The sequence below is a fragment of the Bradyrhizobium sp. 154 genome (genome assembly GCF_023073875.1).
In the GTDB taxonomy this organism is placed as follows: Bacteria; Pseudomonadota; Alphaproteobacteria; order Rhizobiales; family Xanthobacteraceae; genus Bradyrhizobium.
This window is the reverse complement of record NZ_JADPKG010000062.1, coordinates 1-57671: the sequence shown is the minus strand read 5'-3', so window position 1 is coordinate 57671 and position 57671 is coordinate 1. Positions and strand designations below refer to the sequence as shown.

General features: G+C 64.7%; 49 protein-coding genes and 1 pseudogene (1 of these 50 running past the window's edge). 18 read left to right on the top strand and 32 right to left on the bottom strand.

Annotation, left to right across the window (positions count from 1 at the left end; translation table 11 throughout):
• The 4 genes from IVA92_RS16885 to IVA92_RS16870 all read right to left on the bottom strand — a co-directional run.
• Positions 1-84, bottom strand: the 5' end (the start) of a protein-coding gene (locus IVA92_RS16885; protein WP_247275872.1) for a GFA family protein. The gene continues 321 nt to the left of window position 1, outside the view; only the first 84 of its 405 coding nucleotides appear in the window; the start codon lies at positions 82-84; the stop codon falls past the left edge of the window.
• 369 nt (positions 85-453) lie between these two features.
• A complete protein-coding gene (locus tag IVA92_RS16880; RefSeq protein ID WP_247275871.1) occupies positions 454-1038 on the bottom strand; it encodes a DUF1254 domain-containing protein in 585 nt (194 codons plus the stop codon).
• Complete coding sequence (locus tag IVA92_RS16875; protein ID WP_247275870.1) at positions 1035-1613, bottom strand: DUF1214 domain-containing protein; 579 nt, start codon at positions 1611-1613, stop codon at positions 1035-1037. Before IVA92_RS16875 ends, IVA92_RS16880 begins: the two co-directional genes overlap by 4 nt.
• A 9-nt stretch (positions 1614-1622) precedes the next feature.
• Entirely contained in the window at positions 1623-3899 is a 2277-nt protein-coding gene (locus tag IVA92_RS16870) for a PBP1A family penicillin-binding protein (protein WP_247275869.1), read from the bottom strand.
• Positions 3900-4193: 294 nt separating this feature from the next.
• Between IVA92_RS16870 and IVA92_RS16865 the strand changes: the two genes are divergently transcribed.
• A complete protein-coding gene (locus IVA92_RS16865; RefSeq protein WP_247275868.1) occupies positions 4194-4709 on the top strand; it encodes a YcgN family cysteine cluster protein in 516 nt (171 codons plus the stop codon).
• 155 nt (positions 4710-4864) lie between these two features.
• On the top strand, positions 4865-6448 hold the full coding sequence (locus IVA92_RS16860) for an MDR family MFS transporter (protein ID WP_247275867.1): 1584 nt from the start codon (positions 4865-4867) through the stop codon (positions 6446-6448).
• Between the two features lie 14 nt (positions 6449-6462).
• Here IVA92_RS16860 and IVA92_RS16855 read toward each other — a convergent pair whose 3' ends face one another.
• The 6 genes and pseudogenes from IVA92_RS16855 to IVA92_RS16830 all read right to left on the bottom strand — a co-directional run bounded on the left by IVA92_RS16855 (position 6463) and on the right by IVA92_RS16830 (position 13484).
• Complete coding sequence (locus IVA92_RS16855) at positions 6463-8961, bottom strand: GAF domain-containing protein (protein ID WP_247275866.1); 2499 nt, start codon at positions 8959-8961, stop codon at positions 6463-6465.
• Between the two features lie 100 nt (positions 8962-9061).
• Positions 9062-10705: pseudogene (locus tag IVA92_RS16850) on the bottom strand (thiamine pyrophosphate-requiring protein); the annotation flags it as partial.
• Between the two features lie 234 nt (positions 10706-10939).
• Entirely contained in the window at positions 10940-11173 is a 234-nt protein-coding gene (locus IVA92_RS36040) for a hypothetical protein (RefSeq protein ID WP_346015464.1), read from the bottom strand.
• A gap of 410 nt (positions 11174-11583) precedes the next feature.
• Positions 11584-11748 (bottom strand): Flp family type IVb pilin, encoded by a 165-nt coding sequence (locus IVA92_RS16840; protein ID WP_247275863.1) that lies wholly within the window; start codon positions 11746-11748, stop codon positions 11584-11586.
• 458 nt (positions 11749-12206) lie between these two features.
• Positions 12207-12443: a hypothetical protein gene (locus IVA92_RS16835; protein WP_247275862.1), complete on the bottom strand. Its 237-nt coding sequence runs from the start codon at positions 12441-12443 to the stop codon at positions 12207-12209.
• A gap of 57 nt (positions 12444-12500) precedes the next feature.
• On the bottom strand, positions 12501-13484 hold the full coding sequence (locus IVA92_RS16830) for a Ku protein (protein WP_247275861.1): 984 nt from the start codon (positions 13482-13484) through the stop codon (positions 12501-12503).
• A 232-nt stretch (positions 13485-13716) separates the two neighbouring features.
• On the opposite strand from IVA92_RS16830, the gene IVA92_RS16825 reads away from it, so the two are divergent.
• The 13 genes from IVA92_RS16825 to IVA92_RS16765 all read left to right on the top strand — a co-directional run bounded on the left by IVA92_RS16825 (position 13717) and on the right by IVA92_RS16765 (position 29702).
• The gene (locus tag IVA92_RS16825) at positions 13717-13872 is read left to right on the top strand and encodes a hypothetical protein (protein WP_247275860.1); all 156 of its coding nucleotides are present in this window, start codon (positions 13717-13719) and stop codon (positions 13870-13872) included.
• A gap of 243 nt (positions 13873-14115) precedes the next feature.
• Positions 14116-14787, top strand: coding sequence for a response regulator transcription factor (locus tag IVA92_RS16820; RefSeq protein ID WP_247275859.1), 672 nt, complete (start codon positions 14116-14118; stop codon positions 14785-14787).
• An 84-nt stretch (positions 14788-14871) separates the two neighbouring features.
• Positions 14872-16248, top strand: a complete 1377-nt coding sequence (locus tag IVA92_RS16815) for a sensor histidine kinase (RefSeq protein ID WP_247275858.1) — start codon at positions 14872-14874, stop codon at positions 16246-16248.
• Positions 16249-16409: 161 nt separating this feature from the next.
• Positions 16410-17810, top strand: a complete 1401-nt coding sequence (locus IVA92_RS16810; RefSeq protein WP_247275857.1) for a hypothetical protein — start codon at positions 16410-16412, stop codon at positions 17808-17810.
• A gap of 100 nt (positions 17811-17910) precedes the next feature.
• On the top strand, positions 17911-18180 hold the full coding sequence (locus tag IVA92_RS16805) for a hypothetical protein (RefSeq protein ID WP_247275889.1): 270 nt from the start codon (positions 17911-17913) through the stop codon (positions 18178-18180).
• 130 nt (positions 18181-18310) lie between these two features.
• Positions 18311-19417, top strand: a complete 1107-nt coding sequence (gene ccmI, locus IVA92_RS16800; protein ID WP_247275856.1) for a c-type cytochrome biogenesis protein CcmI — start codon at positions 18311-18313, stop codon at positions 19415-19417.
• 37 nt (positions 19418-19454) lie between these two features.
• A complete protein-coding gene (gene ccmE, locus IVA92_RS16795; RefSeq protein WP_247275855.1) occupies positions 19455-19994 on the top strand; it encodes a cytochrome c maturation protein CcmE in 540 nt (179 codons plus the stop codon).
• Positions 19991-21973, top strand: a complete 1983-nt coding sequence (locus IVA92_RS16790) for a heme lyase CcmF/NrfE family subunit (protein WP_247275854.1) — start codon at positions 19991-19993, stop codon at positions 21971-21973. Before ccmE ends, IVA92_RS16790 begins: the two co-directional genes overlap by 4 nt.
• Positions 21974-21977: 4 nt before the next feature.
• Positions 21978-22460 carry a cytochrome c-type biogenesis protein gene (locus IVA92_RS16785; protein ID WP_247275853.1) on the top strand — a complete coding sequence of 161 codons (483 nt, stop codon included), beginning with the start codon at positions 21978-21980 and terminating at the stop codon, positions 22458-22460.
• A 281-nt stretch (positions 22461-22741) separates the two neighbouring features.
• Positions 22742-24319, top strand: a complete 1578-nt coding sequence (locus IVA92_RS16780; RefSeq protein WP_247275852.1) for a Do family serine endopeptidase — start codon at positions 22742-22744, stop codon at positions 24317-24319.
• Between the two features lie 274 nt (positions 24320-24593).
• Positions 24594-25274 (top strand): response regulator transcription factor, encoded by a 681-nt coding sequence (locus IVA92_RS16775; RefSeq protein WP_247275851.1) that lies wholly within the window; start codon positions 24594-24596, stop codon positions 25272-25274.
• Positions 25258-26718, top strand: coding sequence for an ATP-binding protein (locus IVA92_RS16770; protein ID WP_247275850.1), 1461 nt, complete (start codon positions 25258-25260; stop codon positions 26716-26718). The genes IVA92_RS16775 and IVA92_RS16770 overlap by 17 nt, the downstream gene beginning before the upstream one ends.
• On the top strand, positions 26715-29702 hold the full coding sequence (locus IVA92_RS16765) for a bifunctional [glutamine synthetase] adenylyltransferase/[glutamine synthetase]-adenylyl-L-tyrosine phosphorylase (protein WP_247275849.1): 2988 nt from the start codon (positions 26715-26717) through the stop codon (positions 29700-29702). The genes IVA92_RS16770 and IVA92_RS16765 overlap by 4 nt, the downstream gene beginning before the upstream one ends.
• Here the strand turns inward: IVA92_RS16765 and IVA92_RS16760 are convergent.
• Genes IVA92_RS16760 through IVA92_RS16740 form a run of 5 tightly spaced genes read right to left on the bottom strand, consistent with a single transcriptional unit; the run spans position 29659 to position 35639 of the window.
• Positions 29659-29892, bottom strand: coding sequence for a formate dehydrogenase subunit delta (locus tag IVA92_RS16760; protein ID WP_247275848.1), 234 nt, complete (start codon positions 29890-29892; stop codon positions 29659-29661). The genes IVA92_RS16765 and IVA92_RS16760 overlap by 44 nt on opposite strands.
• Positions 29882-30709 carry a formate dehydrogenase accessory sulfurtransferase FdhD gene (gene fdhD / locus IVA92_RS16755; RefSeq protein ID WP_247275847.1) on the bottom strand — a complete coding sequence of 276 codons (828 nt, stop codon included), beginning with the start codon at positions 30707-30709 and terminating at the stop codon, positions 29882-29884. The genes IVA92_RS16760 and fdhD overlap by 11 nt, the downstream gene beginning before the upstream one ends.
• Before the next feature lie 4 nt (positions 30710-30713).
• The gene (gene fdhF, locus IVA92_RS16750) at positions 30714-33587 is read right to left on the bottom strand and encodes a formate dehydrogenase subunit alpha (protein WP_247275846.1); all 2874 of its coding nucleotides are present in this window, start codon (positions 33585-33587) and stop codon (positions 30714-30716) included.
• Positions 33588-33597: 10 nt separating this feature from the next.
• Positions 33598-35154, bottom strand: coding sequence for an NADH-quinone oxidoreductase subunit NuoF (locus tag IVA92_RS16745; protein WP_247275845.1), 1557 nt, complete (start codon positions 35152-35154; stop codon positions 33598-33600).
• Positions 35151-35639 (bottom strand): formate dehydrogenase subunit gamma, encoded by a 489-nt coding sequence (locus IVA92_RS16740; protein WP_247275844.1) that lies wholly within the window; start codon positions 35637-35639, stop codon positions 35151-35153. Before IVA92_RS16740 ends, IVA92_RS16745 begins: the two co-directional genes overlap by 4 nt.
• Positions 35640-35862: 223 nt before the next feature.
• Between IVA92_RS16740 and IVA92_RS16735 the strand changes: the two genes are divergently transcribed.
• Positions 35863-36756, top strand: a complete 894-nt coding sequence (locus IVA92_RS16735) for a LysR family transcriptional regulator (RefSeq protein ID WP_247275843.1) — start codon at positions 35863-35865, stop codon at positions 36754-36756.
• 201 nt (positions 36757-36957) lie between these two features.
• Here the strand turns inward: IVA92_RS16735 and IVA92_RS16730 are convergent, their stop codons facing one another.
• The 15 genes from IVA92_RS16730 to IVA92_RS16660 form a co-directional block, all read right to left on the bottom strand.
• Positions 36958-39288 carry a PAS domain-containing sensor histidine kinase gene (locus tag IVA92_RS16730; RefSeq protein ID WP_247275842.1) on the bottom strand — a complete coding sequence of 777 codons (2331 nt, stop codon included), beginning with the start codon at positions 39286-39288 and terminating at the stop codon, positions 36958-36960.
• A gap of 222 nt (positions 39289-39510) precedes the next feature.
• Positions 39511-40884: a cation-efflux pump gene (locus IVA92_RS16725; protein WP_247275841.1), complete on the bottom strand. Its 1374-nt coding sequence runs from the start codon at positions 40882-40884 to the stop codon at positions 39511-39513.
• A 158-nt stretch (positions 40885-41042) separates the two neighbouring features.
• A complete protein-coding gene (locus IVA92_RS16720) occupies positions 41043-42014 on the bottom strand; it encodes a zinc-binding dehydrogenase (RefSeq protein ID WP_247275840.1) in 972 nt (323 codons plus the stop codon).
• 25 nt (positions 42015-42039) lie between these two features.
• On the bottom strand, positions 42040-43035 hold the full coding sequence (locus tag IVA92_RS16715; RefSeq protein ID WP_247275839.1) for a nitronate monooxygenase family protein: 996 nt from the start codon (positions 43033-43035) through the stop codon (positions 42040-42042).
• A 175-nt stretch (positions 43036-43210) separates the two neighbouring features.
• The gene (locus tag IVA92_RS16710; protein WP_247275838.1) at positions 43211-43861 is read right to left on the bottom strand and encodes a hypothetical protein; all 651 of its coding nucleotides are present in this window, start codon (positions 43859-43861) and stop codon (positions 43211-43213) included.
• A 47-nt stretch (positions 43862-43908) separates the two neighbouring features.
• Complete coding sequence (locus IVA92_RS16705) at positions 43909-44112, bottom strand: hypothetical protein (protein ID WP_124161485.1); 204 nt, start codon at positions 44110-44112, stop codon at positions 43909-43911.
• Positions 44113-44330: 218 nt separating this feature from the next.
• Positions 44331-45104, bottom strand: coding sequence for a fumarylacetoacetate hydrolase family protein (locus IVA92_RS16700; protein WP_247275837.1), 774 nt, complete (start codon positions 45102-45104; stop codon positions 44331-44333).
• An 11-nt stretch (positions 45105-45115) separates the two neighbouring features.
• Positions 45116-46135: a 2-dehydropantoate 2-reductase gene (locus IVA92_RS16695; RefSeq protein WP_247275836.1), complete on the bottom strand. Its 1020-nt coding sequence runs from the start codon at positions 46133-46135 to the stop codon at positions 45116-45118.
• 106 nt (positions 46136-46241) lie between these two features.
• The gene (locus IVA92_RS16690) at positions 46242-46667 is read right to left on the bottom strand and encodes a CBS domain-containing protein (RefSeq protein ID WP_247275835.1); all 426 of its coding nucleotides are present in this window, start codon (positions 46665-46667) and stop codon (positions 46242-46244) included.
• A gap of 176 nt (positions 46668-46843) precedes the next feature.
• Positions 46844-48166, bottom strand: a complete 1323-nt coding sequence (oxlT, locus tag IVA92_RS16685; RefSeq protein WP_247275834.1) for an oxalate/formate MFS antiporter — start codon at positions 48164-48166, stop codon at positions 46844-46846.
• A gap of 265 nt (positions 48167-48431) precedes the next feature.
• On the bottom strand, positions 48432-49721 hold the full coding sequence (gene oxlT, locus IVA92_RS16680) for an oxalate/formate MFS antiporter (RefSeq protein WP_247275833.1): 1290 nt from the start codon (positions 49719-49721) through the stop codon (positions 48432-48434).
• A gap of 395 nt (positions 49722-50116) precedes the next feature.
• Positions 50117-51616 (bottom strand): tripartite tricarboxylate transporter permease, encoded by a 1500-nt coding sequence (locus IVA92_RS16675; RefSeq protein ID WP_247275832.1) that lies wholly within the window; start codon positions 51614-51616, stop codon positions 50117-50119.
• Positions 51617-51658: 42 nt separating this feature from the next.
• Positions 51659-52156: a tripartite tricarboxylate transporter TctB family protein gene (locus IVA92_RS16670; protein ID WP_247275831.1), complete on the bottom strand. Its 498-nt coding sequence runs from the start codon at positions 52154-52156 to the stop codon at positions 51659-51661.
• A gap of 81 nt (positions 52157-52237) precedes the next feature.
• Positions 52238-53203: a tripartite tricarboxylate transporter substrate-binding protein gene (locus IVA92_RS16665; protein WP_247275888.1), complete on the bottom strand. Its 966-nt coding sequence runs from the start codon at positions 53201-53203 to the stop codon at positions 52238-52240.
• 499 nt (positions 53204-53702) lie between these two features.
• Positions 53703-53840, bottom strand: coding sequence for a hypothetical protein (locus IVA92_RS16660; RefSeq protein ID WP_247275830.1), 138 nt, complete (start codon positions 53838-53840; stop codon positions 53703-53705).
• Positions 53841-54195: 355 nt separating this feature from the next.
• Between IVA92_RS16660 and IVA92_RS16655 the strand changes: the two genes are divergently transcribed.
• Complete coding sequence (locus IVA92_RS16655; protein WP_247275829.1) at positions 54196-55527, top strand: Hsp70 family protein; 1332 nt, start codon at positions 54196-54198, stop codon at positions 55525-55527.
• Positions 55528-55808: 281 nt separating this feature from the next.
• Here the strand turns inward: IVA92_RS16655 and IVA92_RS16650 are convergent, their stop codons facing one another.
• Positions 55809-56252, bottom strand: a complete 444-nt coding sequence (locus tag IVA92_RS16650) for an SRPBCC family protein (RefSeq protein ID WP_247275828.1) — start codon at positions 56250-56252, stop codon at positions 55809-55811.
• A gap of 153 nt (positions 56253-56405) precedes the next feature.
• Positions 56406-56819 (bottom strand): hypothetical protein, encoded by a 414-nt coding sequence (locus tag IVA92_RS16645; protein WP_247275827.1) that lies wholly within the window; start codon positions 56817-56819, stop codon positions 56406-56408.
• Between the two features lie 260 nt (positions 56820-57079).
• Here IVA92_RS16645 and IVA92_RS16640 point away from each other — a divergent pair, with 260 nt between their 5' ends.
• Positions 57080-57322 carry a hypothetical protein gene (locus IVA92_RS16640; protein ID WP_247275826.1) on the top strand — a complete coding sequence of 81 codons (243 nt, stop codon included), beginning with the start codon at positions 57080-57082 and terminating at the stop codon, positions 57320-57322.
• Positions 57323-57671: the final 349 nt, after the last annotated feature.

The window sequence follows — 57671 nt, the reverse complement described above, 5'->3', positions numbered from 1 at the left end:
GTGGCACAGCGCGTGCACGATTGCTTCGCCCTCGATTTGATAACGGATTGCGCCGCAGTGACAGCCGCCGGTGATGGTGCTCATGCGTTTCTCCCGCTTAACGCAAGTTTTTCAGATCGATAGCGCTGGAAACGTGCTGCTTCAACGGGCGCAATCGATTTTCGATTGCGTCCTACTGTCGCCTGACATCTCCCGCCATCGCGGCTGCGGTCAGATTACTGGGGAGCAATTGTCGGCCGCGCGGTTCCGCACGCGCAACGGCCGATCCCTCGATGATGGCATTGTGCCGGTGTTTTGCCCGACGTGTCAAAAGGACGTTTGGCCCGAGCCCAGCGCCTCGCGGCCGCTATGGAGGAAATGCCGACATGAAAACGGTCTTGACTTCAGTAGCTTGGCTACTGTGCATGGGGTTGTTTTCGCAGTTTTGTTGCTGCGCTGCCGAAGCGGCGCGCTTCAGCGCCGGCTGCGCGGCGCTTCGGCTTTGGCCGGCGGCTCGGTCTGGGGGGCGCAGGTCGCGGCCGCGAGCGAGCCTTGCGCCTGCGGCATCAGGCCGGGCTCGGGGGCGAGCGCCTTCATCACGATCAGCCCGGTGGTAGCAGGGGAATCGATGATCAGGCGGTCGGCCGCGGTGACCTCCTCGTCCTCGGGCAGCTCGTTGTGCTGCGCCTCCGTCATCAGGTCGAGCTCGATCACCTTGCGGCCCGCGGAGCGGTCGTTGATGGCGTAATAGGCGATCTCGTTACGGGTGTAGAACGACACCGAGGTGTAGGCCGGGCTCACCGGCACGGTCAGCTTGATCGGCCCGCCCGACAGATCGTAGCGGCAGATCGCGAGCGCAAAGGCCGGATCCATGAACGGCATCGGTGAGGTCTGCGGATCGGCGAGGGGAAGCTGGGTGACGGCGTTCACCTTCGTCATCGGCGTCAGCCGCGAATAGGCGTCCTGCGTCGCGATCCGCGGCAGCGCCAGCACGCTGACGAGATGGACCACGAGACCTAGAATGATGCCGGCAACGATGGTGAACAACAGGCGGATCATAAGCAGCCCACCGTCGTGATCTGCGGCATCGGCGCATCGCGCTGGGTGCGAGTGGCGACGCCGACGGGGGTATCGTAGAGGCGCAGCATCAAGGCGTAGCGCTCGATGCCGCCGGTCGGCAGCCAATTGCCGGCGCGCGAGCGCGAGGCGATGCGGATCTCGAACGAGCCGTCGGACTGGCGCACGATCTCCTGGCTGGTGAAGCCGTAGCGCTGCAGCGAATTGGCGACGAGGTGGCCCTTGCGGTCGTACAGCGTCAGCGTCCAGAACCGCGCCGGCGGTGTCACGCCGGAGACGATCACGTCGCAGCGGCCGTCGAGCGCCTTCTTCTTGTCGTCGGTGGTCGCGGTGAAGGCGACGCCGTCGCCGGTGCCGATCGGCAATTCGCCGTTGCGCACAATAGTGGCGCGCGAATAGGGATCGACGTCGGCGGTGCCGGTGCGCGGGCGCGCGGTCCAGGCGCCGATGGTCAGCGCGCCGATCTCGGTGCCGCGCGTCGTCGTCATCCAGGTGGCGCCGACGCCGACCACCGTCGCGAGCAGAAGGGCCGTCAATGTGATCAGGATCAGCCGCACGGGTTTCGATCAGTTCTTGCGCGGGGCGGAGGCGTTGGCGTTCTCTTCCGCATAGTTCTGCGGGAAGGCGAGCGCACTCGTCGACGAGGCCGGCTTGGTGTCGGCGGCCGATTTGTTCGCCGTCTTGGCCGCATCATCCAGCAGCTTCTCGACGCGCACCAGAACGTCGGCGCCGCGCTTGGTCAGCACGGGCGGCGGACCGGGCTTGGTCTCCAGCACCTTCGGCGCCGCATTGGCCTGCGCGTTGCTGACATGCTGCGGCGGCAGCTTCTGACCCATGCCGATGCCGGCGATCTCCCGCACCTCGACGCCCTGATGCGCCGCGACCATGATGTCGTGCCAGGTCTGCGCCGGCAGCGAGCCGCCGGTCATGCGGTTGGTGGGCGAGTAGTCGTCGTTGCCGTACCACACCGCGCAGGTGAAATTGCCGGTGTAGCCGACAAACCAGGCGTCGCGATACGCGTTGGTGGTGCCGGTCTTGCCCGCGGTCGGAATGCCGTCCAGCGCAGCGCGGCGCGCGGTGCCTTCGCTGACGACGTGGCTCATCATGCCCGCCATGTCGGCCGCAACGGAGGCGGGGATCGCCTGGCGCGGCTTCGGACCGTCACGGTCCCAGCGCCAGACGAGGTCGCCGGCGCCGGTACGCACCTCCAGTACCGAATGCGGCGTCACCGCCTTGCCCCGGTTCGGGAACGTCGCATAGGCGACGGCATGCTCGAGCACCGTGACTTCGTCCGAGCCGATCGGCAGCGACGGCGTATCGGGCAGCGGCGCCTTGATGCCGAAACGGCGGGCGACCTCGACGATCTTGGCGCGGCCGACCTTGGCCGGGTTCGGCGCCTTCGGCTGATCCCGCCGGCCGATCTCGATCGACAGCTTCACCGGCACGACGTTGATCGAGCGCGTGATCGCCTGGGTCAGCGTCACCGAGCCGGAATAGGAATGGCCATAATTCTGCGGGCACCAGTTGCCGATGCAGACGGGGCCGTCGACCACGACCGAGTTCGGCGTGTAGCCATTCAGCAGGGCGGTGGTGTAGACGTAGGGCTTGAACGAGGAGCCGGGCTGGCGATAGGCGTCGGTGGCGCGGTTGAACTGGCTGGCGCCGTAGTCGCGGCCGCCGACCATAGCGCGGATGCCGCCGTCGAGATCGGCGACGACGGTCGCCGCTTGTGTCGCGTGATAATCGCGGCCGAACTGGCGCAGCTGGTTCTCGATCGCGTCCTCGGCGGCCTTCTGCACATTGGTGTCGATCGCAAGGCGTACCACGAAGACACGCTCGGTGTAGGACTTCGGGAAGGTGTCGACGAGCTTGCGCATCTCGTCGAAGGCGTAGTCGAGATAATAGTTCGGCGACGCTTCGTCGCGGCGGTCGACCGCGAAGGCCGGATTGCGGCGGGCGCCGAACACCTGGCCCTCAGTCATGAAACCGGCATCGACGAGGTTGTCGAGCACGACGTTGGCGCGGGCGCGGGCGGCGGGCAGGTTGATGTGCGGGGCGTATTTGGTCGGCGCCTTGAACAGGCCGGCGAGCATCGCCGCTTCCGCCAGCGTCACGTCGCGCGCCGACTTGTTGAAGTAGAAATGCGCGGCGCCATCGACGCCAAAGGTGCCGCCGCCCATATAGGCGCGGTCGAGATAAAGCTTGAGGATCTCGTTCTTGCTCAGGCGCCATTCCAGCCAGATCGCGAGGAAGGCCTCATTGACCTTGCGCTCGATGGTGCGCTCGTTGCTCAGGAACAGGTTCTTGGCGAGCTGCTGGGTGATCGAGGAACCGCCCTGGCGAACGCCGCCGGCCTGGGCATTGGTGACGAGAGCGCGCGCGGTGCCGGCGACGTCGATGCCGAAATGGTCGTAGAAGCGGCGGTCCTCGGTCGCCAGCGTCGCCTTGATCAGCACGTCCGGAAAGTCTTCCAGCGGGATCGAGTCGTTGTGCTTGATGCCGCGGCTGCCGATCGGGTTGCCGTAGCGGTCGAGGAAACTCACCGCGAGGTCGGACTTCTTCAGCCAGTCCTCGTCCGCGGTCTCGCGGAAGGCGGGGATGGCGAGCGTGAGCATCACGACCAGGCCGCCGAGGCCGACGGTGGCGGCTTCCGACAGCGGCTCGATGAACACCCAGCGCTTCCACCGCCCGACATAGAACCGGTCCATGAAGGTCGAGTAGCGCTCGTAGAGCTCGCGGATGCCCTTGGCCGAGGAGAATAGCGAGGAGTCGATGCGCGCATCGAGATCCAGGAGGAAATTCCGGATCTTCTGCTTCCAATGCGGTGGTATGATCTGGCGCACCTAGAACCCTTGCGGCTTGCTTCGAAAGCGTTCAAGCACCCGGCCGGGGCGGCATCGAGACGTCTTGCGGGAATGTTGCGGCAAACCCAAGGCGCCCGGTTCGCGTCCTTTGGGGACTTGCTGTTCGTTCTAGCCGAGCAGGGCCCATAAACCAATGGCCACGCTCGCGATTTTGAACAACAGGCCTAATTGACCCCGGGTCATTACGGGCCTCAAAGGGCCTCTGCTTGCACCTGCACAGCCGCACGCCGTAGATGACATCGCCGTAGCTCTTTCGAACTCTTGTTGAGGCGCATGACCGCAGCTCCCAAACGACCTTCCGGCCAGGAAGGATTCTTCTGGAAAACCAAGACGTTGGAAGAGATGTCTCAGGATGAATGGGAAAGCCTCTGCGACGGCTGCGGGCGCTGCTGCCTGAACAAGCTCGAGGACGAGGACACCGGCGAGATCTATTTCACCCATATCGGCTGCAAGCTGCTCGATGGGGCGAGCTGCGCCTGCAAGGACTACCCGAATCGCTCCGACAAGGTTCCGGACTGCGTCCGCCTCACCCCGGCCAATGTCCGCATCCTGAACTGGCTGCCGCCGAGCTGCGCCTACAAGCTAGTTGCCGAGGGGCGCGACCTCTATTGGTGGCATCCGCTGGTGTCAGGCGATCCCAATACCGTGCATGAGGCCGGCGTCTCCGTACGTGGCCGGGTCGAGGGCAGCGAGGAGGAGATCCCGGACGAGGATCTCGAGGACCACATCGTGCAATGGCCGGCCGCGCTGCCGAAACGAGCCCGCCTGAAGCGACGGCCGAAGAACTGACTGCCGCAGACTCCGGATCACGGGTTCGGGATGACCCGGCGGCGGGATGCACCCATGCGCCCCGGTGCCTGCCCGGGAAGGATTTTGCTGTCTACATTGGGCTGCATAGAACGAATCCTTCGCGGCGTTGCGCCGCCACACGACGTCCGAGCGAGATGAACAAGTTCGACCGGCAGAGCAGTTCTGCCGACATCCAGGCGTTGCCTGACGACATTGCCGAAGAGCTGTCCCGCCTTCCGAGCGAAGTCATCAGCGTCGATGACGCGCCATCCGTCGCCCCGCCAGTGCCGCTGTCACAGGACGAGGTCCGCACCATCGTCATCAGCCTAATGGTGACGATGTTCCTGGCCGCGCTCGACCAGACCATCGTGGCGACCGCGCTGCCGACCATCGGACGCCAGTTCCAGGACGTCTCCAGCCTGTCCTGGGTGATTACGGCCTATCTGCTCGCCTCGACCGCGGTCGCGCCGGTGTTCGGCACGCTCAGCGACATCTACGGCCGCAAGGCCATGATCATCACTTCGCTCAGCCTGTTCGTCGCGGGCTCGGTGCTGTGCGCGATCGCGCCGAACATGCCGATGCTGATTCTGGCGCGCGGTCTTCAGGGCCTCGGCGGCGGCGGCATCATGCCGGTGGTGCAGACAGTGATCTCTGACGTCGTCTCACCGCGCGAGCGCGGCCAATACCAAGCCTATTTCTCCAGCGTCTGGATGGTCGGCGGCATCCTCGGCCCGGTCATCGGCGGCGTGTTCGCCGAGCATCTGCACTGGTCGATGATCTTCTGGATCAACCTGCCGCTGGCAGCCGCCGCGATCGCGCTGCTGCTGCCGAGGATGAAAAAGATCCCGGTGTTCCACCGCAAGCGAAAGGTGGATTGGCTCGGCGGCGTGTTGCTGATGGCGTCCGCCGTCGTGTTCATGCTGGTGCTGACCTGGGGCGGCACGCGCTATGCCTGGCTGTCGCCGGCCGTGCTTGCGATGCTGGGTGGCGCCGTCGCGCTCGTCGTGACCTTTGTCTGGCACGCGCGGCGTGCGGACGAGCCGTTCCTGCCGCTGCCGCTGCTCGGTGGGACTGTCGCGCCGTTCGCCCTGACGGCCGGCGGTTGCGGTCTCGGCGCGATCACGGGCCTCACCGTGCAACTGCCGCTTTATTACGAGCAGGTCTATCATCTCACCGCCAGCGAGGCCGGGCTTGCGCTGATTCCGCTCGCGGCGGTTTCGACCTGCGGCGCGGCGATTGCCGGCCGCACCATGGCGCGCGCCAAGCACTACAAGCGCGTCGCCATCATCGGCACGTCCTGGGCTGCGCTGTGCGGCCTTGGCCTCACACTCACGACCTTGCCGCTATGGGGCCTCCTCACGCTGATGGCCGCGTTCGCGCTCGGTCTCGGCACGACCTTCCCGGTGTGCGTGGTCTCGCTGCAGAACTCGGTCGCGCGTCCGCAAGTCGGCACCATCACCGGCGCAATGAATTTCTTCCGCTCGCTGATGTCCTCGTTCACGGTCGCGGCGTTCGCGGCGATCCTGCTGATCGCGCTCGGCACCGACGTTCCGCTCGCGGGCGAGCATCACGCCGCAGGCAGCGTCGCAATCCCCGCCGACGAGATGCGGCACGCCTTCCGTTACGTGTTCGGCGCCGCCACCGCGCTGATGACCATCGCCGCGCTCTGCCTGATTGCGATGGAGGAGCGGCCGCTCGCCGGGCCCGCCACCGCGCAGCCGGTCGAGATGGCGGAGTAGGGAATCGCAGCCAGTTAGGCGCGGCTTCGCTCCGGAAAGCTGCTCTTCCGCGGCAGCAGGATCGTGAACTCCGTGAATGCGCCGGGCTCCGTCGTGACGTCGATGGTGCCGCCGTGCTGCTTCACCACGATGTCGTGGCTCATCGACAGCCCGAGGCCGGTGCCTTCGCCGGCTGGCTTGGTGGTGAAGAACGGATTGAACATCTTCTCCCTGACCTCGTCCGCAATGCCGGTGCCATTGTCGCGGATGCGGATCTCGATGCTGTCGCCGCGGTCGCGCGTCGCAGCGATCACCACCGGATCGTAATCGGCTGCGCCCTCGGCCTTGCGCTTGGTGACCGCGTGGAAGCCGTTCGAGATCAGGTTCAGCAGCACCCGGGTGATCTCCTGCGGAAACACTTCGGCTTGCCCGGCCGCGGGATCCAGTTCGCGCTTCAGCGTCACGTCGAATCCCGGCTTCTCGGCGCGTGCGCCGTGATAGGCGAGGTTGAGGCTCTCCTCGACCAGCGCGTTGATGTCGCTCAGCCCATGGTCGCCGCCGCCTTCTCGCGAATGCAGCAGCATGTTCTTGACGATGGAATCGGCACGTCGTCCGTGCTGCACAACCTTTTGCAGATTGCCCTTCAGAAGCCCCGTCAGCTCGTCGACCTCCGCGCGGATGTCGTCTGCGAGCATGACAGGCGCAAGCACCTCGTTCAGCTCGTCCGTCAGCTCGGCGGAGAGAGAAGCAAAATTGTTGACGAAGTTGAGCGGGTTCTTGATCTCATGGGCGATGCCGGCGGTGAGCTGGCCCAGCGATGCAAGCTTCTCGGTCTGGATCAGCCGGTCTTGCGCGGCGCGTAAGTCGTCGAGCGATTTTGCTAGCTCGCGGGTACGGTCCTGCACCTCGTTGAACAGGCGCGTGTTCTCGACCGCGATGACGGCCTGATCGGCAAAGGTCTTGAGCAGATTGATCGCCTTCTCCGGAAAATGACCGGGCTCCCGCCGCGTCACCGCGATGGTGCCGATCGCGATGCCGTCGCGCAGCATCGGCACCACGAGGATGCTGCGATAGCCCCGCGTCCGCGCCAACTCCTTCATGGCCTCGGTGAGATCGGGTTCGCTCTGCATGTCGCTGCGGAAGGCATATTGTCCGCTTCTTGCCACCCGGCTGTGAATGCCTGACGCCGACAGCGGCGTCGGGAAGGAGCTGAGCAAGTCTGCGTTGCCGGCCTCAACGTCCGTGGTGAAGGCTGCCAGATGCAGCATGCCGTCGACGACGCGTGTGACGGTGGAGGAGTGCCCGCCGATCAGCGCCTTGGCGCTGTCGGAGATGGCCTGAAACACCGGCGTCACGTCGGCAGGCGAGGCCGCGATCACCTTGAGGATGTCGGCAGTCGCGGTCTGACGTTCCAGCGCTTCCCTGGTGGCGTTGAACAGGCTCACATTCTTGATCGCGATCACCGCCTGGTCGGCGAAGGTCTGTAGCAGCCGCACGTGATGCTCGGCGAAGCGGCCGGTCGCCCGGCGCGTGGCGATGATGATGCCGATGGCTTCGCCCTCGCTCATCAACGGCGTGAACAGCATGCTGCGATAGCCGCGGGCGCGCGCGATGTCGCGCGCGGCCGGCTCGAGCTCGGTGTCGGGCAGTTGCGCCGCGGCGCCATTGGCCACGAGCGGGTATGGCGGGAACTGCGCAAAGGGCACCGGAAAGGAATTCTGGAGCACACGATCCCCGGCCGGATCGGTCGGGGTGAATGCCGCAAGGTGCGCGGCGCCGTCGATGTAGCGCAGTACCGCCGTGGAGAAGCCGCCGATCAGGCGATTGGCATTGGCGGCGATGGCCTCGAACACCGGCTGCACGTCGGATGGCGAGGCGGCCATCACCTTGAGGATGTCGGCGGTTGCGGTCTGGCGCTCCAGCGCCTCGCGCGTCTCGTTGAACAGCCGTGCATTCTCGATCGCGATCACGGCCTGGTCGGCAAAGGTCTGGAGCAGCTGCACGAGATCGGGCGCGAACGCGCCAGGCTCGGCGCGCGTGACGCTGATCATGCCGACCGGGGCGCCCCGGTTCATCAGCGGCATGAACAGCACGCTGCGGAAGCCGCGCAGCCGCGCCAGCCTTCGGTTCAGCTCCGGGACGTCGGCAGCCTCGCTGTCGGGAAACTGGATCGTCTCGCCATCGCGCACGAGGGCAAACGTTGGGAAGTCCGCGATCTTGCGCGGGAACGACGCCTTGAGCCCTTCGTCCGCCGCCGGACTGGTCGGCGTGAACGCCACGAGGTGCAGCTCGTCGCCGATGAACTGAAGTACGGTGGCGGAGAAGCCGTCGAGCAGGCGTTTCGAACTGGACGCGATCGCCGCGAAGACCGGCCGGGCGTCGGAGGGCGAGGCTGCGATGGTACGAAAGATCTCGGCGCTGGCGTTCTGGCGATCCCGCGCGACCGCAAGCTCGCCGCGCAGCCGTGCATTCTCGGTTGCGGCCGACTGCAATCGCTGTTCGAGTTCTTCGATTTCGTTGGAAGGGACGGTCATTCCTAATCCGGCTTGATGCCGCGACAAGCGCGGCACCGGGCCGGATTATCACATCTTCTGCGGCCGGAGCCAACGCCCCGCCGCTGAAGCCCGGCCGGGCTCACGTGCCCGGCCGCGACACCTCCGTTTCCTTGCTGGTGATGAACTCCAGCAGCACTGGTATCCCTTCCCGCGTTTTCTGGATCCCGCGCTTGATCGCGGGCACGATGTCCTCCGGCCTCAACACACGCTCGCCATAGCCGCCGAAGGCGCGCGCCATCGCGGCGTAGTCACCGGAAATGTCGGTCGAGCGATATTTCTCGGTCGAGACCGGCATCACCTTCAATTCGATCGCCATCGAGAAATTGTTGAGCAGGATCGACATGATCGGGATGCGCTCGCGCACCGCGGTCTCGAAATCCATGCCCGTAAAGCCAATGGCCGCATCGCCCCAGACATTGATACAGAGCTTGTCCGGCTTCGCGAGCTTGGCGCCCATCGCGAGCCCAAGCCCATAGCCGAGCTGCGTCGTCTTGCCCCAGCCGAGATAGCTGAGAGGCTCGACCGATTTCCAGAATGGCGAGAGCTGGTCGCGCGGGCTGCCGGCATCATGCGTGATGATGGTGTTGTGGATGTCGACGGTGTGCTGCAGGTCCCAGAGTACCCGATACGGGCTGAGTGGCGCATCGTTGCTGGTGAGTTTCGGCATCCATTTCGCCAGCCACTGCTCGTGTGAGGCCGCAATCTCCGCCGCGACCACGGAGGCATCACGATCGGACGTAACCGACCTGCCGATCTCCTCCAGCAGTGCATCGAGCACGAGGCCGGCGTCGCCGACGAGGCCGATCCTGGCTTCCACATCCTTGTTGAGATGGTTCGGGTCGAGCGTGGAGTGGATGACGGTCTTGCCCTTCGGCATCGCGATGCCGAAATTGGTCTCGGTGAAGGAGCAGCCGACGCCGAAGATGACGTCGGCTTCAGCCAGAAACTTCGGGACCGCGCGCGGCACCGCGAGCCCGCCCGAACCGAGCGAGAGCGGATGTGTTTCCGGAAAGGACGACTTGCCGCCAAGACTGGTGGTGACGGGGATAGCCAGCCGTTCGGCCAGCCGTCTCAGTTGCGGCCACGCCTGCGCGTAATGCACGCCCTGGCCGGCATAGATCACCGGCCGTTTTGCGTTCACGAGCAGGCTGGCTGCTTCCTTCACGTGAACAGGATCGGCGCCGTAGCGCGTGCGCAGCACCGGCGTGTAGTCGAGCGGCTCCGGCACCTCCTCGTTCCACATGTCGGCCGGTATCTCGACGATCACAGGCCCGCCGCGGCCGTTCTTCAGCTTGGTGAAGGCGCGGCGGAAGATGTTGGCGACCTCGGCCGCGAGGTTGATCGGCTCGGAGGATTTCGCAAATGGCTTCATCGCCTCGCTGGAATTGAAGTTCGGCTCGATATGCGTAAGCCTGCGCGGATAGCCCATCGGCAGCACCAGCACGGGAACGGACTCGCCGAAACACTGCGCAACGCCGCCCATCGCGTTCTCCGCGCCCGGCCCATGCTGCATGCAGAACGCGCCGATGCTGCGCCCCGATGACACCCGCGAGATCGCGTCCGCCATGTGGATGCCGACGCGCTCCTGCCGCACCATCACGGGCCGGATCTCGGCTTTCGCCGCATGCTCGATCAGATGGTTGACCGGATAGCCGCAGAGGATCTCGATGCCCTCACGCCGCATGATTTCCGCGATTGCGGTGCCGAGTTTCATGGCGTCTCTCTCCTGAGGCTTGGCCGGTTGGCCCGGCTGATTGGAGGAGAGAGGATCAGGAAATTGGGTGAGGGTAAAGCGCGAGCAGACGGTAGTCGCGGTAGGTCAGCCATGCGGTGTGCTGCGGTAGCCCGGCTGGCGTGCAGTCCGGAAAACTGCATCCGCGGAGCCACTCCCGGTGTTCAAGCGGGCTGCAATCTTGCCAGCCACTCAGCCGTTTTTGCCAACGGCCGAGAAACTTCCCTATTTGCAATTCTTGCAAATCGTCAGCTTTCGCTTCAACGCCTCATCGTCCTGATCAATCGATGATTGCCCCGCGAGGCCATTTGTCTCCAGATTGGAACTGGAGCCCTTTGCTGCACGTGACCTCACGGGCGGCGTCACCTGACTTTGGGTGTCATGGTCGTCGGCGGCGCCTATGCTGAAGCCATCGTAATCGGCGGCCGGATTCGGCACCTGCGGCGCACCGCCGATCACGGGGGGCGAAGCTTCTCTGCCGGATGGCGCCGGCGGAATTCTGGAGTTTGTTGCGCTCCCGCGTGGCGGCGATGTATTGGGGGGAGCAAGCGAAACCGGTGGCGCGGCCGAACTCTGTCCTCTGGCGCTGTCGCCCGAGCAGACGCCGACCAACATAAGACTGAGAGCCAAGAGCGCCACGCTTCTCATCCGCATCCTTCAAGCAGCTCTGGTTCATCCATTGACGGCATGGCTCGTCGAGCCATGTCGTGCCGAAGGATATCAGGACTTGCATGGCCGTCAAAGCGCGGCGCTGCGAAGCGTCGCTGCGCTCGGAATGACGAGATGGGGAAGGCATGCTCCGGCAAGGCGCCGCGAGCCATGCTGAAGTCAGTGCCCGGGAAGTCCGCCGCCTCGGGCGACGGCGGCCGTTACTTCATCGACGAACTGATCGAGTTGAACTTGTTGTTGAGGAGCTGGCTGCCCGTGTTGTTCACGACGGTCACGATGGCCAATGCAATGCCGGCGGCGATCAAGCCGTATTCGATGGCCGTGGCGCCAGTCTCATCGGCAAGGAAAGACCTAAGCAAACTCATTGCCAACTCCTCTTCATCCGATCCAATGTATGGCCGCGTCGTTTTCGAACTCGTCAATCGATCGAATAGATTTTCTTCGCGCCAAAACAATTAAACCCAGGCGAGCGCGCCACTGCTTCATACGTTGACATTCATTAAATTAAAGTTCCCTCATCCCATCCAAATGCGCGCAATTCGGCGCACTCTCAGTGGCAGCCGCAGCGTCCGCTAGGACGGCCTCGTTGTGCCGGCAGGCGGCGTTTCAGCACGGCGGCGAGGGGGCCGACAAAGTCCCATCGTGCCCGGCTGCGACTGCGCCGTGTGCGCGGCCCAGTGCTCAACTTCGTCTCCCGCAGGAATATCCTGGTTCACGCGCAGAGCGCCGCAAATCGGAAAACGAGGGTCTCGCTTAGCGGATTATTGAGCCTGTTCGTCAAGAGGTCGGCAAGCATGCCAACCGAAGGTGGCGACCATCGCTCTCATGCGCGCCGGCCGTCCGCATTCAGCGCCCGCAACATGGCGATGCGGGCAAACATCACCCAGCCGCCGCCGGTCTCGGCCGCATTGATCAAGGTTTCGATGGCAGTCTGCCAGTGCGCCTCGTGCTGCGCGTCGTCCGGCAGCTGCATGATGTAGTCCGCCGCCTCCTGAAGCGTGAGCAAGTTGCGCTTGTTGCTCACACGAACTGGATCGTCGAACGCCGTCGACCAGGGCATGTCAGTCCGGCCGACCGGCGAGGGGGGACATCACGCGAGATCGTAAGTGTGAGGTCGCTAACCGGCCTTCTTCGTTCGCGCTGGCGCGCGTACCGGCTTGTCGGCCCTTTTCGAAGCCTCTTTGGGCGCGGTTTTCGCCGCAGCGTCCTTGCCGCTCTTGCCGGCGATTGGCAGCAGCATCTCGCGCTGGCCCTCGACGCGCTTCTTCGGCTTCTTGCCTTTGACGGTCTCCTTGGCGACCCCCGCCGCGGGAGCTGTCTCCCGCTCGCTCGCGAGACTCTTCTTCAGCGCGTCCATGAGGTTGATGACGTTGCCGCCAGTCTTCGGTGCCGCCTTGGCCGTGATCGGCATGCCGCTGCGCTTCTTGTTGATGAGATCGATCAGCGCGGTCTCGTAGTGATCCTCGAACAGCTCGGGCTCGAAAGCGCCGGACTTCTTCTCGACGATGTGCTTGGCAAGGTCGAGCATGTCCTTGGTCAGCTTCACGTCCTGGATGTCGTCGAAATATTCTTTTTCGCTCCGCACTTCGTAGGGATAGCGCAGCAACGTGCCCATCAGCCCGCTATCGAGCGGCTCCAGCGCGATGATGTGCTCGCGGTTGGTCAGCACCACGCGGCCGATCGCGACCTTGTCCATGCTGCGGATGGTTTCGCGGATCACCGCATAGGCGTCATGGCCCACCTTGCCGTCGGGCACGAGGTAATAGGGACGGATCAGGTAGCGGTTGTCGATGTCCGCCTTCGGCACGAACTCGTCGATCTCGATCGTGTGCGTGGAGTCCAGCGCGATCTCGTCGAGCTCGTCCTTGGTGACCTCGATATAGGTGTCGGTATCGACCTTGTAGCCCTTGACGATGTCCTCGGACGTCACCTCGTCACCGGTCTCCGCATCGACCTTGAGGTACTTGATGCGGTGGCCGGTCTTGCGGTTGATCTGGTTGAAGGAGACCTTCTCGGTATCCGAAGTGGCGGGATAGAGCGCGACCGGACAGGTCACGAGCGATAGACGCAGAAAACCCTTCCAATTGGCGCGGGGGGCCATGGGCTACTCCAAACGCAACGGGGACAGGCGACTAGGATACCATCAGGGAACAACGAATCATAGCAAGGCGGGTTACTGAATCTTGCAACTGCGTTAACCGGCCGCTGGGCCTGCGCTCCTGCCGGATCGAAGCGTAAAGGCCGGAACATCATATTCAATCACGCGTTGGCTCGAGACATCGGCTGCGAGGAGGTCGCGGCTATCGAAGCGACGTCCAGAGATTGAGGGCATTATGGCAACCACGCGAGAGCGGCATCAGATCGTGGAAACTCCGACCGAGGCGCGCCAGGGCGAGCCCGGGCCTTCGGTGGCGGCGCTGCTTGCCATCTCGACGGGCCTTGCCGTCCTGATCCTCGCCGTCGTCTGGTTCGTGTTCTTCCGGACTTGACCCGGCTGGATCCGAACGCCACGGATCTTCATATTCGCCGCGTGACGCAGCACTTTGCGCCCGCCATGCCCCCGGCTCGCCCGGTTGCGTGGCGGGCGCAGTCGCGTCGGCGCGTCAGAGGTCGTATATGACCAAAAAGTAACCTGGCCGGTTCCCCGCGTTCATATTCGGTTCACGCCGGAATTGCTCATCTCTGGCCGTGGTCATGCAGCCTGTTCTGGCAGCCAATCTTTGGAGAGAAGCGTGCGCCTGCTCGTTGTTGAGGACGACCCCGATCTCAATCGCCAGCTTACCAAGGCGCTGACCGACGCCGGTTACGTCGTCGACCGCGCTTTCGACGGGGAGGAGGGGCATTATCTCGGCGACAACGAGCCTTACGACGCCATCGTGCTCGACATCGGCCTTCCGAAGAAGGACGGCATCTCGGTGCTGGAGGCCTGGCGCCGCAACGGCCGTACCATGCCGGTCCTGATCCTCACCGCGCGCGACCGCTGGAGCGATAAGGTGCAGGGGTTCGATGCCGGCGCCGACGACTATGTCGCCAAGCCGTTCCATTTGGAGGAGGTGCTGGCACGCATCCGCGCGCTGCTGCGCCGCTCGACCGGCCACGCCCAGAGCGAGCTCAGCTGCGGTCCCGTTACGCTCGACACCAGGACGGGCCGGGTCAGCGTGTCAGGCAATCCCGTGAAGATGACCTCGCACGAATATCGGCTTCTGGCCTATCTGATGCACCATTCCGGGCGCGTCGTCTCCCGCACCGAGCTGGTCGAGCATCTCTATGACCAGGATTTTGACCGCGACTCCAACACAATCGAGGTCTTCGTCGGCCGCATCCGCAAGAAGCTCGACGTCGACATCATCCAGACCGTTCGCGGGCTCGGCTATCTCCTGACCCCGCCCAGTCCCGGCGCTTGAAGCGGCTTGACGGGCGGCCCGCCAAGGGCCTTGGTCCGGTCATGACCGATGCCCTGCCATCCTGCGCCTCCCGGGATCGTTCCGATGCCCGCTAGCTCACTTGCGAACCGCCTGTTCCTCTCGGCGACCGCGTGGCTCGTGGTGATCCTGGCCGTTACCGGCGTCGTGCTGTCCTCGGTCTACAAGAACGCCACCGAGCGCTCCTTCGACCGCCGTCTCAATCTCTATCTCCGCACGCTGATCGCCGAGGTCGCCACCCCCGACGAGCCGCCCGACCGCCAGTTCCAGTCGCTGGGCGAGCCCTTGTTCGACCTGCCGCTGTCCGGCTGGTACTGGCAGATCACGCGGACCGACACCGAGAAGCCGGAAGTGCGCTCCTCGCGCTCGCTCTGGGACAAGAAACTGCCGAAACTGGAAGAGCAGGGTGCCGAGCTCACCGCCGCCGGCATTCGGCTCGCTTATGTCGACGGGCCGGAAGGGCAGAACCTGCGCATGGTGGAGCGGCCGGTCGATCTCGGCGCCGACGGCAAATTTCTCGTCAGCGTCGCCGGCGACGACACCGAGATTTTCGACGAGACGCGGAGCTTCGACTATTACCTCGGCGGCACGTTTACGGCGCTTGGCATCGTGCTGCTGCTGACGACCGTGTTCCAGGTCCGCTTTGGTCTCGCGCCGCTCAAGCGCATCTCGGAATCCATCGCCGACATCCGCTCGGGTCGGGCGGAGCGGCTCGAGGGTGAATTTCCTGTCGAGATCGCGCCTTTGGCGCGCGAGACCAATGCGCTGATCGATGCCAATCGCGAAATCGTCGAACGGGCGCGCACCCATGTCGGCAATCTCGCCCATGCGATCAAGACGCCGCTCTCCGTCATCGTCAACGAGGCCGGCGCCCACGGGGCCGATCCGTTCGCGGCCAAGGTGATGGAGCAGGCGGACGTGATGCGCGACCAGGTTGCCCATCATCTGGAGCGCGCGCGCATTGCGGCACGGGTCTCGGTGGTCGCGACGGTGACGGAGGTGGCGCCCGCGATCGAGGCGCTGCGGCGGACGATGGAGAAGATCCACCGCGACCGCGGCATCGTGGTCGAGGCCAAGGCCGATCCGTCTGCGAGGTTCCGGGGCGAGCGCCAGGATCTGGATGAGATGGTCGGCAATCTGGTCGACAATGCCTGCAAATGGGCAGCCTCACGCGTCTTCATCGAGGTTGCGGTCGAGACGCCGCAACTGGCCGGCGCCGGCCCGCGTCTGCGGATCATCGTCGACGATGACGGCCGCGGCCTGTCGGAGGCCGAGCGTGCCCAGGTCTCCCGACGCGGCCAGCGGCTCGACGAGTCCAAGCCGGGCTCGGGGCTGGGACTGTCGATCGTGACCGACCTCGCCGCGCTTTATGGCGGCAGCCTCTCCCTCGGCGGCGCGCCGATCGGGGGCCTGCGAGCCGAACTGGTCCTCCCGGGATTATAATCTCTTGTTCTCATTTGATTTTTCGCCGTGGCGGATGCTTCTGCGGCAAAACCGGGGGGCATTCGAGGCGACTTCCTAAACGGCTTCTTAAGTGGGAAGCTCCTAAGATCGCGCCCGGACGCATCCCATGTCCGCCATTTTACCGTGCATGACCCGGGCGCATGAGCCAGACATCGATCGAGCGGCTGAGGGAATATCTCGCGCAGCTCCCGCCGCAGTCGCAGGCACTGCTGATGCGAGAGTTCGAGCGCGCGCTGGAGCGCGGCCAGGACACGGCTGTCGCGACCCTCGTGCTTGAGCAGTTGCGCAAGATCGTCCGCAAGAGCGAAGCCGACGAAGCCCCGCCACCGCGCACGGACGATCTGTCGCGGCTTCTCTTCCAAGTGCTGGAACCGTTCCTGGTCGAGGCGGGCACCCCGGTCCGGGTCGGACAAATCCGCCGCTCCTCGCTGCATCCAATCTGGCAATGGCTCGGGCGTGACGGCGCCCCGGACAAAGTCAATGAATTCGAGGCGGCGCTGGCCCGCATACCGCTAGACAGTGCAGGCCAGGTCGAGGCGCTGGCCTCCAGGCTCCAGGCGGTGGCGGCGGACGCCATCTTCGAGCTGACGGGGCCAGGCGGCGGCGACAAGTCGCGCGCGCTGGCCCGTGTCGGCCCGCCCAACGTGATCGAGGACCTCTATTCAATCGGTGCGGTGCTCCAGGTTCGGGAAGCCATCGCCGCCCTGAACGAGAAGTTGCCGCGCTTCCTGCGCGCCTTCGGCGATTCCCAGATCGCCTCGGTGACGTCGGCGCTCAACATTCCAGTCCTCCAGACCCCGCAGATGCTGCCCTTCGCGCTGTCCATGGTGGTGCAGCGGATGACCGCGCCGTGGCAGATCATCCGCCTCGCTATCAAGATTGCCGCCTCGGACGACGAGATCCGCGTCGCGGCAACGCCCTACGGTGTCGCCGTCACGATCGCCCTGCACGATCTGTCCTGTGTGGCCGCGGTCCTGCGCATGGACATCAAGCGCGGCAATTTCGACAACGTCGCCGGCAATCTCAAGGCGCTGCATGACGGCGTGCGCGGCCTGCGCACCGAGCTCGACCTGCGCAACGATTCCGCTTGGGGCAAGCAGCTGGTCTCGATCCGCGCCGACATCTCCAATGCGCTGCAATCCGAGATCGACAGCGTTCCCGGCCGCGTTCGTCGCATCCTGCGCCAACGCGCCGAGAAGGACATTCCGCCGGGGGCGCGAATCGACAGCACCGAGGTCGAGGAAACCGTGGCGCTGATCGATTTCGTCGCGGCCTGCCGCAACTATGCGAGTGAGCTTGCGATCAACGAGGTGACGCTGCGCACCTATTCCGACCTCCAGCAATATGTCGAGCGCTCGACCGAGCAGCTGGTGCAGTCGCTGCGCTCCGCCGATCACAAGGTCCGCACCTATCGGCAGCAGCAGGTGCAGGCCGCGATCCGCTTCTGTCAGGTGCTGTTCGGCGACGATTACGCCTCGCTGATGAGTCGCGCGGCAGAGAATGCGGCGACGGGCGAGCGCAAATCGTCGCGCGCAAGCTGATCCGAGCGCATAATTTCGTTATCACAATTTCTGGTTGACGGTGCCGATATCGCGCCCTACGGTCGCGATGCAAGTCCGGGGAATTTCTATTTGTGGGCGCATGAAACCCGTTATCAGCTCCATCGAAATCGAGAACCGCGTCGTTGTTGCCAAATATCAGAGACTGATGGTCGGCGCGAAGGTGGTGCTGGTCGAGAAGGCAAGCGGCCGACAATTGTCTGAAACGCTCACCAGGGTCGCGTCTCCGGTTCCAGTCGGGGCGCTGCGCATCCGATTGCCGGATGCGGTCAGGCCGGGAACATATTTCCTGAAGGCCTTCAACGGGCACGGCGAGGATGCCGCGCAAAGTGCGGACTTCGACATCGGCTAAGCTGTTGGAGTTTCATCGTTTCGGACCGGGCGCGGTCGCGCCGAATTGACAATTGTCAATTGCCGCCTCCTCCGGCCGTGGTGTAAAGCCACCTATAGGCGCGGATCGCGCGCCGCCGGAAGCTTGCCAGATGACGCTATGGTTCGTGTTCGCGCTGATGACAGTCGCGGCGATTTTCGCCGTGCTTCTGCCGCTCGGCCGCAGCGGAGCCGCGCAAAGTCAAGGCAGCGAGATTGCGGTCTACAAGGACCAACTGGCCGAAATCGAGCGTGATCTCGGCACCGGACTGATCGCCGCTCCTGAAGCCGAGGCGGCCCGCGTCGAGATCAGCCGCAGGCTGCTCGCCGCTGCCAGCGAACCTGCCATGGCGCCGAAATCGAGCCTCAAATGGCGCCGCGCGGCCGCGGTGCTGGCGTTGACTGGCCTGCCGATGGTTGCGATCGGGGTTTACATGCCGCTGGGCTCGCCCAGGCTTCAGGACTTTCCCTTGGCGCAGCGCGAGCGCGGATCCGGATCCGGGGTGGCGCAATCGCTCGAGAATCTCGTCGTGCAGGTCGAGCAACATCTGGAAAAAAATCCGACTGACGGTCGCGGCTGGAACGTGCTCGCGCCGGTGCTGGAGCGGCTCGGCCGCTTCGACGATGCGGTGCGTGCCTATCGCAACTCGCTCACCTACAACGGCGAGAGCGCCGAGCGCCGGTCCGATCTCGGCGAGGCGCTCTCGGCGGCCGCCGGCGGGGTCGTGACCGCCGAGGCCAAAGCGGAATTCGAGCGTGCGCACGCGCTCGATGCCGATGATCCCAAGGCGAACTACTTCCTGGGGCTCGCCGCCGAGCAGGACGGCCGCAAGGATGATGCGGCCAATATCTGGCGCGCGCTGCTGGCGAAGGCGCCGGCGGATGCGCCGTGGCGGTCCCTGGTGCAGTCCTCGCTGGCGCGGGTCGGCGGCGGCACGGTGCCGGCGCTGTCGGACGAGACGATCGCAGCCTCCAGGGATATGGCCGAGGGCGATCGCAACGCGATGGTGCGCGGCATGGTCGAACGCCTCGCCACCCGCCTCAAGCAGAACGGCGACGACGTCGAGGGGTGGCTTCGCCTGGTGCGCGCCTATCTCGTGATGGGCGACCGCGGCAAGGCGGTGGGGGCATCGGCCGATGCCCGCCAGGCGGTTGCCGGCGATGCCGAGCGGCTGCGCCAGCTCAACGAAGGGCTCAAGACTCTCGGGCTCGACGGATGACGATTTCGGGACCAGACGAGCGGAGAACGGATACGCCATGACGCGCAAGCAGCGACGTATGACCATCATCGGCGGCTCGCTCGCCGTGCTTGCGCTCGCCGCCGCGCTCGTGCTCAACGCATTGCGCGACTCCATCGTGTTCTTCTCGACACCAACCATGGTCGCCGAGAAGCACGTCGAACCCGGCAAGCGGTTTCGTCTCGGCGGGCTGGTGCAGCCCGGCTCGCTCCAGCGCGGCGACAATCTCGCGGTGACCTTCGAGGTCGCCGACGGCAACGCCAAGCTGCCGGTCGCCTACAAGGGCATCCTGCCGGACCTGTTCCGTGAAGGGCAGGGCGTCGTTGCCGAAGGCGCACTCGACAGCAACGGCGTGTTCAAGGCCGACACCGTGCTCGCCAAGCACGACGAAACCTACATGCCCAAGGACGTTGCCGATGCCCTGAAGAAGCAGGGCCACTGGAAGGACGATTACGACGCCAAGGCCTCTGAAGCCAAGGCCTCTGACGCCAAGGCTTCGGGCGGCAGCAAGCCCGCGGCCACGGCGGCGCAGGGCAATCCGCAGGGAGCCGTGCGGTGATCGCAGAATCCGGACATTACGCGCTGGTGCTGGCGCTCGGGCTTGCACTGATCCAGTCCGTCGTGCCGTTGATCGGTGCACGCCTGCACGACACCGCCCTGATGAACGTGGCGCGGTCCACCGCGCTGGCGCAGCTGCTGTTCGTCGGGGCATCGTTCATGGCACTTGTGATGCTGCACGTGAGCTCGGATTTCTCCGTCGCCAATGTCTACGAGAATTCCCACTCGATGAAGCCGCTGCTCTACAAGATCACCGGCGTGTGGGGAAATCACGAAGGCTCGATGCTGCTGTGGGTATCGATCCTCGCTTTGTTCGGCGGCCTGGTTGCCGCTTTCGGCAACAATCTGCCGCTGTCGCTGCGCGCGCACGTGCTGAGCGTCCAGGGCTGGATCGCCAGCGCCTTCTATCTCTTCATCCTGATGACCTCGAACCCGTTCCTGCGCATCACGAGCCCGCCGCTCGAGGGACGCGATCTCAATCCTGTGCTCCAGGACATCGGTCTCGCCGTGCATCCGCCGATGCTCTATCTCGGCTATGTCGGCTTCTCGATCTCGTTCTCCTTCGCCATCGCGGCGCTGATGGAGGGGCGGATCGACGCGGCTTGGGCGCGCTGGGTGCGGCCGTGGACGCTGGTGGCCTGGATCTTCCTCACGCTCGGCATCGCCATGGGCTCGTACTGGGCCTATTACGAGCTCGGCTGGGGCGGCTGGTGGTTCTGGGATCCGGTCGAGAACGCCTCGCTGATGCCGTGGCTCGCCGGCACCGCGCTGCTGCATTCGGCGCTGGTCATGGAGAAGCGCAACGCGCTGAAGGTCTGGACCATCCTGTTGTCGATCCTGACCTTCTCGCTGTCGCTGCTCGGCACCTTCCTGGTCCGCTCCGGCGTCATCACCTCGGTGCATGCTTTCGCGACTGACCCGACCCGCGGCGTGTTCATCCTGCTGATCCTCTGCCTGTTCATCGGCGGCAGCCTGGCGCTGTTCGCGGGCCGTGCCACCTCGTTGAAGCAGGGCGGCCTGTTCGCGCCGATCTCCCGCGAGGGTGCGCTGGTGCTGAACAACCTGCTGCTTACCGTCGCCTGCGCGGTCGTGCTATTCGGCACGCTCTATCCGCTGGCGATGGAGATGCTGGCCGACTTCAAGATGTCGGTCGGCGCGCCCTTCTACAACCTCACTTTCGCGCCGCTGTTTGCCCTGTTGCTGTTCGCTGTACCGTTCGGGCCGATGCTGGCGTGGAAGCGCGGCGATCTGCTCGGCGTGACGCAGCGCCTGCTCGCGGCGGGCGTTGCCAGCCTCGTCGCAATCGCCATCGCCTGGGCCTGGGCGCGCGGCGGCAGCGCGCTGGCGCCGCTGGCGATCGGGCTTGGTGTTTTCGTCATCGCCGGCGCTGTCACCGACATCGTCGAGCGGACGGGCCTGGTTCGCCTGCCGTTCGCCACAGTGCTGAACCGGGCGCGTGGCCTGCCGCGCTCGGCCTGGGGCACCACGCTGGCGCATGCCGGCCTCGGCGTCGCGCTGATCGGAATCGTCTGCGAGACCACCTGGAACAGCGAATATATCGCGACGATGAAGCAGAGCGACGTCGCCCATGTCGCCGGCTACGACGTGAAGCTCGATCGGTTGTTTCAGCGTCAGGGCCCGAACTACCGGGAGATGATCGCCGAGTTCAATGTCAGCCGCGACGGCGAGACGCTGAGCATGATGACGCCGTCCAAGCGCAGCTTCACAACGCGTGGCTCGTCCACCACCGAAGCGGCCCTGCTGACGCGCGGCGCGAGCCAGCTCTACGTCTCGCTCGGCGATGCCACCGCCGAGGGTGCCATTGCCGTGCGCATCTATTACAAGCCGATGGTGCTGCTGATCTGGTGGGGACCGGTGCTGATGGCGTTTGGCGGCGTGCTGTCGCTGTCCGATCGCCGCTTGCGGGTCGGTGCGCCGAAGCCGGCGCGGGCCAAGCAGCGGCTCCAGCCCGCGGAGTGATCCGATGCGCCGGATGTGGTTCGTGATCGTCGCGCTAATGCTGCTGGCCTCGCCTGCGGCGCATGCCGTGCAGCCCGACGAGATCATGTCGGATCCCGTCAAGGAGGCGCGTGCGCGCGAACTGTCGCGCGAGCTGCGCTGCATGGTCTGCCAGAACCAGTCGATCGACGATTCCGACGCGCCGCTGGCGCGCGATTTGCGGCTGCTGGTGCGCGAGCGGATTGCCGCCGGCGACAGCAATTCGCAGGTGCTCGACTTCCTGGTCGCGCGCTATGGCGAGTTCGTGCTGCTGAAGCCGCGTTTCGAACGCCAGACCCTGCTGCTATGGCTGCTCGCGCCGCTTCTGTTGGCTGGCGGCGGCCTGGCGCTATGGCTGCAAATCCGGCGCCGCGCGCGGAGCGGTGCAGATCTGCCAGCACCGCCGCTCACGCCCGAGGAAGAGGCGCGGCTCGCGGGATTGATGTCGGACGATGCGAAGTCGCAATAGCGTGGCGCGGCTTAGAATCCCAAGTCCAACGGCCTTAAGGGGTGCCGCTGCGGAGCAATCTAGGTCGCCAAAAGCTGTTCTGATGCGTTTCACCGGAACCCGACTAAGTTCCTGTAGGACCAGAACTTTTAGCCTGCGTTAAACTGCCGCATCGCCGCTGCCTTCATTACGAAAGTTTAACCCTGCCGCCAGCGCGCGGTAAGGCGGGAGCCCCCATGTTCAGGTCCGTAAGGTGCTGGCATCCGGCACCAAAAGAAATTCAAGGCCCTGGAGATCTCTGCATGACCGACCGTTCCGACCTCTCGCACCTCCCGTCCTACCGGCAGCCGCGCCGGTCGGTATTCTCCGCGCGCAAGATCGCGCTGATGGCCTCGGTCATCGCCGGCCTCGGCGCGGGCGTCTATGGCTTGAGCCCGTCGACCTCGCCGGCCGACCTGTTCTCCAGCCCGGCGCATGCGCAGGTCAATCAAGAGGTTCGGAAGGTCGAGCGTCCGATCGGCTTTGCCGACATCGTCGAGCGCGTGAAGCCGTCGGTGATCTCGGTGAAGGTCAACATCAAGGAGAAGACCGCGAGCAACGATGACGGCGACGATTCCTCCTCGCCGTTCCAGCCGGGCTCGCCCATGGAGCGCTTCTTCCGCCGCTTCGGTGGTCCGGATGGTTTCCCGGGCCTGAAGGGCGGCCGTGGCCGCGTCGTTCAGGGCCAGGGCTCCGGCTTCTTCATCTCGCCCGATGGCTATGCCGTGACCAACAATCACGTGGTCGACGGCGCCGACAAGGTCGAGGTCACCACCGACGACGGCAAGACCTATACCGCCAAGGTCATCGGCACCGACCAGCGCACCGACCTCGCCTTGATCAAGGTCGAGGGCAGCTCGAATTTCCCGTTCGCCAAGCTCGCCGACGGCAAGCCGCGGATCGGCGACTGGGTGCTCGCGGTCGGCAATCCCTTCGGCCTCGGCGGCACCGTGACTGCCGGCATCGTCTCGGCCAGCGGCCGCGACATCGGCAATGGCCCCTATGACGATTTTATCCAGATCGACGCGCCCGTGAACAAGGGCAATTCCGGCGGTCCGGCCTTTAACACCGAGGGGGAGGTGATGGGCGTCAACACCGCGATCTACTCGCCCTCCGGCGGTAGCGTCGGCATCGCCTTCTCGATTCCCGCCAACACCGTGAAGAGCGTGGTGGCCCAGCTCAAGGACAAGGGTTCGGTCAGCCGCGGCTGGATCGGCGTGCAGATCCAGCCGGTGACGTCTGACATCGCCGACAGCCTCGGCATGAAGAAGGCCGAAGGCGCGCTGGTCGCGGAGCCGCAGGCGAACGGTCCGGCGGCGAAGGCCGGCATCGAGTCCGGCGACGTGATCACCGCGGTCAATGGCGAGCCCGTCAAGGACGCTCGTGAGCTTGCTCGCACCATCGGCGGCATGGCGCCCGGCGCCTCGGTGAAGCTCAACGTGCTGCACAAGGGCCAGGACAAGGTCGTCAATCTCACCCTCGGCCAGCTGCCGAACACGGTCGAGGCCAAAGCCGACACCGACAATGACAGTGGCAAGGGTGCGAGCCGCGGCACCGACGTGCCCAAGCTCGGCATGACCGTTGCTCCAGCCAATTCCGTGGCCGGCGCCGGCAAGGAAGGCGTCGTGGTCACCGAAGTCGATCCGAAGAGCGCCGCGGCCGAACGCGGCTTCAAGGAAGGCGACGTGATTCTTGAAGTCGGGGGCAAGAGCGTCAGCACCGCCGCCGAAGTCCGCGATGCCATCAACACGGCGCGGACCGATAACAAGAACAGCGTCCTGATGCGCGTGAAGAGCGGCGGGCAGTCGCGCTTCGTCGCCGTGCCCATCGCCAAGGGCTGAGGCCTCAGGAGGCTTACGAGATGAAGGGTGTCGCCGGCATCAGTCGCCCCCGCCGACGGCGCCCTTCGGGGGAGCAGCGCAACGTTTGCTTCCCCTGTCTACCTTCCGGTGGAATTACGCCCCCCTCCGTCGGAAGGCCTAGGGCGGTGAAGTCCCCCCAGCTTCACCGCCCGCCTTTTCCCCGATCCGAGATCGTTCCGCTCGGCTTGCATGCGATTGCCGCTCGCGCCATGTTTAGAGAAGGTTCACTCCCTTGACTGCCGCCGAACGCACGATGCGCCTCCTCATCATCGAAGACGACCGCGAATCCGCCGACTATCTCGTGAAGGCGTTTCGCGAAGTCGGACACATTGCCGATCATGCCGCCGACGGCGAGGAAGGTCTCGCCATGGCCGAGAACGGCGATTACGACGTGCTGGTGGTCGACCGCATGCTGCCCAAGCGCGACGGCCTGTCGCTGATCGGCGCGCTGCGCGACAAGGGCAACACCACGCCGGTGCTGATTCTCTCCGCGCTCGGACAGGTCGACGACCGCATCAAGGGCCTGCGCGCCGGCGGCGACGATTATCTGCCAAAGCCTTATTCGTTCGCCGAACTGCTCGCCCGCGTTGAGGTGCTGTCGCGCCGCCGCGGCGGGCCCGCCGAGGACACGCTCTACCGCGTCGGCGATCTCGAGCTCGACCGGCTGTCCCACCGCGTCGCCCGCGGCAAGGACGAGCTGACGCTCCAGCCGCGCGAATTCCGCCTGCTCGAATACCTCATGAAGCACGCCGGCCAGGTGGTGACGCGCACCATGCTGCTCGAGAACGTCTGGGACTATCATTTTGATCCGCAGACCAACGTGATCGACGTGCACATTTCGCGGCTGCGCTCCAAGATTGACAAGGGCTTCGAGCGCCCGCTGCTGCATACGATCCGCGGCGCCGGATACATGATCCGTGACGGCATTCGGTAAACTCGTCCGCACCACGGCATTCCGGCTGACGCTGGTCTATCTGCTGCTGTTCGCGATGTTCGCGGCTTCGCTGCTCGCCTATTTCGCCTGGAATACGCGGCGGCTGATCACCGAGGAGATCACGCAGACGGTGAATTCCGAGACCTCGGAGATCAACGAGATCTACGGCCGCCGCGGCCTGCGGGGCCTCGTGCTCGCGATCGAGTACCGGGCGCTGCGGCCGGGCGCAAACCTCTATCTGGTGACTACGCCGACTGGGCAGGCGATCGCCGGCAATGTCGGCTCGCTCGCGCCCGGCGTGATGGCGACGCGCGGCTGGTCCGAGACAGCCTATCGGCGGATCGAGGATGCTGACGAACGCGATCATCGCGCGCTGGTGCGCGTCACGGAGCTGGAGAACGGCTTCCGGCTTCTGATCGGCCGCGATCTCGACGAGCGGCGGCGCCTGTTCGGCATCGTCGCGAAGGCGGCGCAATGGTCGATCCTGATCGTCGTGGTGCTCGGCCTCGGCGGCGGCGTCTTCGTCGCGCGCCGCGTGCTGAGGCGCATCGATGCCATGACCGGCACTGCGCAGCGGATCATGACTGGTGATCTCAGCGAGCGCCTGCCTGTGGGGCGCAGCGGCGACGAGCTCGACCGTCTCGCCGAAAACCTCAACGCCATGCTGGAGCGGATCGAGGCGCTGATGGCTGGGCTGAAGGAAGTCTCCGACAACATCGCCCACGACCTCAAGACGCCGCTGACGCGCTTGCGCAACCGCGCCGAAGAGGCGCTGGCGAAATCGGGCTGCGAGGCGGACTACCGTGCAGCGCTGGAGCGCACCATCGAGGAATCCGACGGGCTGATCCGCACCTTCAACGCGCTTCTGATGATCGCGCGTGCCGAATCCGGGCAGGCGCGCGGCAACATGGACGATTTCGACGCTGCCGAGGTCGCGAACGGCATCCACGAGCTCTACGAGCCGCTGGCTGAGGATGACGGCATGACCCTGAAGGTCAAATGCGAGCCGGCGCCGGTTCACGCCAATCGCGAACTGATCAGCCAGGCGCTCGCCAATCTCGTCGAGAACGCGATCAAATACGGCAAGCCGGCGGCGCAGACCGCGGGAACCGTGGTCAGCATGGACGTGAGGCAAATCACGATCGAGGCGAGGCGCGATGGCGACCAGGTGCTGCTCAGCGTCACCGACCGTGGTCCGGGGATCCCCGAAGCGGATCGCAAGCACGTCGTCGAGCGATTCGTGCGGCTGGAGGCCAGCCGCACGCTGCCGGGCTCCGGCCTCGGCCTCAGCCTCGCCTCGGCCGTTGCGACATTGCATGGCGGTGAGTTGCGCCTAGGCGATGCCCATCCCGGTCTCGTTGCCACGCTGGTGCTGCCGGCGCGCGCGGGCGCCGGCGACAGGGTTGCTCCGCCAATACCGGATGTGCCACAGAAGGTGGCATGAACCACTCCGCGCCGGGAAACGCGGACAAACATGGTGAGAGCCTCGCGGCACGCTTCGCCGAGGCTCCCTATGTTGCCGCTTCCACAACCGACCAAAGACGCTTCGAAAATTGGCTGGCCGAGCTCGAGCCGGTGCAATCGACCCGTCTCGAATCCCTGCTGGTCCGTCCCTTTGCGCGGGATATTCTGACCGGCATCGCGCAATTCTCGTCCTATCTGTTCGATCTGATTCGCGCCGATCCCCTGCGCCTGATCCGGTTGCTCGAATGCGATCCGGAGGTGCATCTTGGGGCGCTGATGGCGGAGGCGAGGGGCGCCGTGCTCGCGGCGCCGGATGAAGCCGAGGTGATGCGCCTGCTTCGCCGGATGAAGGCGGAGGCGGCGCTGCTGATCGCGCTGTGCGACATCGGCGGCGTCTGGCCGGTGATGCGGGTGACGGCGGCGCTGACGGATATCGCGGTGTTCTCGGTGCAGGCGGCGCTGCAGTACTTGCTGCGGCAGGAAGCTGCACGCGGCAAGCTCTCACCGCCCGATCCCGAGGCGCCCGAAGAAGGCTGCGGGCTGATTGTGCTCGCGATGGGCAAGATGGGCGCGGGGGAGCTGAACTATTCAAGCGACATCGATCTCATCGTGTTCTTCGATCCCGATGCGACGACGCTCGCGCCCGATATGGAACCGCAGCCGTTCTTCGTGCGCGTGACGCAAGGCATGGCGCGCATTCTCCAGCAGCGCACCTATGACGGTTACGTGTTCCGCGTCGATCTGCGGCTGCGGCCCGATCCGTCCTCGACCCAGGTGGCGATCTCCCGCGATGCCGCGCTGAACTATTACGAGCGGGAAGGGCGCACCTGGGAGCGCGCCGCGATGATCAAGGCGCGCGCCTGCGCCGGCGATCCCCGCGCGGGTGAAGCGCTTTTGGCAGAGATCGCGCCCTTCGTCTGGCGCAAGCATCTCGACTTCGCCGCGCTTGCCGACGTGCACGAAATGAAGCGACAGATGCAGACCTATCGCGGTCAGAGCGAGGTCGCGGTCGAGGGCCATAATGTCAAGGTCGGGCGCGGCGGCATCCGCGAGATCGAGTTCTTCGCGCAGACGCAGCAGTTGATTGCGGGCGGCCGCCATCCGGAATTGCGGGTGCGGCCGACGCTCAATGCGCTCGACGTGCTCGCCTCCAGCAACTGGATCACGTTCGCGGCGCGCGACGAGCTGACCACGGCCTACGAATTTCTGCGCCGGGTCGAGCATCGCCTCCAGATGATCGCCGACGAGCAGACCCATACACTGCCCGAGGACAAGGAGGCGGTCGAGCGCTTCGCCTGGTTCTTCGGCTACCCGGATCGGGAGGCCTTTGCGCGCGACCTGTTGCACCAGCTCCAGATCGTCCAGGGGCACTATGAAAAACTGTTCGAGGGCGATGATCCGACCGGGACGGCCAAACTGCCGGCGCTCGACTACAGTGCCGGTCCCGACGATCCGCGCCTGCTCCAGCACATTGCGGCGCTCGGCTTCAAGAAGCCGGCCGCCGTCGCGCAGACCGTGCGCGACTGGATCACCGGCGACTATCGCGTGTTCCGCAATGAGGCGACGCGCAACGCGTTCGTCGAATTCGTGCCGGCCCTGATCGACGGTCTTGCCCATGCCGAGGAGCCGGACCGCGCGGTCGTGGCGTTCGATCATTTCCTCGGCGCGCTTCAGCGCGGCGGCCGGCTGATCACGCTGCTCGGCCAGAACCGCGATCTGGTCGCACTGGTGGCGCTGGTGCTAGGCGCGGCGCCCCGGCTCGGCGAGATGCTGGCGCGGCAGCCGCAGCTCATGGACGGCCTGATCGATCCGCGCTTCTTCGGCGCCATGCCGGACAGGCAGGAATTGTCGGGACGGTTAGCTGCGACCGTGCAGGACGCGGGCTCCTATGAAGAGTTCCTCGATCGCCTGCGCCTGTTCGGACAGGAGAGCCTGTTCCTGATCGGTACGCGTATCCTGTCCGGCACGGTCTCGGCGCAGCAGGCGAGTACCGCTTTTGCGGACGTCGCCGAGGGCATCGTCCACACCGTGCATGGCCTCGTTGCCGAGCGCTTTGCCGCCCAGCATGGCCGCATTAGGGATCAGCAGACCGCGATCATCGCGATGGGCCGGCTCGGCAGCCGCGAGATGACGGCGTCGTCCGATCTCGACCTGATCCTGCTCTACGATTTCGACAGCGACAATCCGGACTCCGATGGTGCGAGATCGCTGCAAGGTGCCCACTATTTCGCCCGCTTTACCCAGCGTCTGATCAGCGCCTTCACGACGCGCACCAATTACGGCGTGCTCTATGAGATCGACATGCGGCTGCGTCCGTCGGGACGCGCCGGTCCCGTGGCCTCGAGCCTGGTTTCGTTCGCGGACTACCAGGCGAACGAGGCCTGGACCTGGGAGCACATGGCGCTGACACGCGCGCGCGTGGTGTCGGCCTCGCCCGAATTCCGGGAACGAATCGAGCGCGTCATCCGCGACGTCTTGACCCGACGCCGCGATCCCGCCATCACCGCCAACGACGTTGCCGACATGCGGCGCGCCATCGCCCAGGAGAAGGGCGAGGCCGATTGCTGGGATCTCAAACATGCCGCCGGCGGTATGGTCGACATCGATTTCATCGCGCAATATCTCCAGCTCGTGCACGCCCACGACAAGCCGGAGATCCTCGACGTCAGCACCATGCAGGTGTTGGAAAATGCATGCAGGCTCGGCGTGCTCGCGCAGTCTGAAACCGAGATATTGCGTGCCGCGGCCCGGCTCTATCACGACCTGACGCAGATCTTGCGGCTCTGCGTCAGCGATCGCTTCAAGCCGGAGACGGCGGGCACCGACCTCTTCCGTGTGATGGCACGCGCCGGCGATGCGCCGGATTTCTCGTCGCTGCAGGCGCGAGTGAAGGAGACGCAGAGCGAGGTGCGGCGCGTGTTCAGGGCGCTGCTGGAAGGGTCGTCGTCTGCTTCAGCGAGGTGAGGGCCTCGCGGACATCAGGCGCAAGGTCGGCGCCGCCCGCATCGAGATGGGCGAAGATCGCGCGTTTCATACGGGGATCCCAGAACTTCTTGATGTGCTCGGCGATGCCCGGCAGGGCCCTGTCGTGGCCTTGACTCTGGAAGAATGTGCCGATCTGGTTGGCCATGTAGATCAGACGGTCAGGCGACATCGGCAACCTCCCTGGCATGGCGGGCGACGACCCGGTCACCATGCGAAAACACTTCGAAGCCGTCTTGGCGGGCAATGGCAATCAGCGTGATGCCGGCGGCTTCCGCCGTGCGCACCGCGAGCGCGGTCGGCGCCGACACGGCAACCATCATGGGGGCGCCGATCGCGGCTGTCTTCTGCACCATCTCCACCGAGACGCGGCTCGTGAGCAGCACTATGCCGCCGCGCGCATTGGTGCGGCTGCGTGCCAGGGCACCGGCAAGCTTGTCGAGCGCATTGTGGCGGCCGACGTCCTCGCGCAGCGCGACGATGTTGCCGGTAGGGGACCAGAACGCGGCGGCGTGTACGGCCCGGGTCTGTAAATTGATCGATTGTAGCGGCGCGATGGCCTGCATCGCCGTCATGACCTCTGCGGCCGTGAAGCTCTGCCCCTGCGGCACCACGGCCGCCGGCCGCACCGCCTCGGCAATGGACTCGATGCCGCAGATGCCGCAGCCGGTCGGACCTGCGATGTGGCGACGACGCTCGTTGATGCGCGCGGCATGTTTCGGCGCCAGCCACATGCGCAGCTCGATGCCGTCGTCGAGGCGGACGATTTCGAGCGATCGGATCTCGTCGGCCGATCCGACGATGCCTTCGCTCACGGTGAAGCCGACGGCGAAGTCCTCGAGGTTCTGCGGCGTCCCCATCATGACGGCGTAGGTGCCGCCATTATAGGTCAGCGCCAGCGGCGTCTCCTCCGGGATCAGCCGCGCGCCTTCAGAGGCCGTCCCGTTGCGCCAGATTTCACGATCGATAGCCTGGACCGCTACGTGCATGCCATTACTCCGCGGCCTCGGCCGGCACGATGCGGCGGGACTGCCGCGCCTGCGCGTCATAGGCCTTCTGCCAGTCGGACGGTCCGTTCGACGGCGAGACCTGCACCGCCGTAACCTTGTATTCGGGACAGTTGGTAGCCCAGTCCGAATAGTCGGTCGTGATCACGTTGGCCTGCGTGTCCGGATGATGGAAGGTGGTGTAGACGACGCCGGGCGCGACGCGATCGGTGATCTCGGCGCGTAGTGTGGTCTCGCCGGCGCGGCTCTTCAGCCGCACCCAGTCGCCGTCGCGAACGCCGCGCTGCTCGGCATCGTGCGGATGAATCTCGAGCCGATCCTCGGCGTGCCAGACCACGTTGTCGGTGCGCCGGGTCTGAGCGCCGACATTGTACTGGCTGAGGATGCGCCCTGTCGTGAGCAGCAGGGGATAGCGCGGGCCGGTGCGCTCGTCGGTCGCGACATACTCGGTGACGACGAATTTGCCCTTGCCCCGGACGAAGCCGTCGATATGCATCACCGGCGTGCCCTCCGGCGCCCTCTCGTTGCAGGGCCACTGCACCGAGCCGAGCTCATCTAACTTGGCGTAGGAGACGCCGGCAAAGGTCGGCGTCAGCGCCGCGATCTCGTCCATGATCTCGGAGGGATGGCTGTAGTTCATCTCGAAGCCCATGGCCTTGGCGAGGCCGATGGTGACCTCCCAGTCGGCAAGACCGTTCTTCGGCGTCATCACCTTGCGCACGCGCTGGATGCGGCGCTCGGCATTTGTGAAGGTGCCGTCCTTCTCGAGGAAGCTCGATCCGGGCAGGAAGACGTGGGCGTAGTTTGCCGTCTCGTTGAGGAAGAGATCGTGGACGATGACGCATTCCATCGCCGACAGCGCCGCCACCACGTGCGAGGTATTGGGATCGGACTGGAGGATGTCCTCGCCCTGCACGTAGATCCCCATGAACGTGCCTTCGACCGCGGCATCGAACATGTTGGGAATGCGAAGGCCAGGCTCCGGGTTGAGCTTGACGTTCCACAGCGCCTCGAACTGGTCGCGCACCGCGTCGCTCGAGATATGGCGGTAGCCGGGCAGCTCGTGCGGGAACGAGCCCATGTCGCAAGAGCCTTGCACGTTGTTCTGGCCACGCAGCGGGTTCACGCCGACGCCGGGACGGCCGATATTGCCGGTCGCCATCGCGAGGTTGGCGATCGCGATCACGGTGGTCGAGCCCTGGCTGTGCTCGGTGACGCCGAGGCCGTAATAGATGGCGCCGTTGCCGCCGGTCGCGTAGATGCGGGCCGCTTCGCGCAGCGCCCTGGGATCGACACCGGTGAGGATGGCGGTGGCTTCCGGGCTGTTCTTGGGCTGGGCGACGAAGGCGGCCCATTCCTCGAACTCGCTCCAGTCGCAGCGCTCGCGCACGAAGGCTTCGTTGACGAGCCCTTCGGTGACGATGACATGCGCCAGCGCCGTCATCACAGCGACGTTGGTGCCGGGCATCAGGGGCAAGTGGAGCGCCTTCACGTGCGGCGATTCCACCATCTCGGTGCGGCGCGGATCGATCACGATCAGCTTGGCACCCTGGCGCAGCCGCTTCTTCAGTCGCGAGGCGAATACCGGGTGCGCCGAGGCAGGATTGGCGCCGATGATGAGCACGACATCGGTGTCCTCCACCGAGTCGAAGTCTTGCGTGCCGGCAGAGGTGCCGAAGGTGGTGGCGAGACCGTAGCCGGTCGGCGAATGGCAGACGCGGGCGCAGGTGTCGACATTGTTGTTGCCGAAGCCGGCGCGGATCAGCTTCTGCACCAGATAGGTTTCTTCATTGGTGCAGCGGGACGAGGTGATGCCGCCGATGGCGTCGCGGCCGTATTTCTTCTGAATGCTCCGCATCCTGGCGGCGGCAAACGAGAACGCCTCGTTCCACGACACCTCGCGCCAGGGATCCTCGATCCGCTCGCGGATCATGGGTTTAAGGATGCGTTCCTTGTGGTTGGTGTAGCCCCAGGCGAAGCGGCCCTTGACGCAGGAATGGCCGCGATTGGCCTTGCCGTCCTTGTAGGGCACCATGCGCACCACTTCTTCGCCGCGCATCTCGGCCTTGAAGGCGCAGCCGACGCCGCAATAGGCGCAGGTGGTGACGACGGAGTGCTCGGGCTGACCGATCTCGATCACGGATTTTTCCGTCAGCGTCGCGGTCGGGCAGGCCTGGACGCAGGCGCCGCAGGAGACGCATTCGGAGCCGAGGAAGCTCTCGTTCATGCCGGGGGAGACACGGCTGTCGAAGCCGCGGCCGGAGATGGTCAGCGCGAAGGTTCCTTGCACCTCCTCGCAGGCGCGGACGCAACGCGAGCAGACGATGCACTTGGAAGGATCGTAGGTGAAGTACGGGTTGGACTCGTCCTTCGGCATCCATTTGTCGTTGCTGCAGCCATCCGTCTTCGCAAAGACATGATTCTCGCCCTCATAGCCGTAGCGCACGTCGCGCAAGCCCACGGCGCCGGCCATGTCCTGCAATTCGCAATCGCCATTGGCGCCGCAGGTGAGGCAGTCGAGCGGATGGTCGGAGATGTAGAGCTCCATCACGCCCTTGCGAAGCTGCTTCAGCCGCTCGGTCTGGGTCCGCACCACGAGGCCGTTCGTCGCGGGCGTGGTGCAGGAGGCCGGCGTGCCGGCGCGCCCCTCGATCTCGACCAGGCAGAGCCGGCAGGAGCCGAACGCGTCGACCATGTCGGTGGCGCAGAGCTTTGGAATCTGATGGCCGGCTTCCATCGCCGCGCGCATGATCGAGGTGCCCTCGGGCACCGAAATCTGCTTGCCGTCGATGGTCAGCGTCACCATCGTTTCCGATTTGGAAGCCGGCGTGCCGAAGTCGATTTCTTCGATCAGAGACATGGTCGTTCTCCTATTCCGCGGCCTGAAGCGTGGTCGGCGCCGGAAGGAAATCCTCCCGGAAGTGCTTCAATGCGCTGAGCACGGGATAGGGCGTGAAGCCGCCGAGCGCGCAGAGCGAGCCGAATTTCATGGTGTTGCAGAGGTCTTCGACGAGCGTGATGTTCTCGCTGACGCGCTCGCCCCGCATGATCTTCTCGATGGTCTCGACGCCCCGGGTCGAGCCGATCCGGCACGGCGTGCACTTGCCGCAGGATTCGACCGCGCAGAACTCCATGGCAAAGCGCGCCTGCCTGCGCATGTCGACGCTGTCGTCGAACACGACGATGCCGCCATGGCCGATCAGGCCGTCGCGCGCGGCGAAGGCCTCATAGTCGAACGGCGTGTCGAACAGGGCGCGGGGAAAATAGGCGCCAAGCGGGCCGCCGACCTGGACCGCGCGAACGGGACGGCCGGTGAACGTGCCGCCGCCGACGTCGTCGACGAGCTCGCCGAGCGTCACGCCAAACGCGGTCTCGAACAGCCCGCCATGGCGGATGTTGCCGGCGAGCTGGATCGGCATCGTGCCGCGCGAACGCCCCATGCCGAAATCCGCATAGGCCTTGGCACCCTCAGCGAGGATGAAGGGGATGGCCGCGAACGACAGCACGTTGTTGATGACGGTCGGCTTGCCGAACAGGCCGTGATGCGCCGGCAGAGGCGGCTTGGCGCGCACGAGGCCGCGGCGGCCTTCGAGGCTCTCCAGCAGTGAGGTCTCCTCGCCGCAGACATAGGCGCCGGCGCCGACGCGCACCTCGAGATCGAAGGCTTGCTTCGAGCCGCCGATATAGCTGTCGAGATAGCCGCTGCGCTTCGCCGCCGTAATGGCAGCGTTCATCGCCTCGACCGCGTGCGGATATTCGCTGCGGATGTAGATGTAACCTTTGGCCGCGCCGACGGTGAGGCCAGCAATCGTCATGCCTTCGATCACCAGGAAGGGATCACCTTCCATGATCATGCGGTCGGCGAAGGTGCCGCTGTCGCCCTCGTCGGCGTTGCAGACGATGAATTTGCGGTCGGCCTTGGCCTGCGCGACCGTCTTCCATTTGATGCCGGTCGGAAACCCCGCGCCGCCACGGCCGCGCAGGCCGGACGCGGTGACCTCGCTCAGGATCGCATCCGTGCCGAGCGAGAGCGCGCGCTCCAGGCCCCTGTAGCCGCCATGGGCGCGGTAGTCGTCGAGCGAGCGCGGATCGATCACGCCGCAGCGGGCGAAGGTGAGGCGGGTCTGGCGCTTCAGCCAGGGGAGCTCGTCGATCGCCCCCAGCCGTAGAAAATGCGGCGTGTTGCTGGCGAGCGCATCGAACAGGGAGGGCACGTCGGTTTCGGTGACGGGGCCGAACGCGATGCGGCCCTGCGGTGTCGCCACCTCGACCAGCGGCTCCAGCCAGTACAGGCCGCGCGAGCCGGTCCTAACGATGTCGATTGCAACGCCCCGCCTGGCGGCGGCTTGCTCAAGCGCCAGCGCGACCTCGTCGGCGCCGACGGCCACCGCGCCGGCATCACGTGAGACGTATAGACGCATGCTCATCGCTGCGCCTCCGCAACCAGCGCATCGAGGCGCTTCTGATCGAGCCGTCCGATCAGGCGCCCGTCGAGCATCGCGGACGGCGCAGTCGCGCACAGGCCGAGGCAGTAGATCGGCTCCAGCGTGACGCGATCGTCGGCGGTGGTGCTGCCGAGCGACACGCCGAGCTTCGCCTCGGCGCGCGCAGCGAGCGCATCGCCGCCCGCAGCCTGGCAGGCCTCGGCGCGGCAGAGCTTCAGCACATGGCGGCCGGCCGGCTTGTGCCGGAAATCATGATAGAACGTGAATACGCCGTGCACTTCGGCGCGTGACAGATTCAGCGCCTGAGCCACCATCGGAATGGCGGCCTCCGGCACATAGCCGAACGCCTCCTGAAGAGCATGCAGGATGACGAGCGTCGCGCCTTCCTGCCGAGCGTGTTCGGCGATGATCTCGGCGCCGCGCGTCTCGTCCCAAGGCTCGTAGCAAGGCTCGTAAACCGCTGTCATTCTTCGTTCTCAACTTGAGCGTTTCTGATCGCAAACTATTTGGAATCGCTCGAAGATCAATAAAGCTGTCCCGTGCTGCGATTGCGAATTCGGATCGATTGGCACCGGCGATCGGTCGATCCGAAAATGCAATTATGGGCATTCCGCTCGGCGGTTTTTGCGTGTTGCAAGGGGGCGAGCGTGCTAGCTTGCATGCCACGACAGAATTCGAGGGGACGACCGGTTGATCGACAAGCTTGAACTATTGCTGGCGCTGGCGAAGGAGCGGCATTTCGGACGCGCGGCGGAGGTCTGCGGCGTGACGCAGCCGACGATGTCGACCGGGCTCAAGCAGCTCGAGGAAATCCTCGGCGTGATGCTGGTCCAGCGCGGGTCGCGCTTCCAGGGCTTTACGCCGGAAGGCGAGCGGGCGCTGGACTGGGCGCGGCGGATCGTGGGCGATGCCCGCGCCATGCGCGACGAGATCAACGGGCTGAAGCATCAGCTCTCCGGCGAGATCCGCATCGCGGCGATCCCGACCGTGCTCGGCATGGTCGCCGCGCTGACGACGCCGTTCCGCGCCAGGCATCCCGAGGTGCGCTTCCGCATCCAGTCCACCACCTCGTCCGAGGTGCTGGGGCTGCTGGAAAATCTCGAGGTGGATGCGGGGCTGACCTATATCGAGAACGAGCCGATCGGCAAGGTGCGTACCATTCCGCTCTACAACGAGAGCTACCGGCTCCTGACTGCCCCCGATGCGATGTTCGGTGATCGCGAGACGGTGACCTGGACCGAGGTCGGGCAGGTGCCGCTGTGCCTGCTCACGCCCGACATGCAGAACCGCCGCATCATCGATCGCGCGCTGCGCTCGGTCGGTGCCGAGGCGACACCGACGCTGACCTCGAACTCGCTGCTGGTGCTGTTCACGCACGTCAAGACCGGGCGCTGGGCGAGCGTGATGCCGGCCAAGCTCGCCGAGACGCTCGGCCTGTCCGACACGGTGCGTTCGATCCCGATCGCCGACCCCGAAGTCAATTACAGCATTGGCCTCGTGATCCCGCAGCGCGATCCGATGACGCCGCTAATCGCGGCGCTGGTCAATGTCGCGCGCGAGGTCGCACCGACGCTGCAATCTTAAAGCGGAATGTGCTTCGCTTGAACCGAGGCGAGAGCCCAGATCACCTCTCCCGTAGGGAGAGGTCGGATCGCATCGAAGATGCGGTCCGGGTGAGGGGATCTGGTCTCACTGGATGCCGCGGCCCCTCACCCGGACCTCTCCCCGTCGGGGAGAGGTGATTCCGAACGCCGACCGAACCGGGCTCCATCATGCTTGAGGGCTTTACGCTGCAGCCGATATCCCGGACGCCGCCTTGACGGCGTCGCGCGGCAGCGTCACGCGCACCACCGTGCCGACATCGATTTTGGAACGCAGCCGCATCGAACCGCCGTGGAGCTGCGCCAGCGAGCGGGCGATCGCGAGGCCCAGTCCCGAGCCGTGATAGGTCTTGGTGAGCTGGCTCTCGACCTGCTCGAAGGGGCGGCCGAGCCGCGCCAGCGAATGCGGCGCGATCCCGATGCCGGTGTCGGCGATCATCAGCACGATCCGGTCGTCGAGCTGCCGGCTGCGCACCACGACGCGTCCGCCGTCGGGCGTGAACTTCACCGCGTTGGACAACAGGTTGACGATGATCTGCTTGGTGGCGCGGCGGTCGGCGACGACGGAGATGGATTTGGCGATGTCGGCATCGAGCGTCAGGTGCTTGTCCTGTGCCCGGCCAGTGACGACGCGCAGGGATTCCGCCAGCGTCCGCGACAGGTCCAGCTCTTCCATGTCGAGCTTCATGCGGCCGGCCTCGATCTTGGACATGTCGAGGATGTCGTTGATGACCTCGAGCAAATAGTGGCCGCTGGTCAGGATGTCCTGGCAGTATTCCTGGTACTTCTCCGAACCGAGGTCGCCGAACATGCCCGAGCCCATGATCTCGGAGAAGCCGATGATCGCGTTGAGCGGCGTGCGCAGCTCGTGGCTCATATTGGCGAGGAATTTCGACTTGGTCTGGTTGGCTTCCTCGGCGCGAGTCTTCTCGCGCTGGTACTTTTCGGCCAGGTCGGCGAGCTCGATCGCTTGGCGTTCGAGCGCGGCCTGCGAGCGCTTGAGGTCGATGACGGTGGCGCGCAGGCGCAAATCGTTGTCGACCAGCTTCTGCTCGTGCTCCTTGATGCGGGTGATGTCGGTGCCGACCGAGACGTAGCCGCCGTCTTTGGTGCGCCGCTCGCTGATGTGCAGCCAGCTGCCGTCGTCGAGTTGTGCCTCGAAGGTGCGCGCGCCCGGGCCCTGGCTCGCGGTCTCGTTATGGCGGGTGCGCACCTCCGGCATGCGGCCGACTTCGAGCACGGTCTCGTAGGAGGTGCCGGGGATCACGGCGGTGTCGGGCAGCTTGTGCAGGCGCTGGAAGTGCGAGTTGCAGAGCACGAGGCGATCGCTCGCGTCCCACAGCACGAAGGCTTCCGGAATGGTCTCGATCGCGTCGCGCAGGCGAAGGTCGGCTTCCACCGTTCTCTCGGCGAGGCTCTTCTGCTCGGTGATGTCGACCGCGATCCCGATCAAGTGCACGCTGGAATCGGTGGCCCCGCGCGTCTTCTCGCAGCGGACGCGGAGCCAGATCCAGTGACCGTCGACGTGCTGCATGCGGAAGGTCTGGTCGATGTGATCGATCTTCTCGGAGATGAGCTGATCGGCGATCTCGAACAGATCAATATCGTCGGACTTCACCAGCGCGTTGACCTCGCCGAAGGTGAGGAGCTCGTTGCGGCCGTCGAGGCCGAGCATCGAGAACATTGACTGCGACCAGAAGATCCGGCCGCGCGACAGATCCCAGTCCCACAGTCCGCAGCGGCCGCGATTGAGCGCGGTGTCGATGCGGCCGCGCACGGCGTCGTTGATGAGGTCGCCTTCGCGGGCGCGGGTCGACTGCCAGTGAAAGGCAAAGCCCAGGATCAGGACGACGAAGCCGGTGGTCGCCGACAGCGTCACCGAGAGCGCGGCATCCGAGCCCCAAATCGGCTCGTCGCGTTCCTGGATCACCGTGACGAAGCCGGGCAGCGACTTGATCTGGCGCGAGGTCGCCATCGCGGCGTTGCCGTTCGGCAGCGTCATGTCGGCGACGTTGCCGTCGCGCGGGGGCGCCGCGAGCAGTTGCGCCGTCGTGATCGCGTCGAGCAGGCGGTCGTTGCCGGAAGGGTCGCTGTCGACCGGTACGCGGGCGAGGATGCGGCGGTCGATGCCGGTCGAGGCGACAATGATGTGGCGGCCCAAGGCCGTGCCCCAGGACGGAATGAGATCAGGCAGCAGCGTCGGCAGGCTCTCGATGTTCTTGAGCCGCTCCTGTCGCACGGAAGTGAGGCGGTCGATGCGTTCGGCGAGCAAATCGGCGAGCGCCGAGATGTCGTGCCGGATCACCAGCCGCTTCTGGCGCGTCTGGTCGACGACCTGCACGAACGCGCCGAGGCAGATCGTGATCAGGAAGGCGATGATGAGCGTCGGCACGGCGCGGCGCAGCGCCGGCTCCGCGATCAGCAGCCGGTGATAGGCAGGTTTCGCGATCGATTGCGCCAATCCCTTGATCGAATCGGATTGAACGCATGCGTTCGCGGCGTCTGCACGCGCCATGCCTTCGGCCCCCTGAAAACCTGCTTACGACGAGTGTCGAAAGCGGCCCCACGTCGCTTTCGAATCACACCGATTTGAATCCAGTTTTCGCGGGCTGTCGAGAGTCAACGAATCCTTAACGCGAAATTATTCTTATCCAACGCGCAGTTTGCGCATCGCTTGTCCGTAAAGTGACGTGCGCGACGGGTCCGAAACGAGAACGTGTGACTCTTCGCACGTGTGTCACGCACGCGGGGGCTCGGCGTGGCTGATCACGCGCTTCACGCTCGGGAAGGCGCGCCGCAATGCGCGCTCGATTGCGTCGACATGCTCGTGCACCTTGATCACGCTCATCGACGGAGTGGCGCGGCAGTGAAAGTTGACGATCTCGCCGGCCTCAGTGTTGCGGACGCGCACATTGTGGATGTCGTGGATCTCGCCCTCGCCAGCAAGCTCGGTCAACGCGGCGGCAATGGCCTGCACGCGCTCCGCGGGGGCGTCGACGCCGAACGGCAGTTCCGGTTCCAGCGGCTCGATATGGACGTCGACCTCGACGTCCTCGCCGAATTCCTCCTGGATGCTGCGCTCCAGCGTGTTGGCGACATCGTGGGCGGCCTCGAGCTGCATTTCGCCATCGACCTCGAGGTCGATGCCGACGATCAGCTTGGCGCCGAGGTCGTGCACCGTGACGTGGTGGATGGCGAGGCCGGAATTGCGCGCGATCACCATGATGCGGTCGCGTACGGTCTCGTTGTTGCGCGCGACGGGGACAGCCGTGAAGGTGAGGTCGGCGTCGCCGAACGCTCTGCTGACGGCGGCTTGCGCATTGCGCTTGATGTCCTCGACGCGGTCGATCGGATAGGTCCGCGGCACCTTTGCGATGGTATCGATGAAATAGGTTGCACCGACCATGCGCACGCGCAGCCGCTCGACGTCGATCACGCCGGGCACGCTGCGGATCGCGGCCGTGGCCTGCTCATGGGCGCCCTCCGGCGCGCGATCGACCAGCGTCTGCACGGTCGAGCCCGCCATGCGCAGGCCGAGAGCCGCGATCATCACGGCGACGGCGGCGGCCGCGGCCGCGTCACCCCACCAGAAACCGAGTCCGGCGAGGATCAAACCCACGATCACGGCAGATGAGCCCATCACGTCGGAGGCGAAATGCAGTGCGTCCGCGGCAAGCGCTTGGCTCCTGGTCTCCCGCGCAGCGCGGTGCAGCGCGCGGGCGCGCCAGAGATTGACGGCGATGTCGATCACCAGCACGACAAAGGGCACGGCCGAAATGGTCGGCGGCGGGGTTCCCTCCCGCAGCCGGCTATAGGCCTCGACCAGGATGCCGCCGGCGAGCACGTAGAGCAGGGCGGTGACGCCCAGCGCCGAGACGCTCTCGAGCTTGCCATGGCCATAATGGTGCTCCTCGTCGGCCGGCTTGTCGGACACCCGCACCACCGCCCAGGTGATGATGGTCGCGACCAGGTCGATCGAGGAATGCAGGGCCTCGGAGATCAGCGCCAGCGAGCCGATCGCAATTCCGACCACGAATTTGGCCGCCGCCATGCCGCCGCTGGCGAAGATCGAGATCGCGGCGACCGAGGTCTTGTTGTGCTGGGAGATCATGGCGGGGATTTAGCAGGGCGTGGGTGAACATCAAGCGACGATCCACAGCCGTAGTCGCAAGTGACTTGCAGGAGCGACGGCGATGTCATTCCGGGATGGTGACCAGACCCGAATCTCGAGATTTCAGGTTCGGTTCTTCAAGCGCTCCGGAATGACGGTTAAGGCACCGTCACGACGATCTTCCCGAGATGCTTGTTCGCCTCCATGTGCGCGAACGCCTGATCGATGTCGTCGAATGTGAACACCTTGTCGATCGGCAGTTGCAGTTTTCGCGACTCGACCGCGCCCCAGATGTCCTTGCGCACCTCCTCGAAGATCTCGCGGACCTCCTCGATGGTGCGGGTGCGGAAGGTGACGCCGACATAGTCGATGCGGCGCGCGGCGTGCAGGTCGAAGTTGAAGTCGGCATGGGTGCCGCCGAGCCGGCCGACATTGACGATGCGGCCCTTCACCTTCGTCGCGGCAAGATTCTGGTTCGCGACCTTGCCCGAGACCTGGTCGACGATGAGATCGACGCCTTCGCCGCCGGTCGCTTTCAGGACCTCGTCGACCCATTTCGGATCGGAGCTATCGACGGCCAGATCGGCGCCGTATTCCTTCAGCCGGCCGCGGCGAGTGGCGTCGGTCGACGAGCCGATTACGAGCTTGGCGCCCTTGAGCCTGGCGATCTGCAGCGCCATCAGACCGACGCCGGAGCTCGCGCCCTGAATCAGCACGCTCTGGCCCGCTTGCACGCCGCCGACGGTGACGACGGCATTGTGCATGGTCGCGAGCGCGACGGGGAGGGTGGCCGCCTCCTCGAAATTCATGTTCGAGGGCGCGTGGAACAGCCGGCCGTGATCGGCCAGCGTATATTCGGCAAATGCGGCACTGCCCGACCCCATGATGCGGTCGCCGATCTTGACGCCCTTCGCGTCCGGCCCGAGCTCGGCGACTTCGCCAGCCCATTCCATGCCGAGCACGGTGCCGACGCCGCCGGCTGCGCCGTGGGCATGACCCTTGCGCATGCCGGTATCGGCGCGGTTCAGGGCACAGGCGCGGACGCGGACCAGCACCTGCGTGCCCTTGGGCTTTGGTTGAGCGACGTCGGAAATCGTAGCGCCGTCACGACCGTAGACGTAAGCCTTCATGTCTTACACTCGCTTCTTACAGTGATTATTCCGCCGCTTCGTGTTGCCGCTGAACGATCATGCCCCCCAGCCGGCTGCGGATGATGGCTTCCGCCTCCCGCACGATGCGGGAGACCAGCTCGGCGCAGCTCGGGATGTCATGGATCAGGCCCTGCACCTGGCCGGCCGACCAGATGCCCTCGTCGGAATTACCCGTCGCGTAGACCATCTTGCCGCGGGCACCGGCGACGAGTTCGCGGATGTCCTCGAACTTGGCACCTTCCTTTTCCATGGCGACGACCTTGGTCGAGATCGCGTTCTTGGCCACGCGCGAGGTGTTGCGCATGGTGCGGAAGATCAGCTCGGTCTCGCGCTCGTCATTGGCGACGATCTTCTCCTTGATGAGCTGGTGGATCGGGCTCTCCTTGGTGGCCATGAAGCGGGTGCCCATGTTGATGCCGTCGGCGCCTAACGCCAGCGCGGCAACGAGGCCGCGCGCATCGGCAAAGCCGCCGGAGGCGATCATCGGAATCTTGATCTTGTTCGCGGCGGCCGGAATCAGGATCAGGCCGGGAGTGTCGTCCTCGCCCGGGTGGCCGGCGCATTCGAAGCCGTCGATCGAGACGGCATCGACGCCCATGCGTTCGGCCGAGAGCGCGTGACGGACGCTGGTGCATTTGTGCACGACCTTGACGCCGTGCTTCTTGAATTCGTCGACATGCTCCTGCGGCTTGTTGCCGGCGGTCTCGACCACCTTGATGCCGCTGTCGATGATGGCGGCACGGTATTCGGCATAAGGCGGCGGCTTGATCGCGGGCAGGATGGTGAGGTTGACGCCAAAGGGCTTGTCGGTGAGGTCGCGGCAACGCGCGATCTCCTTGGTCAAGTCTTCCGGCGTTGGTTGGGTCAGCGCCGTGATGAAGCCGAGCGCGCCGGCGTTGGCGACCGCGGCAACGAGCTCGGCGCGCCCGACCCATTGCATGCCGCCCTGGACGATCGGGTGCTCGACGCCGACGAGCTTAGTGAACCGTGTCTGCAACATGATGTTTCCCCCGTCGGTGTGGCGCTCTGGTCTCGCTTGATGGAGGGGAGGATGCCGCCCGGACCGGGAAATGTCTATTGTCGCGCCGTGCGGTGCAGGCGGGGCGATCATGCGACAGGTGAGGGGATTCCGTAGGGCGGATAATTGGGTCGCCGCTGCCGGACGGGGCGAAGAGCTAGTCCGCCGACAGCCGCACCATCTGGCGGCCGCCGTTCATTTCTTTGAGGCGGTTGACGAAGTTTTCCGGGCGCTGCCAGCGGTTGGGGACTTGCAATCCCATGAACTCGGCGATGTCGCCGATGAAGCCGGTGCAGTTAGTGGTCTCGGCGTTCCACACGGGCGAACTCGCCTGCAATTTCTTGATGTAGGCGAATACGCGCTTGGCGTCAGCCTCGTTCAGGTACACGCGATAGCTCGCGGTCAGATATTCCGGATCGAGATCGCCGTAGCTGGCGCCGGTCTCGGAGGGCACAAAGGTGATGTGGCCGAGCACGTAAGCAAGCGTGTCGCCGGCGGGTGTGAGGCCCGCGACCTCGACCGCGCGTTCGCTGGTCTTGCCGTACCAGACGAAGGCGTGGCCCCAGCTCGCGGCGGTTCTCGCCCGGAAGTCGACGTAGTACGGACCTTTCTCCGCACGCGCGACGGGACGCCGCGTCGCTTGCGGGGCCGGTCGCGATGTGGTGTCGGTCGTAGCAAGCGCGTTCGCATCGGCAACGCGCTTGTTCGCTTCATGGGCCGAGGCCGAGGGCATCGTGCATGCGATCATGGCCGCGAGCGCGAAGCCCGCGAGGATGCAGGATCCCGATCGACCAGATTTGTACGTCACGCTGTGCCCCTCGACTCTCGCCCGCTTACGCAGCTTCGTGTTGCGTGTCAGTAGCGCGCTGCGACCGGGCCGGGCGCCTTGCCGATCGGGGCCTTTCCAACCGGGCTCTTGCCGATCGGCATCTTGCCGATCGGAGCCTGCTCAGCCGGATAGGCCGGCACGGGCTGGCGGCGCGGCAGATCCGCAGCGTTCGCAGCCGTGACCAGAGCAAGCGTGGCACCGAGAGCAAATACAATCTTCTTCACAGTCATACCCCTAGAAGGTTAGTCCAAACACGGCGGCGCCGTGCCCCCAGACACGCCTCACAGAAGGGCGGCCGAATGCGTCCAAGTTGCGGCACGCGCGGGACATGTTGACGGCATATGTCGGGCGTACGCAGATGTGATGTGTACGGATGTTTTCGGGGTGTGTGACGGCCGAGGATTGGGCTGTCGCTGCGCTCATCCGGGCTGCGGCGCCGCGCCGGCAGCTACAGCCGAAACTCGTTCGTTAGCTCGCCGATGCCGTCGATCGCGACAGTCACGGTGTTCACCGGCTCCTTCATCACGCCGACGCCGACCGAAGTGCCGACGGCAATGAGGTCGCCGGGCAGCAGGGTCATGTCGTGGGAGATCCTGCTCACCAGTTGCTGAGCGCTGAAGATCATGTCGGAGATCGGATAGTTCTGCCGCTCCGCGCCGTTGAGGATAGTGCGGACCGTGAGCTTGGCCGGATCAAGGCCGGTGGCGATGACGGGCCCGAACGGGCCGTAATCGTCGATGCCCTTGGCGCGAGCCCATTGCGGGAAAGTGGAATCGCTGGTCAGGATGTCGTTGGCGGTGATGTCGTTGACGCAGGTGTAGCCGAAGATGAAGCTGTCCGCTTCGCCAGGGGAGACGCGGGCGCATATCCTGCCGATCACGATGCCGAGCTCGCCCTCATAGGTGGTCTTGCCGTCGTAGTAAGACGGGCGGCGGATCACGGCGCCAGGCGTCGTGATGCTGGTGGTGGCTTTCAGGAGATACAGCGGCTCCGGCGGCTCGGGCTGGTTGAGCTTGGCCGCGAGCGCATGGAAATTATTCCAGAGCGCGACGATCTTGCTGGGCGCGCAGGGCGCGAGCAGCTCCACATCCGACAGCGCCAGCATCTTGCCGGTGCTGGCGTTGCGGCCGAACATCTCGCCCTCATGCACGCTGATGCCTGATGGCGTCAGCGTGCCGAAGCCGGTCGTGCCGCCATGGCGGAAGCGCAGCCAGCGTTTCATCTCGCCCACCATCACGCCACCGCCAGTGCGCGCGGATCTGATGGTGCCGAGACGCCGTCATAGAGGCCGGCGATGCGCGCGCGCTGGGTCACCATCGCCAGCACCGAATCGAGCACGGGCGTGGCAACCCCGGTGAGGCGGCCCATCTCCTGCACCACGGTGACGAGCGGGTCGATCTCCATCGGGCGGCCGCGCTCCAGATCCTGGAGCATCGAGGTCTTGTGCGCGCCGACCTTGCGGGCGCCCTCGATGCGGCGCTCGACGTCGACGCGGAACGTGACGCCGAACGTCTCGGCGATGGCTTGCGTCTCCACCATGATCGCGCGCGACAATGCACGCGTCGCCGGATCGGTGCAGATCACGTCGAGCGTTGCATGGGTCAGGGCGCTGATCGGATTGAAGCAGACATTGCCCCACAGTTTGAGCCAGATCTCGTCGCGGATGCGGTCGAGCACCGGCGCCTTCAGCCCGGCCGCGACGAAGAGATCGGAGAGGCGCTGCACGTCCGGCGTGATCTCGCCGGAGGGCTCGCCGAGCGGGAAATTGTTGCCGTAGATGTGGCGGATCACGCCGGGCGCCTCGATCTCGGTGGCGGGATAGACGATGCAGCCGATGGCGCGCTCGGCGCCGATCTCGCGCCACTGCCGGCCGCCGGGATCGATGCTCTCTAGCGTCGAGTTCTCGTATTGGCCGCCGTGCTTGTAGAAATACCAGTAAGGGATGCCGTTGACGGCGGTGACGATGCGGGTGTGAGGCCCGAGCAGCGGCTGCATCTTTTCGATCACACCGGTGATCGAATGCGCCTTCAGCGTGATGATGATGTAGTCCTGCACGCCGAGCTCGGCGGGATCGTCGGTGCAGCGCGGATGCACGGTGTGCTGCTCCTCGCCCGCGAGCAGCGTCAGGCCGCGCTCGCGCATCGCGGCAAGGTGTGCGCCGCGTGCGACCAGGCTGACGTCGGCGCCCGCGCGCGCGAGCTGAACCCCGAGATAACCGCCGATCGCGCCGGCGCCGTAGATGCAGATTTTCATGAAGTCCTCGCGAGGAGCAGAAAGCCGGAATTTGGCACGAAAGATCCGGTCCGGCTCGGAAGGGTCCGAGCCGGGGCCGGCAGTCGCAGGGGGTGTGTGGAGGGCTCTAGGCTGCTTGCGGCGTAGAGTTGGTGGCCTCGTCCACGGCAGCGGCGATGTCGCGCATGCTGATGACCGAGACGAGGCTGTAGTCGTCGATGACGGGCAGATGGCGGATGTGATTCCGGTTCATCAAATGGCGGACGTGCTCGATCGTGTCCGAGGAGGTGCAGGACACGAGCTGCTGCACCGAGACCAGCTGCGAGACCTTGACGTTGATAGCATTGGCGCCGTGATCGGCGACTGCGCGCACCACGTCGCGCTCAGTGAACATGCCGACCGCAGTATTGCCTTCCGAGCGGACCACGTCCTTCACAACCAGTGCGCTGATATTGTTGGCGCGCATCAGCTTGGCGGCGATACCCACCGTTTCGTTCATTCGCACCGTGACAACGCGCGGCGTCTTCTTGCGCAGAATGTCTCCGACCAGCATTGCAACCTCCCTGGGTGAATGACCAGGTGAAGTGTGGTATACATAATGCCAATCGTCAAGCGCTGGATTTGGCTGATCCGAAAAATCTTGCGGCAGTAGTGCTGACGTTTGTAGGGCGCCAAAAAGAAAGGGGCGCATCGCTGCGCCCTTTTCCAGCCTCTAAGCCGTATGGTGGCTTATGCCGTCTCGGTCTTGGCATTGCCGGTCGCGGCCTCAATGCTCTCGGCTTCCTTGCCGAGGATGAAGGAGCGACGCAGCGGCTTGATCACGAACAGCGCCATCAGCGCCGCCGTCGCATTCAGCGCCACTGCCACCACGAACACGGCCTTCCAGCCATAGGCAGTCGAGATCACGCTCGCGAGCGGGACGAGCAGGGATGCCGTGCCCTTGGCGGTGTACAGCATGCCGTTGTTGGTGGTCGCGAATTTCGCGCCGAAGGTGTCGCCGCAGGTCGCAGGGAACAGCGAGTAGATCTCGCCGAACACGCCGAAATAGACCGCGGTGGCGAGCACGAACACGACGGGCACATGGCCATAGGCCGACAGCGCCAGCAGCATCAAAGCAGCGGTGCCGAAGGCGATGAACATGGTGGGCTCACGGCCGATCGTATCGGAGACCCAGCCGAAGAAGGGACGTCCGAAACCGTCGAAGATGCGGTCGAGCGAAATCGCGAAAGTCAAGGCCGCCATCTGGAAGCCGGCGAGCGTGACCGGCGTGTCGGCGATCTTGAAGTCGTGCGCGATCGGGGCGATCTGCGCCGCGGTCATCAGGCCGCCGGAGGCGACCATCACGAAGACGAGATACATCACCCAGAAAACAGGGGTCCGCAGCACCTGCGGCGGGGTGAAGTCGATCTTGGTCTGCGGCAGATTGAGCTGCTTCTTCTTTGGCGGAATCGAGATCCGCGGCGGTTGGATGAAGAAGGCGAGCACGAACACGATCAGACCCTGGCCGATGCCGAAGGTGAGGAAGGCGTGCTGATAACCGCTCGAGACGATCATGCTCGCGATTGGCACGACGGTAAGCGCGGCGCCGGCGCCGAAGCCGGCGGCGGTCGCGCCGGCTGCGAGCCCGCGGCGGTCGGGAAACCATTTCAGTGCGTTGCCGACACAGGTGCCGTACACCGCGCCCGCGCCCATGCCGCCGATGATCGCGGCGGCATAGAGCAGGGTAAGGCTATCGGCGTAGGAGTTGAGGATCCACGAGAGCGCGATCATCGCGCCGCCGAACATGACGACAATGCGTGGACCGTATTTGTCGACGAACCAGGCTTCGACTGGCACCAGCCAGGTCTCGGTGACGACGAAGATGGTGAACGCGAGCTGGATCGCGGCGCGCCCCCAATGGTGGGCCGCATCGATCGGATCGACGAACAACGTCCAGCCGTATTGCAGATTGGCGATCATCGCCATGCAGACGATGCCCATCACGAGCTGGAGCCAACGGAAACCGGTGCGAAGTGGCGCGGCCGTGACGGCGCCATCCGGGCTGGAAATCATCAAGAACCTCCCAAGGCGCCTGATTGGCTGCGACGCAGGATCGCAAGATGACCTGATGTCGCAAATATTGTGGCTTATCGTCGCAGGCGCGGGCCGAACATTGGTATACGATATTCCAGATTGCAAGCCCTAACTTGGCGCCACATTGAAGAATGCGCGAGGTTCCATCGTGATTTCTGGGGGGCATCGCGGGGGCCTTCGCACCAAACGAAAACGCCCGGCCGTGAGGCCGGGCGTCCTGCTGAGTGAATTGTAGCGGAGCGGGTCAGACGGTCGATTTCGCGACCACGACCTTGCGCCAGGGTTTCAGCACCGCGATTGCCAGCAATGAAGCCAGGATGTTGGCGCCGGCCGCAATGATGAACACGCTGTCCCAGGTGCCCGACGATTGCTGCATGTAGTTGGCGATCGGCACCAGCAGCGCGGCGGTGCCCTTCGCGGTGTAGAGCAGGCCGGCATTGGTGGTCGCGAACTTGGCGCCGAACGTGTCGGTGCAGGTCGAGGGGAACAGCGAGTAGATCTCACCCCAGGCGAAGAACACGAAGCCCGAGAGCAGCACGAACCAGATCGGATCGTGGCCCCAGAGGTAGAGCATCCAGATGCCGAACCCTTCCATGCCGAAGGCGATGAACATCGTGTTCTCGCGGCCGATCATGTCGGAGATCCAGCCGAAGAACGGACGCGTCAGGCCGTTGAGCACGCGGTCGATCGTCGCCGCGAACGTCACCGCCGTCATCGTCACCGCCATCAGCGTGACCGGCACGTTGTCGACCTTCCAGTCGGCTGCGATCGGCTTCAGGTTCGCCGTCACCATCAACCCGCCAGCGCCGACGATCACGAACATGAAGTACATCAGCCAGAACAGCGGCTGACGCAGCACCTCGGTCGGTTGATAGTTGCGGCGGGTCTGGAGCAGATTGGCGTTCGCCACCACGTTCGGCACCTGGCCCGCTTTCGGCGCCAGCAGGAAGAAGGCGAGGATGCAGATGATGATGCCTTGCCCGAGGCCGAAATAGAGGAAGGTGGTCTGAAATCCACTGTCCTTGATCATGGCCTGGATCGGCGCGACGGTCAGCGCAGAGCCTGCACCGAAGCCTGCGGCCGTGATACCCGCAGCAAGACCACGCTTGTCCGGAAACCACTTCAGCGCGTTGCCGACGCAGGTGCCGTAGACGCCGCCGGCGCCGATGCCCGCGATGATCATGCCGAGATAGTAGCCGTTGAGCGTGGTGGCCTGCGCGTTGATTGCCCAGCCGATGGCACAGAGCACGCCGCCGACCAGCACGACGATGCGCGGACCGTATTTGTCGACGAACCATCCCTCGACCGGCACGAGCCAGGTCTCGAACAAAACGAAGAGGGTGAACGCCCATTGGATCGAGGCGCGATCCCAGCCGAACGTCTTCTGGATGTCGGGGACGAAGAACGTCCAGCCGTATTGATAGTTGGCGATCATCACCATCGCGCCTACGCCGATGGCCAATTGCGCCCAGCGAAAAGCATCGCTTACACGTGTGACACTAGGGGCCGCTGCTGACTGCACCATGTCCGTCATTAAAACCCTCCCGAACGCGCCGATCATTTTTTATGCATGCGCTGGCTCGCATCCTGGTATTCATTATGCCAAGATTCAAGCTAGGGACTGAGGGTGCGGCGAAATATCGCGGGCTTGCTCACATGCGCCTTGGCTGCGGGATTGTAAAGGCTGAATTGCTGCCGGCGTGCCGGGGGGCCTAGCGGTTGTGCCATTCAAACCATTGATTCAACGGCCGATTTCTGCAACGCGGCGAGCCGCAAGCACGCTGTGAAAAAGCCCGTGCCCTCGGCACACGACCACTTGTGCGCTGTTCGCACACAGCGCCGTCCGGTGGGTCGGTGACTGCAAATGGTGGAATTGCTTATCCCAGAAGGTCTGGAGGGCTTCGCACGGCCGCGCGCGGAGATCGCGCGTCACACCATCGACGTCCGCAGCCGGCTGTAGCCTTCCTGGATCGCGGACCAGAACAGGGCGACCAGACCGAGCGCCATGATGGTGCTGACGAGGCCGTTGGAGAAGAACACGCCGAGCGATCCTTGCGATCCCAACAGCGATTGGCGGAAGGCTTCCTCTGCCTTGTCGCCGAGCACGATGGCGAGCACCAGCGGTGCGAGCGGGTAGTTGCACTTCTTCAGGAGGTAGCCCAGCACGCCGAACACCAGCATCAGCATCACGTCGAAGGTGCTGTTGTGCACCGAATAGGCGCCGATCGCGCAGAGCACCAGGATGAGCGGCGCGATGATGCCGAAGGGCACGCGGAGGATCGCGGCGAAGATCGGCACGCAGGTGAGCACGACGATGAGGCCGGCGAGATTGCCGAGATACATCGAGGCGATCAGGCCCCAGACGAATTCCTTCTGCTCGACGAACAGCATGGGGCCGGGCTGCAGGCCCCAGATCAACAATCCGCCGAGCAGGACGGCGGCGGTCGGGGAGCCCGGCACGCCGAGCGAGAGCATCGGCAGCAGCGCCGAGGTGCCCGCGGCATGGGCGGCCGTCTCGGGCGCGATCACGCCCTCGATCTCGCCCTTGCCGAAATTGTTGCCGCGTCGCGCCAGGCGCTTGGCGATGCCGTAGCTCATGAAGGAGGCCGGCGTTGCGCCGGCGGGCGTGACGCCCATCCAGCACCCGATCAGGCAGGAGCGCAGCGAGGTCATCCAATAGGCGGGTAATTCCCGCCAGGTCTGAAGCACGACCCGAAGATTGATGGTGGCGTTGCCGCCTCGGAAAGCCAGTCCTTCCTCCATGGTCAGCAGGATCTCGCCGATACCGAACAGGCCGATCACGGCGATCAGGAAGTCGAATCCGTTGAGCAGTTCGGTGACGCCGAAGGTCAGCCGCAACTGGCCCGTGATCGAATCGAGGCCGACCGCCGCGAGCGCAAAGCCCATCATCATCGCCGCGATGGTCTTGAACGGCGGCTCCTTGCTGAGGCCAACGAAGCTGCAGAAGGCGAGGAAGTACACCGCGAACTTCTCCGCCGGACCGAATCGCAGCGCGAAGCCCGCGACGAGGGGCGCGACCAGCGTGATCATGATGACCGCAAACAGCGCGCCCACGAAGGAGGAGGTGAAGGCGGCGGTCAGGGCCTCACCGGGTTTGCCCTGTTGCGCCATCGGATAACCGTCGAAGGTGGTCGCCACCGACCAGGGCTCGCCGGGTATGTTGAACAGGATCGAGGTGATGGCGCCGCCGAACAATGCGCCCCAATAGATACAGGACAGCATGATGATCGCCGACGTCGGCGGCATGCTGAAGGTCAGGGGAAGGAGGATCGCAACGCCATTGGCGCCGCCGAGCCCCGGCAGCACGCCGATGATGACTCCGAGCGTGATGCCGATGATCATCAGCATCATATTGTAGGGCTGCAGGGCGACCGCGAAGCCGTGAAACAGGTTGGCCAACTCTTCCATATCGATACGTCCTGCAGCAATGATTGCGTGACGGCGCAGCTCTTACAAACCAAGCCATTCCTCGAGCGGGCCCTTGGGAAGCGGGACCAGGAACCAGCGCTCGAAAACGAGATAGGTCACGACCGGCATGCCGATCGCCACCGCGATGGTCGTGAGCCAGCGATAACCGCCGAGCCAGCGCATGAACCAGGCGATGAAGATCATCGAGGCGACGTAGAGGCCGATGAACGGCATCGAGCCGACATAGATCGCCGTGGGCACGACGACGCTCATGACCTGGCGAAGCTGTCCCCATTCTGCAAACAGCCGGCCGTCGTCGTGGCGCTGCGCGCTCCAGAGATTGATGGCGCTTGCGCCGACGATGGCGGCGCCGACATAGAAGGGGAAGAAGCCGGCACGCGGGCCCTCCGCGCCCCAGTTGATGCCGGCCTTCAGGCTGCCGAAGATCACGACCAGCCCGAAGACGCCGATCAACAGCGCCATGCCGATTTCCAGCGTCTTGTGTGCGGGGCCGGATTCGGATCCGGATCGTTCAGTCATGGGACCTCCAGGCGGACGCAGTCTTGCGCGGTCGCGGCAGATGGAGGACGACCCAGCGTCCTCAGCCGTCGATGTCGCGGGTCAGTTCCCCGATGCGAGGAAGCCGGCTTCCTTCATCAAGCCTTCGTGGCGCTTCTCCTCGGCCTCGACCCACTTCGCGTATTCGGCTCCGGTCAGGAACGTCGTGTTGAAGGCGCCGCTCTTCATGAAATCCTGCCATTCCGGCGTGGCGCGGACCTTCTTGAACAGCTCGACGTAGTATTCGATCTGATCCTTCGTGGCCTTGGGCGACATGAAGATGCCGCGCAGCATGAGATATTCCATCGCCAGGCCCTGCGACTTGCAGGTCGGAATATCCTTCCAGGCCTTGCCGTCGGCGATCGGCTCGTCATAGGCCATCGGCTGAGCGTCGAAGACGCAGAGCGGACGGAGCTTGCCGCCGCGCCATTGCGCGACCGCCTCGATCGGATTGTTGACCGTCGAATCGACGTGATTGCCGACGAGCTGAACGGCGACTTCGCCGCCGCCCTTGTAGGGGATGTAGGTGAATTTTGCGTCGATTGCCTTCTCGATGCCGACGGTGATGATCTGGTCTTCCTGCTTGGAGCCGGTGCCGCCCATCTTGAATGAGCCGCTCGGGGCTTTCTTCACGGCGTCGACGTAGTCCTTGACGGTGTTGTACGGTTTCTCGGCATTCACCCACAGCACGAATTCGTCGAGCGCCAACATCGCCACCGGGGTCAAATCCTTCCAGTTGAACGGAATCCCCGTTGCCAGCGGCGTCGTGAACAGGTTCGACAGCGTGATGATGATCTTGTGCGGATTGCCCGACGACGTCTTCACATCGAGGAAGCCCTCGCCACCCGCGCCGCCGGCCTTGTTGATGACGACGAGCGGCTGCTTCATCAGACTGTGCTTGGTGACGATGCCCTGGATGGTGCGTGCCATCTGATCGGCGCCGCCGCCGGTGCCCGCGGGCACGATGAATTCGACCGGACGGACTGGCTCCCAGGCAGCACGGCTTGCGGTGCTGTTGGCGCACGACATCGCGATTGCCGCCAAAGCGACATTCAGAACGAATGGCCTCATCTTGTTTCTCTCCCTGTCGAATCCTCAACGCAGCCGATCTTTGTCGGCTTGCGTCAGCCCATCTCGATTCAGATGCCTGGGGTCACCCTTGCGGTCGATCTCCCATGGCAGTCCGGTAGAAACTCTATGAGTAGGGACAACGCGCGGCATCCGCTCCTTTCGGCTAAGGCTCCGCCAACGCTCGCGGCAGGTGTGCCCCTCGGCCGCCCCGCCCTGCGGTGACTGTTTCCCCTCTTAGGCCTTTGATTACTCAATCGTTCGGGCGATGGTATGCGAGATGCCAGTAGACAAACAATCTGATCGGCGGGTCCCACCGGCGGACCAATCGTCGCAGTTGTGGTCGCGAGCCAGGGCGCGCGCAAAACGAAAAAATGGCCCCGACATGCGAGGCCATTTGATCAAACGTAGGGTCTGCGAAGTCTGCCATCCCGCCGTTCGGCAGGCGGGCAGGGCCTTCTTACAGGCCGAAACGGGGCAGGTCGCCGTTGTGATTCGAAATCTTGGCGCTCGCCATCAGGAGGCTGTCGATTGCGGCCATCAGGCGGGCGAACAGCGAGGAGGAGGGAGCCAGAGCAACGGAAGCAGTCTTGGACATCGGAAATCCCTTTCTTGAGAACAGTCAGCCTTGCTGTCTCATTTGAGGGCAATCTATGTATACCAAATACCACTGTCTATGGTCTTGGTTGCATAGCAGTACGCAACCTTTCGCATTGCAACATAAATGCTGAATTAACGGAGCCGTTTCGGAAATAAAATTGCTGGTGCGGCGGAGCAGATGGGTCGTTCCAGTGCCGAAGGTGCGAAAAGCTGGCTAAATCATCCCGGATCGCGCGTGATCTTGCAGCGATGGGACGCCAAGTTCCGGCCGCACTGCAACGGTGGGTCTTGGCACGGCCATGCAAAGCCGTTAGAGGTCCGCCCCCTTATCCAATCATCCGTCAGAGTGGTTCATGTCGAGCGCCTCGCCCGCCGTCTCGATCGGCATCGATTTTGGAACCAGCAATACGGTCGTCGCGCTCGCGGCGGACGACCGCCGGGTCGAGGCCATCCGCTTCGACCATGGCGGACAGCGCCACAGCGTCTACGTATCGGCGCTGTGCTTCTGGGAGGATCGGCCGGGAGCCGGCGCCCAGGCCGAGGGCGGTCCATGGGCGATCGAGCAGTTTCTCGAAGGGCGCCACGTCTATCGCTTCCTCCAGTCGTTCAAGACGTTTGCGGCGAGCTCCAGCTTCAACACCACCCAGGTGTTCCGCCAGCGTTACAAGTTCGAGGATATTTTGGCGGCGTTCCTGCGGACGCTGGCGCGCCACGGCGGGGACCGGTTCGGCTTCGAGGCCGCAAACATCACGGTCGGCCGCCCCGTCCGCTTTGCCGGCGGCAATCCCGACGAGGCGCTGGCGATGCAGCGCTATCGCGCCGCGTTCGAGCGCTTAGGTGCCGGCCACGCGCGCTACGTCTATGAGCCCGTGGGCGCGGCGTTCTCCTTCGCCCGCCGGCTGGAGCGGGATGCCACCGTGCTGGTTGCGGATTTCGGCGGCGGCACCAGCGACTTTTCCGTGATGCGTTTCTCGCGCAAAGGCGGCAGCCTTCGCGCCGAGCCGCTGGGACACGCCGGCATCGGCATTGCGGGCGACACGTTCGACTATCGCATTGTCGACCATGTCGTCTCGCCGCGGCTCGGCAAAGGTTCCAGCTTCCGCTCGTTCGACAAGGTGCTGCCGGTCCCCAGCGGCCACTACACCAACCTCGCTCGCTGGCACCAGCTCGCGATGATGAAGAGCAACGGCGATTTGCGCGAGCTGCGCGAGCTTGCGCGCACCGCGCTGAAGCCGGCTCTGCTCGAGGATTTCATCATCATCGTCGATCTCGACCTCGGCTTTTCGCTGTACCGCGCGGTGTCCGACGCCAAGGTGGCGCTGTCGGCGCAGGACGAGGTGGACTTCCGTTTTGGAGGCGGCGGGGTCGACATCGGCGCGGCCATCACACGGAAAAATTTCGAATCTTGGATTGCCGACGATATCGCCCGGTTAGGGGCCACCGTCGACAAGGTGCTGGGCGAGGCAGGCATTACCGGGCGCGAGGTGGAGAAGGTATTTTTGACCGGCGGCACGTCCTTCGTGCCGGCTGTCCGAAAGCTGTTCGCCGAGCGTTTCGGTAACGAACGGCTGATGTCGGGCGACCAGTTCGAGTCGATCGCGTATGGTCTCGCGCTGATCGGACACAGCCCCAACCCCGACAGATGGACCGCCGGCGGCGGCCTTGAATCGAGGGCGGGCGCGTAATTCGCAATCGATCGGATCTGCCTCGCAGGCAGCCGCAGCTCAATTGGGCTCCGTAGATATCTGCAGACTCGATCTGAGTTGTTCTCTCGGAGAGTTCATTCTACGTCATTGCGAGCGCAGCGAAGCAATCCAGAGTCCCTCGGCAGAACGATTCTGGATTGCTTCGCGGAGCCTGTCGTCGGGCCGCGCTTTCGCGCGGACCCGTTGGCTCGCAATGACGATGCGGGGAAATCTGCGGATTTGGTCGAACAGATCGCCCCGCTGCGTCAAACGCGGACCGGCTATTGGTTGATCTCGGGCTCGACGAGCCGTGCCAGGTTGCGCAGCGATTCCTGCCAGCCGAGATAACAGGCCTCCGGCGGGATGACGTCGGGGATGCCGGCCTGCGTGATGTCGACTTCGGTGCCGACCGAGACCTTCTTCAGGATCACGGTGACCTGGATCTCACCCGGCAGGTTAGGATCGTCGAACCTGTCGGTGTAGCGGAGGCGTTCGCCCGGGACGAGCTCGATATATTCGCCGCCAAACGAATGGCTGTTGCCCGTCGTGAAATTCCGGAACGACATCTTGAACGTGCCCCCGACCTTGGGCTCGAAATGATGCACGGTACAGGTGAAGCCGTTCGGCGGAAGCCATTTCGCCATCGCGTCGGCCTCCAGGAAGGCGCGATAGACTTTCTCCGGGCTGGTGGCCAAGACGCGGTGCAGACGGACAGTGCTGGGCATGATTGTTATCCTCAGTGAATTAATGGGCCCGAGTTTGGCGTCTATGGCCCATTCATGTCACGAGGACGACGGGGAGGCTGCCGATCCGACACGGCTTTGCAGATTTTTGTTAGGCGTCGGTGCCTGCGATGGTCCGCGCGCCGGCCCGGCCAATCAGGCTTGGCGTGTCTTGTCCGCCTTGGTCTTCGATGCCAGAACCGGAAGGACGTCCCCCATGCTCAAAGGCTGACCGTTGGGGAAGCCGGACATCCTCAGGCTCGAAAAATGCGTGGTCCCGTCGACCGGAGACACATAGGCGAACTTGACCTCGATCTTGTGCTTGATTTCGTAGCCCTGCCATTTCGGGTGTTCGCGCGTCAGGATTTCGGCCTGGTCACAGCGAAGCAGATCGGAGGTCGACGTCGTCTTGGAGAGAATGCCGCGCTCGACCTTCTCCAGGTAGCACTGATCGGTCACGGCGCTGACGCGCGCATCGACGCGTTGAAAATTCGCCTTCTTGTCGTACTGGTCGTAGGCAGCAAAACCGGCGATGCCGACGGCGATCAAACCGAATACCAACAGACGCATGCTCGTGCTCCCGTTTGTGGCAGGTTGAAGCGCCAGACATTAAGGGCAGCTAAATCCGGTCAAGACGGTCTTCAGGAACAGAAAACGCTTCTTTGCGACCAACGCAGCCAGTTGACTTAAATTGATGCGATGCGAGTTAGATGAACTCTCAAAATGGGCCCCATCCGCGATGAGGAATCGGTTCGGGCCTAGAACCGCCGCGCCGGAGGAACGCGGAGCGCGCCGGCTTGTTGTTCGCGATCAGGACGGGAGATAGATCAATGATAAAGAAGCTCTTAGTGAGTACGATGATCGCCTCGATGATGGGAACCGCAGCACTGGCGCAACCGAGTCAGAGCCAGCAGGGCGCGCAGGCCGGAGTGGCCGGAACAAGCGATACCACCAAGAAAACGGCTAAATCGAAGGGTGGGATGACGACGGGCACGTCTTCCAGCACGACCGACAGTTCAGGCACCAGCACTCCAGGTGGCCAGTCCACAAAGAAGAGCGGCGCGCGGAAGTGATAGAGTTGAAAGCCCTCCAAACTAGCGAGGGCTTCTTGGTTTCAGCGGTCTCCCTATAGTCTACGAGGGAGCGCGAACCGCAATTCGAAGGACTCGCTGGGAGGAGCCCGATGGGCTGCGTGCGGCGTCCACGAGGCCAACGGGCCGACCGCCACTCACTTCGCCCGTCGTAGAATTCAAGCTGCGCGTGCCGTTGCGAAGGACCGGCGGCCCGCCCAAAACATGAATGCAGCCATTGCGCCGATGCCGATTAGTCGTCCGTGAAGAACCTCCAAGCGGTTGATCAAGAATCAGTTTTCGGGGCGAGAAGGTCTTGGGGATTGCAAACTTTCGGGCTTTGACGGCCCAA

Coding starts and splice junctions, on each gene's coding strand:
- IVA92_RS16880 (WP_247275871.1), bottom strand. CDS start 1,038: ATGATCCGCCTGTTGTTCACCATCGTTGCCGGCATCATTCTAGGTCTC.
- IVA92_RS16865 (WP_247275868.1), top strand. CDS start 4,194: ATGACCGCAGCTCCCAAACGACCTTCCGGCCAGGAAGGATTCTTCTGG.
- IVA92_RS16860 (WP_247275867.1), top strand. CDS start 4,865: ATGAACAAGTTCGACCGGCAGAGCAGTTCTGCCGACATCCAGGCGTTG.
- IVA92_RS16855 (WP_247275866.1), bottom strand. CDS start 8,961: ATGACCGTCCCTTCCAACGAAATCGAAGAACTCGAACAGCGATTGCAG.
- IVA92_RS16840 (WP_247275863.1), bottom strand. CDS start 11,748: ATGAGTTTGCTTAGGTCTTTCCTTGCCGATGAGACTGGCGCCACGGCC.
- IVA92_RS16835 (WP_247275862.1), bottom strand. CDS start 12,443: ATGCCCTGGTCGACGGCGTTCGACGATCCAGTTCGTGTGAGCAACAAG.
- IVA92_RS16830 (WP_247275861.1), bottom strand. CDS start 13,484: ATGGCCCCCCGCGCCAATTGGAAGGGTTTTCTGCGTCTATCGCTCGTG.
- IVA92_RS16825 (WP_247275860.1), top strand. CDS start 13,717: ATGGCAACCACGCGAGAGCGGCATCAGATCGTGGAAACTCCGACCGAG.
- IVA92_RS16815 (WP_247275858.1), top strand. CDS start 14,872: ATGCCCGCTAGCTCACTTGCGAACCGCCTGTTCCTCTCGGCGACCGCG.
- IVA92_RS16810 (WP_247275857.1), top strand. CDS start 16,410: ATGAGCCAGACATCGATCGAGCGGCTGAGGGAATATCTCGCGCAGCTC.
- IVA92_RS16805 (WP_247275889.1), top strand. CDS start 17,911: ATGAAACCCGTTATCAGCTCCATCGAAATCGAGAACCGCGTCGTTGTT.
- ccmI (WP_247275856.1), top strand. CDS start 18,311: ATGACGCTATGGTTCGTGTTCGCGCTGATGACAGTCGCGGCGATTTTC.
- ccmE (WP_247275855.1), top strand. CDS start 19,455: ATGACGCGCAAGCAGCGACGTATGACCATCATCGGCGGCTCGCTCGCC.
- IVA92_RS16785 (WP_247275853.1), top strand. CDS start 21,978: ATGCGCCGGATGTGGTTCGTGATCGTCGCGCTAATGCTGCTGGCCTCG.
- IVA92_RS16780 (WP_247275852.1), top strand. CDS start 22,742: ATGACCGACCGTTCCGACCTCTCGCACCTCCCGTCCTACCGGCAGCCG.
- IVA92_RS16775 (WP_247275851.1), top strand. CDS start 24,594: ATGCGCCTCCTCATCATCGAAGACGACCGCGAATCCGCCGACTATCTC.
- IVA92_RS16765 (WP_247275849.1), top strand. CDS start 26,715: ATGAACCACTCCGCGCCGGGAAACGCGGACAAACATGGTGAGAGCCTC.
- IVA92_RS16760 (WP_247275848.1), bottom strand. CDS start 29,892: ATGTCGCCTGACCGTCTGATCTACATGGCCAACCAGATCGGCACATTC.
- fdhD (WP_247275847.1), bottom strand. CDS start 30,709: ATGCACGTAGCGGTCCAGGCTATCGATCGTGAAATCTGGCGCAACGGG.
- fdhF (WP_247275846.1), bottom strand. CDS start 33,587: ATGTCTCTGATCGAAGAAATCGACTTCGGCACGCCGGCTTCCAAATCG.
- IVA92_RS16745 (WP_247275845.1), bottom strand. CDS start 35,154: ATGAGCATGCGTCTATACGTCTCACGTGATGCCGGCGCGGTGGCCGTC.
- IVA92_RS16740 (WP_247275844.1), bottom strand. CDS start 35,639: ATGACAGCGGTTTACGAGCCTTGCTACGAGCCTTGGGACGAGACGCGC.
- IVA92_RS16730 (WP_247275842.1), bottom strand. CDS start 39,288: ATGGCGCGTGCAGACGCCGCGAACGCATGCGTTCAATCCGATTCGATC.
- IVA92_RS16725 (WP_247275841.1), bottom strand. CDS start 40,884: ATGATCTCCCAGCACAACAAGACCTCGGTCGCCGCGATCTCGATCTTC.
- IVA92_RS16720 (WP_247275840.1), bottom strand. CDS start 42,014: ATGAAGGCTTACGTCTACGGTCGTGACGGCGCTACGATTTCCGACGTC.
- IVA92_RS16715 (WP_247275839.1), bottom strand. CDS start 43,035: ATGTTGCAGACACGGTTCACTAAGCTCGTCGGCGTCGAGCACCCGATC.
- IVA92_RS16705 (WP_124161485.1), bottom strand. CDS start 44,112: ATGACTGTGAAGAAGATTGTATTTGCTCTCGGTGCCACGCTTGCTCTG.
- IVA92_RS16700 (WP_247275837.1), bottom strand. CDS start 45,104: ATGAAACGCTGGCTGCGCTTCCGCCATGGCGGCACGACCGGCTTCGGC.
- IVA92_RS16695 (WP_247275836.1), bottom strand. CDS start 46,135: ATGAAAATCTGCATCTACGGCGCCGGCGCGATCGGCGGTTATCTCGGG.
- IVA92_RS16690 (WP_247275835.1), bottom strand. CDS start 46,667: ATGCTGGTCGGAGACATTCTGCGCAAGAAGACGCCGCGCGTTGTCACG.
- oxlT (WP_247275834.1), bottom strand. CDS start 48,166: ATGATTTCCAGCCCGGATGGCGCCGTCACGGCCGCGCCACTTCGCACC.
- oxlT (WP_247275833.1), bottom strand. CDS start 49,721: ATGACGGACATGGTGCAGTCAGCAGCGGCCCCTAGTGTCACACGTGTA.
- IVA92_RS16675 (WP_247275832.1), bottom strand. CDS start 51,616: ATGGAAGAGTTGGCCAACCTGTTTCACGGCTTCGCGGTCGCCCTGCAG.
- IVA92_RS16670 (WP_247275831.1), bottom strand. CDS start 52,156: ATGACTGAACGATCCGGATCCGAATCCGGCCCCGCACACAAGACGCTG.
- IVA92_RS16665 (WP_247275888.1), bottom strand. CDS start 53,203: ATGTCGTGCGCCAACAGCACCGCAAGCCGTGCTGCCTGGGAGCCAGTC.
- IVA92_RS16660 (WP_247275830.1), bottom strand. CDS start 53,840: ATGTCCAAGACTGCTTCCGTTGCTCTGGCTCCCTCCTCCTCGCTGTTC.
- IVA92_RS16655 (WP_247275829.1), top strand. CDS start 54,196: ATGTCGAGCGCCTCGCCCGCCGTCTCGATCGGCATCGATTTTGGAACC.
- IVA92_RS16650 (WP_247275828.1), bottom strand. CDS start 56,252: ATGCCCAGCACTGTCCGTCTGCACCGCGTCTTGGCCACCAGCCCGGAG.
- IVA92_RS16645 (WP_247275827.1), bottom strand. CDS start 56,819: ATGCGTCTGTTGGTATTCGGTTTGATCGCCGTCGGCATCGCCGGTTTT.
- IVA92_RS16640 (WP_247275826.1), top strand. CDS start 57,080: ATGATAAAGAAGCTCTTAGTGAGTACGATGATCGCCTCGATGATGGGA.